This window comes from Virgibacillus siamensis, from assembly GCF_039522605.1.
Classification (GTDB): Bacteria; Bacillota; Bacilli; order Bacillales; family Amphibacillaceae; genus Lentibacillus; species Lentibacillus siamensis.
The window spans coordinates 109,122-166,792 of sequence record NZ_BAAADS010000018.1 but is presented as its reverse complement, the minus strand read 5'-3'; the positions used below and the strand labels follow the sequence as shown (position 1 = coordinate 166,792).

At 42.5% G+C, this 57,671-nt stretch carries 52 protein-coding genes and 3 pseudogenes (1 of these 55 only partly in view); 34 read left to right on the top strand and 21 right to left on the bottom strand.

Features of this window, described 5'->3' with window-relative positions; translation table 11 throughout:
* From ABD010_RS13215 to ABD010_RS13200, 5 genes and pseudogenes are all read left to right on the top strand, one after another.
* A protein-coding gene (locus tag ABD010_RS13215; protein WP_343813920.1) for a UvrD-helicase domain-containing protein crosses the window boundary here: on the top strand, positions 1-36 show its 3' portion. Its footprint begins 1,449 nt before the window's first position; only the last 36 of its 1,485 coding nucleotides appear in the window; the start codon falls outside the window, past its left edge; it ends in the stop codon at positions 34-36.
* A gap of 177 nt (positions 37-213) precedes the next feature.
* Positions 214-342: pseudogene (locus ABD010_RS18385) on the top strand (DUF6037 family protein); the annotation flags it as partial.
* Positions 343-440: 98 nt separating this feature from the next.
* Entirely contained in the window at positions 441-1,649 is a 1,209-nt protein-coding gene (locus ABD010_RS13210; RefSeq protein ID WP_343813918.1) for a DUF6361 family protein, read from the top strand.
* A complete protein-coding gene (locus ABD010_RS13205; RefSeq protein ID WP_343813915.1) occupies positions 1,633-3,423 on the top strand; it encodes a hypothetical protein in 1,791 nt (596 codons plus the stop codon). The genes ABD010_RS13210 and ABD010_RS13205 overlap by 17 nt, the downstream gene beginning before the upstream one ends.
* Positions 3,420-6,698: a DEAD/DEAH box-containing ATP-dependent helicase gene (locus ABD010_RS13200; protein WP_343813911.1), complete on the top strand. Its 3,279-nt coding sequence runs from the start codon at positions 3,420-3,422 to the stop codon at positions 6,696-6,698. The genes ABD010_RS13205 and ABD010_RS13200 overlap by 4 nt, the downstream gene beginning before the upstream one ends.
* Before the next feature lie 299 nt (positions 6,699-6,997).
* On the opposite strand, the gene ABD010_RS13195 is transcribed toward ABD010_RS13200, so the two are convergent.
* Positions 6,998-8,401, bottom strand: coding sequence for a DNA methyltransferase (locus ABD010_RS13195; RefSeq protein ID WP_343813909.1), 1,404 nt, complete (start codon positions 8,399-8,401; stop codon positions 6,998-7,000).
* Between the two features lie 181 nt (positions 8,402-8,582).
* The gene (locus tag ABD010_RS13190; RefSeq protein ID WP_343813907.1) at positions 8,583-8,789 is read right to left on the bottom strand and encodes a helix-turn-helix domain-containing protein; all 207 of its coding nucleotides are present in this window, start codon (positions 8,787-8,789) and stop codon (positions 8,583-8,585) included.
* Between the two features lie 303 nt (positions 8,790-9,092).
* Between ABD010_RS13190 and ABD010_RS13185 the strand changes: the two genes are divergently transcribed.
* The 7 genes and pseudogenes from ABD010_RS13185 to ABD010_RS13155 all read left to right on the top strand — a co-directional run bounded on the left by ABD010_RS13185 (position 9,093) and on the right by ABD010_RS13155 (position 13,921).
* Positions 9,093-9,587 (top strand): PH domain-containing protein, encoded by a 495-nt coding sequence (locus tag ABD010_RS13185; protein WP_343813905.1) that lies wholly within the window; start codon positions 9,093-9,095, stop codon positions 9,585-9,587.
* Positions 9,587-11,068, top strand: a complete 1,482-nt coding sequence (locus tag ABD010_RS13180; protein WP_343813902.1) for a PH domain-containing protein — start codon at positions 9,587-9,589, stop codon at positions 11,066-11,068. Before ABD010_RS13185 ends, ABD010_RS13180 begins: the two co-directional genes overlap by 1 nt.
* A gap of 114 nt (positions 11,069-11,182) precedes the next feature.
* On the top strand, positions 11,183-11,902 hold the full coding sequence (locus tag ABD010_RS13175) for a type II toxin-antitoxin system prevent-host-death family antitoxin (RefSeq protein WP_343813899.1): 720 nt from the start codon (positions 11,183-11,185) through the stop codon (positions 11,900-11,902).
* Positions 11,903-12,014: 112 nt separating this feature from the next.
* Positions 12,015-12,532: pseudogene (locus tag ABD010_RS13170) on the top strand (alpha/beta hydrolase); the annotation flags it as partial.
* Between the two features lie 89 nt (positions 12,533-12,621).
* Positions 12,622-12,936, top strand: coding sequence for a hypothetical protein (locus ABD010_RS13165; RefSeq protein WP_343813897.1), 315 nt, complete (start codon positions 12,622-12,624; stop codon positions 12,934-12,936).
* A 143-nt stretch (positions 12,937-13,079) separates the two neighbouring features.
* Positions 13,080-13,538, top strand: coding sequence for an NUDIX hydrolase (locus ABD010_RS13160; protein WP_343813895.1), 459 nt, complete (start codon positions 13,080-13,082; stop codon positions 13,536-13,538).
* Positions 13,539-13,672: 134 nt separating this feature from the next.
* Positions 13,673-13,921 carry a hypothetical protein gene (locus ABD010_RS13155; RefSeq protein WP_343813893.1) on the top strand — a complete coding sequence of 83 codons (249 nt, stop codon included), beginning with the start codon at positions 13,673-13,675 and terminating at the stop codon, positions 13,919-13,921.
* A 333-nt stretch (positions 13,922-14,254) separates the two neighbouring features.
* On the opposite strand, the gene ABD010_RS13150 is transcribed toward ABD010_RS13155, so the two are convergent.
* Together ABD010_RS13150 and ABD010_RS13145 are read right to left on the bottom strand one after the other, a co-directional pair.
* Positions 14,255-15,337, bottom strand: coding sequence for a DnaD domain-containing protein (locus ABD010_RS13150; protein WP_343813890.1), 1,083 nt, complete (start codon positions 15,335-15,337; stop codon positions 14,255-14,257).
* 506 nt (positions 15,338-15,843) lie between these two features.
* Positions 15,844-17,037, bottom strand: a complete 1,194-nt coding sequence (locus tag ABD010_RS13145; protein ID WP_390351384.1) for a DUF763 domain-containing protein — start codon at positions 17,035-17,037, stop codon at positions 15,844-15,846.
* Positions 17,038-17,334: 297 nt separating this feature from the next.
* Here ABD010_RS13145 and ABD010_RS13140 point away from each other — a divergent pair, with 297 nt between their 5' ends.
* Both ABD010_RS13140 and ABD010_RS13135 read left to right on the top strand, forming a co-directional pair.
* On the top strand, positions 17,335-18,261 hold the full coding sequence (locus ABD010_RS13140; RefSeq protein ID WP_343813884.1) for a glycine betaine ABC transporter substrate-binding protein: 927 nt from the start codon (positions 17,335-17,337) through the stop codon (positions 18,259-18,261).
* Between the two features lie 39 nt (positions 18,262-18,300).
* Positions 18,301-18,780 carry a metal-dependent hydrolase gene (locus tag ABD010_RS13135; protein ID WP_343813881.1) on the top strand — a complete coding sequence of 160 codons (480 nt, stop codon included), beginning with the start codon at positions 18,301-18,303 and terminating at the stop codon, positions 18,778-18,780.
* A gap of 108 nt (positions 18,781-18,888) precedes the next feature.
* Here the strand turns inward: ABD010_RS13135 and ABD010_RS13130 are convergent, their stop codons facing one another.
* Positions 18,889-19,824, bottom strand: a complete 936-nt coding sequence (locus ABD010_RS13130; RefSeq protein ID WP_343813878.1) for a glycine betaine ABC transporter substrate-binding protein — start codon at positions 19,822-19,824, stop codon at positions 18,889-18,891.
* A gap of 371 nt (positions 19,825-20,195) precedes the next feature.
* Here ABD010_RS13130 and ABD010_RS13125 point away from each other — a divergent pair, with 371 nt between their 5' ends.
* The gene (locus ABD010_RS13125) at positions 20,196-21,188 is read left to right on the top strand and encodes a virulence RhuM family protein (RefSeq protein ID WP_343813875.1); all 993 of its coding nucleotides are present in this window, start codon (positions 20,196-20,198) and stop codon (positions 21,186-21,188) included.
* A 146-nt stretch (positions 21,189-21,334) separates the two neighbouring features.
* Here ABD010_RS13125 and ABD010_RS13120 read toward each other — a convergent pair whose 3' ends face one another.
* Complete coding sequence (locus ABD010_RS13120) at positions 21,335-21,631, bottom strand: helix-turn-helix domain-containing protein (protein ID WP_343813873.1); 297 nt, start codon at positions 21,629-21,631, stop codon at positions 21,335-21,337.
* 467 nt (positions 21,632-22,098) lie between these two features.
* On the opposite strand from ABD010_RS13120, the gene ABD010_RS13115 reads away from it, so the two are divergent.
* Complete coding sequence (locus ABD010_RS13115) at positions 22,099-22,977, top strand: TetR/AcrR family transcriptional regulator (RefSeq protein ID WP_343813870.1); 879 nt, start codon at positions 22,099-22,101, stop codon at positions 22,975-22,977.
* A 93-nt stretch (positions 22,978-23,070) separates the two neighbouring features.
* Positions 23,071-24,501, top strand: coding sequence for an MDR family MFS transporter (locus ABD010_RS13110; protein WP_343814501.1), 1,431 nt, complete (start codon positions 23,071-23,073; stop codon positions 24,499-24,501).
* A 709-nt stretch (positions 24,502-25,210) separates the two neighbouring features.
* Here ABD010_RS13110 and ABD010_RS13105 read toward each other — a convergent pair.
* The 3 genes and pseudogenes from ABD010_RS13105 to ABD010_RS13095 form a co-directional block, all read right to left on the bottom strand.
* Entirely contained in the window at positions 25,211-26,428 is a 1,218-nt protein-coding gene (locus ABD010_RS13105; protein ID WP_343813867.1) for an SEC-C metal-binding domain-containing protein, read from the bottom strand.
* 150 nt (positions 26,429-26,578) lie between these two features.
* Positions 26,579-26,932: a DedA family protein gene (locus tag ABD010_RS13100; RefSeq protein ID WP_343813864.1), complete on the bottom strand. Its 354-nt coding sequence runs from the start codon at positions 26,930-26,932 to the stop codon at positions 26,579-26,581.
* A gap of 396 nt (positions 26,933-27,328) precedes the next feature.
* Positions 27,329-27,682 (bottom strand): annotated as a pseudogene (locus ABD010_RS13095) (SDR family oxidoreductase); the annotation flags it as partial.
* Between ABD010_RS13095 and ABD010_RS13090 the strand changes: the two are divergent.
* The 4 genes from ABD010_RS13090 to ABD010_RS13075 all read left to right on the top strand — a co-directional run bounded on the left by ABD010_RS13090 (position 27,624) and on the right by ABD010_RS13075 (position 31,544).
* The gene (locus ABD010_RS13090) at positions 27,624-28,226 is read left to right on the top strand and encodes a hypothetical protein (protein WP_343813861.1); all 603 of its coding nucleotides are present in this window, start codon (positions 27,624-27,626) and stop codon (positions 28,224-28,226) included. The pseudogene ABD010_RS13095 and the gene ABD010_RS13090 overlap by 59 nt on opposite strands.
* A 126-nt stretch (positions 28,227-28,352) precedes the next feature.
* Positions 28,353-29,741, top strand: a complete 1,389-nt coding sequence (locus ABD010_RS13085) for a YjiH family protein (RefSeq protein ID WP_425542262.1) — start codon at positions 28,353-28,355, stop codon at positions 29,739-29,741.
* Between the two features lie 95 nt (positions 29,742-29,836).
* Positions 29,837-31,018, top strand: a complete 1,182-nt coding sequence (locus tag ABD010_RS13080; protein ID WP_343813858.1) for an aminotransferase-like domain-containing protein — start codon at positions 29,837-29,839, stop codon at positions 31,016-31,018.
* 301 nt (positions 31,019-31,319) lie between these two features.
* Positions 31,320-31,544, top strand: coding sequence for a hexameric tyrosine-coordinated heme protein (locus ABD010_RS13075; protein ID WP_343813856.1), 225 nt, complete (start codon positions 31,320-31,322; stop codon positions 31,542-31,544).
* Positions 31,545-31,772: 228 nt separating this feature from the next.
* Here the strand turns inward: ABD010_RS13075 and ABD010_RS13070 are convergent, their stop codons facing one another.
* Positions 31,773-32,657, bottom strand: coding sequence for a fructose bisphosphate aldolase (locus ABD010_RS13070; protein WP_343814496.1), 885 nt, complete (start codon positions 32,655-32,657; stop codon positions 31,773-31,775).
* Positions 32,658-32,894: 237 nt separating this feature from the next.
* Here ABD010_RS13070 and mqo point away from each other — a divergent pair, with 237 nt between their 5' ends.
* Positions 32,895-34,391, top strand: coding sequence for a malate dehydrogenase (quinone) (gene mqo / locus ABD010_RS13065; protein WP_343813854.1), 1,497 nt, complete (start codon positions 32,895-32,897; stop codon positions 34,389-34,391).
* A 133-nt stretch (positions 34,392-34,524) separates the two neighbouring features.
* On the opposite strand, the gene ABD010_RS13060 is transcribed toward mqo, so the two are convergent.
* The 8 genes from ABD010_RS13060 to ABD010_RS13025 form a co-directional block, all read right to left on the bottom strand.
* Positions 34,525-35,139, bottom strand: coding sequence for a lysozyme inhibitor LprI family protein (locus ABD010_RS13060; RefSeq protein ID WP_343813851.1), 615 nt, complete (start codon positions 35,137-35,139; stop codon positions 34,525-34,527).
* Between the two features lie 148 nt (positions 35,140-35,287).
* Entirely contained in the window at positions 35,288-37,225 is a 1,938-nt protein-coding gene (locus tag ABD010_RS13055; protein ID WP_343813848.1) for an FtsX-like permease family protein, read from the bottom strand.
* Positions 37,215-37,976 carry an ABC transporter ATP-binding protein gene (locus ABD010_RS13050; RefSeq protein ID WP_343813845.1) on the bottom strand — a complete coding sequence of 254 codons (762 nt, stop codon included), beginning with the start codon at positions 37,974-37,976 and terminating at the stop codon, positions 37,215-37,217. Before ABD010_RS13050 ends, ABD010_RS13055 begins: the two co-directional genes overlap by 11 nt.
* A 101-nt stretch (positions 37,977-38,077) precedes the next feature.
* Entirely contained in the window at positions 38,078-39,082 is a 1,005-nt protein-coding gene (locus ABD010_RS13045; RefSeq protein WP_343813842.1) for a sensor histidine kinase, read from the bottom strand.
* Entirely contained in the window at positions 39,079-39,771 is a 693-nt protein-coding gene (locus tag ABD010_RS13040) for a response regulator transcription factor (protein ID WP_343813839.1), read from the bottom strand. Before ABD010_RS13040 ends, ABD010_RS13045 begins: the two co-directional genes overlap by 4 nt.
* A gap of 495 nt (positions 39,772-40,266) precedes the next feature.
* Complete coding sequence (locus ABD010_RS13035; protein WP_343813836.1) at positions 40,267-41,052, bottom strand: 3-hydroxybutyrate dehydrogenase; 786 nt, start codon at positions 41,050-41,052, stop codon at positions 40,267-40,269.
* A 97-nt stretch (positions 41,053-41,149) separates the two neighbouring features.
* The gene (locus ABD010_RS13030; protein ID WP_343813833.1) at positions 41,150-42,454 is read right to left on the bottom strand and encodes a purine/pyrimidine permease; all 1,305 of its coding nucleotides are present in this window, start codon (positions 42,452-42,454) and stop codon (positions 41,150-41,152) included.
* Between the two features lie 132 nt (positions 42,455-42,586).
* A complete protein-coding gene (locus ABD010_RS13025; RefSeq protein WP_343813830.1) occupies positions 42,587-43,933 on the bottom strand; it encodes an MFS transporter in 1,347 nt (448 codons plus the stop codon).
* Between the two features lie 144 nt (positions 43,934-44,077).
* On the opposite strand from ABD010_RS13025, the gene ABD010_RS13020 reads away from it, so the two are divergent.
* Entirely contained in the window at positions 44,078-44,704 is a 627-nt protein-coding gene (locus ABD010_RS13020; RefSeq protein WP_343813827.1) for an NUDIX hydrolase, read from the top strand.
* Between the two features lie 65 nt (positions 44,705-44,769).
* On the opposite strand, the gene ABD010_RS13015 is transcribed toward ABD010_RS13020, so the two are convergent.
* Positions 44,770-45,375, bottom strand: coding sequence for an undecaprenyl-diphosphatase (locus tag ABD010_RS13015; protein WP_343813824.1), 606 nt, complete (start codon positions 45,373-45,375; stop codon positions 44,770-44,772).
* Between the two features lie 164 nt (positions 45,376-45,539).
* Between ABD010_RS13015 and ABD010_RS13010 the strand changes: the two genes are divergently transcribed.
* From ABD010_RS13010 to ABD010_RS12995, 4 genes are all read left to right on the top strand, one after another.
* A complete protein-coding gene (locus tag ABD010_RS13010) occupies positions 45,540-46,238 on the top strand; it encodes a response regulator transcription factor (protein ID WP_343813821.1) in 699 nt (232 codons plus the stop codon).
* Positions 46,238-47,239, top strand: a complete 1,002-nt coding sequence (locus ABD010_RS13005; RefSeq protein ID WP_343813818.1) for a sensor histidine kinase — start codon at positions 46,238-46,240, stop codon at positions 47,237-47,239. Before ABD010_RS13010 ends, ABD010_RS13005 begins: the two co-directional genes overlap by 1 nt.
* Before the next feature lie 92 nt (positions 47,240-47,331).
* Positions 47,332-48,096, top strand: coding sequence for an ABC transporter ATP-binding protein (locus ABD010_RS13000; RefSeq protein WP_343813815.1), 765 nt, complete (start codon positions 47,332-47,334; stop codon positions 48,094-48,096).
* Positions 48,071-49,936: an ABC transporter permease gene (locus ABD010_RS12995; RefSeq protein ID WP_343813812.1), complete on the top strand. Its 1,866-nt coding sequence runs from the start codon at positions 48,071-48,073 to the stop codon at positions 49,934-49,936. Before ABD010_RS13000 ends, ABD010_RS12995 begins: the two co-directional genes overlap by 26 nt.
* 84 nt (positions 49,937-50,020) lie before the next feature.
* On the opposite strand, the gene ABD010_RS12990 is transcribed toward ABD010_RS12995, so the two are convergent.
* Positions 50,021-51,214: a PLL family lectin gene (locus tag ABD010_RS12990; RefSeq protein ID WP_343813809.1), complete on the bottom strand. Its 1,194-nt coding sequence runs from the start codon at positions 51,212-51,214 to the stop codon at positions 50,021-50,023.
* Between the two features lie 118 nt (positions 51,215-51,332).
* On the opposite strand from ABD010_RS12990, the gene ABD010_RS12985 reads away from it, so the two are divergent.
* Positions 51,333-51,509, top strand: coding sequence for a hypothetical protein (locus ABD010_RS12985; protein WP_343813806.1), 177 nt, complete (start codon positions 51,333-51,335; stop codon positions 51,507-51,509).
* 90 nt (positions 51,510-51,599) lie between these two features.
* Positions 51,600-52,073 (top strand): DinB family protein, encoded by a 474-nt coding sequence (locus tag ABD010_RS12980; RefSeq protein ID WP_343813804.1) that lies wholly within the window; start codon positions 51,600-51,602, stop codon positions 52,071-52,073.
* Positions 52,074-52,140: 67 nt separating this feature from the next.
* Here the strand turns inward: ABD010_RS12980 and gdhA are convergent, their stop codons facing one another.
* On the bottom strand, positions 52,141-53,523 hold the full coding sequence (gene gdhA / locus ABD010_RS12975; RefSeq protein WP_343813801.1) for an NADP-specific glutamate dehydrogenase: 1,383 nt from the start codon (positions 53,521-53,523) through the stop codon (positions 52,141-52,143).
* 372 nt (positions 53,524-53,895) lie between these two features.
* Between gdhA and cbpA the strand changes: the two genes are divergently transcribed.
* The 5 genes from cbpA to ABD010_RS12950 all read left to right on the top strand — a co-directional run bounded on the left by cbpA (position 53,896) and on the right by ABD010_RS12950 (position 57,409).
* A complete protein-coding gene (cbpA, locus tag ABD010_RS12970; RefSeq protein WP_343813798.1) occupies positions 53,896-54,522 on the top strand; it encodes a cyclic di-AMP binding protein CbpA in 627 nt (208 codons plus the stop codon).
* Between the two features lie 145 nt (positions 54,523-54,667).
* Entirely contained in the window at positions 54,668-55,093 is a 426-nt protein-coding gene (locus tag ABD010_RS12965; protein WP_343813796.1) for a hypothetical protein, read from the top strand.
* 155 nt (positions 55,094-55,248) lie between these two features.
* Entirely contained in the window at positions 55,249-55,848 is a 600-nt protein-coding gene (locus tag ABD010_RS12960; protein ID WP_343813793.1) for a YpjP family protein, read from the top strand.
* A gap of 57 nt (positions 55,849-55,905) precedes the next feature.
* Positions 55,906-57,072 carry a TraB/GumN family protein gene (locus ABD010_RS12955; protein WP_343813791.1) on the top strand — a complete coding sequence of 389 codons (1,167 nt, stop codon included), beginning with the start codon at positions 55,906-55,908 and terminating at the stop codon, positions 57,070-57,072.
* A 61-nt stretch (positions 57,073-57,133) separates the two neighbouring features.
* Positions 57,134-57,409 carry a hypothetical protein gene (locus ABD010_RS12950; protein ID WP_343813788.1) on the top strand — a complete coding sequence of 92 codons (276 nt, stop codon included), beginning with the start codon at positions 57,134-57,136 and terminating at the stop codon, positions 57,407-57,409.
* Positions 57,410-57,671 lie beyond the last annotated feature (262 nt).

Sequence of the window (57,671 nt, the reverse complement as noted above, 5' to 3'; positions counted from 1 at the left end):
GTACTGAATGGATTAGGTATTAATAATTCAATTTAAATGGTTGCTCGCTATTTGATGTTGGGAGCATAACCAACAGATAGAATCGAAGTCGGTTTGACACGGAGCTTCTGCGGGCATGATTCACGGGCCAAGGCGCCAATATCAAAGGATATTGGCTCACACATAATACGTTATCATGCCTGCCTCTCTGTATAAAACCTTAAAAATAGTAACAAAGCAGAGACATTGCCTCCTCATCTGTATGAACGATTTTGTAATGACACAAATTTAAGCTTTTTCTTTTCCGATAATCGAGGTGACGAACGAAGTGATCTTATTTTAAAAGTGTTTGCCGAACGATAAGGATAATTTTATTTTTGACTTGCTTTATTAAATGACAATTATCATATGTTACTATTCGTATCACTATATTGAAAACATTAATTTGAAGGAGTTTTACATTGGATGGACTAAAACTGGGCTGGATCGATTACTCCAGTGAGCACAGGGATAAGGTGATGGCGGTCCTGGATGCACTTACTGCTCCGGGGGCAGTGGATGAACTTGGTATTGGCCGGATACGGGATGGGTTTGCTGATATTCTTTTCCCGGGTACATCGACCATCCAGACGAGAGCGAAGTATTTTTTGATTGTGCCATATTTACTGATGGAACTAGAAAAGGAAAGGTATGCAAAACCTGAAGAACTGTTGGAGAAACTTGGGGATGAAGAGGTTTCCTTAATTGAAACACTTAATCAGGAAGGGGAAGACGGTGTGATTGGCGGACGGGCTGGAACAAGGCTTAAACGGAAGCCTTCAGAGATTTACTGGAATGGTCTAAGGACATATGAAATTTTTCGCTATCCATCACTTTCACTGATGAATTATGCTAAAGCGTTGTTTCGGATGAAACGTAATAAAGAGTTAGTGAATACGTACGGTAATGAGGAACTGGATGATCTGGGTGATAATGATGGTGCATATTTCGGGACCTTCTGGCAGTGTATTTTGCCCGAATCAGACTGGAAGAACAATCTTACCATGGATCTTAGATATGATGAGGCGCAATTTTTAAAAACCCGAATTACTTCGGCAGACAAGTCCAAAGATAGTTTATTATCCTATTTGCTACAGATGGATCACAGGGAATGGAAAGATATTGAGAGTTTTGAGGCATTGGATTCAATTATTCCGGAAAGTGGCAAATTGCGAGACGATTATGATCAGGCAAATAAATTCAGTAAGTTTCTACATGGAGCACATATCCGTTATAACCTGATTGCCTCCAATGGGCAAAGTGAAACTGCTGTGAAAAAATGGACCAACTGGATTAACAGTGATTTTGTTAAATATGAATTTGCCACATTTCCATTTAAAAAAATTCTTCACAGGCTTTCTATCCATAACTATCCGTTGTTCCGTTTTCTGCGTGAATGGCAGGAAGCGGTTGTTGCTGGGCATAATAATGCGATGGATGAGTTAATAATCGGTCGGGAAATTGAACTTAAGACAAAAGACAGGGCAAAATTACACAATTCCAAAATGTACAGCTATAAAGAGGGAGACTGGATCGGGAATGACCGGCTGCAATATCGTTTCCCGGATTCAAAAATAATTATGGAAGACATCGCTACAGGTTTGGAGGGTAAATATGCTGAAGCCAGATGAAGATAGGCTAAACTACTCTGAACTATTGACACCTCCTGTTGGTTATGTGGTTGAATTTGCAGTGGGGACGACATATTCTCTTGATTTAGAGGCCTTGGTTGGTGTTCCATTGGCCTTAGGGTTGTCAGAAGAGATGGATCAAACGATGATGGAAGACCCGGTATACGTACTCGAGGGATTACGAAAAAGTGCGGAGAAATTTGCGATTTTTTGTGAAGGTGGACAAATAAAGGTGCCACGGAAAAACAATTCACTTTTTGCCTTGATGGAAAACAGTGTATTTGAAATATCCTTGGAGAATGGAAAATCATTTCATCCCAAGTTATGGCTGATTAAATATCGGAATGAGGAGCAGGAGGAACTATACAGGCTACTTGTTCTGACGCGTAACATGACATTTGACCGGAGCTGGGACATTGCCATTGCGCTTGAAGGAAAAAAGGTATATCAACCAACTGATAAAAACCGTCCATTGGCTGACTTTCTGCAGTTTCTTACTGAGTTTTCAACAAGTCAAGATAAGACCGAGCAAATAAATCAGCTTATTTCAGAACTGGATTATGTACAGTTTAACCCTGTTTTAAATCAATACGCTGATTTTGAATTTTGTCCAATTGGAATCGATGGATATGAGGAAGAATCGTCAGGTGTATTTGACAGTTTTCATAAACTAATTGTTATGTCGCCGTTTATAAGTGGGGCGACTATCAAGGAACTCCATAAGAAAACCTTGACGGAATCAAAACATAACGTGCCTGAACGGGTATTGATTACAAGGAAAACTGAACTCCATAAGCTAACACCTGAACTCATGCATGATTTTATCGTTTATACGTTAAAAGATTCAGTGGTTGACGGAGAAAGTGCGATAAGTGAAGAAGATGAGTCTGGTGAAATGGCACAGCTTCAGGATATACATGCCAAATTGTATGCTAAATCCAAGTATAATCATCATGTTATATATGTAGGCTCGGCTAATTGTTCACGTAATGCATTTCATGGCAATGTTGAGTTTTTATTACAGCTGAACTACCGGAAGCGTGGGTTTCAGATTATGAATCTGTTGGATGATCTTTTCGGGGAGGATGACGATAATCCTTTTGAACGGGTTGAAGAAATTCCGGAGCAAGCAGTTGAAGAATCCGATATATTGGAACAACTTCAACAAGGGATTAAGTCACTTTGCAGATCGCAGCTGCATGCAACAGTAACACAAAATGACAATACATACACCGTAGAAATAACACTTGGAGATTTTCACGGAAATGAAGATATTGAATTTACAATAGGTCCTTTGCTTAGTACAGCAACCGCAACACTGCAACAGTCAACAATAATTAATGGATTGAACATACTTGAACTTGGACATTTTTATAAAGTTCGGGTGGAGAAAGAAGGTGAATCCATTGAGCGGGTTATCAAAATTGATACCACTGGTTTGCCTGTGGAACGAGAACATGAAATTTTTCGTTCAATCGTTAAGAACTCGTATACATTTTTAAAATATATAGCTTTTCTATTGGCAGATGACTTTCTAATGGCAGCTATAGAAAATAAAGATAAGCAAAATTTCGGGCTGGATTCCTGGGACGTGCAGGAAAGTGATACTCCAGTAATTTATGAAAATATGTTAAAAACTGCAGCGCATTCACCGGAAAAATTGGAGGATATTGAAAGCGTGATTCGCATGATTGATGATGACTCGATTGTTCCTCCAGAATTTAATCAGTTGTACCAGACATTTATTCAGGCGGCAAAGAAGGTGAAACGATGATTGATTTATATCATAAGGAAAAGGAAATATTGGCTGGTTTAAAAGATTTTCAGCGGGCAACAGTTGAACGCGTACATCAGCTGTTCACAACTAATTATTCCAGGGTTCTCGTTGCAGATGAAGTCGGCCTTGGCAAGACGATGGTTGCAAAAGGAGTAATTGCTAAAACTGCCCGTTATCATCAGGAACAGAATGATAACTTGTTTAAAGTTGTTTATGTATGTTCCAACCAGAATATTGCTTCCCAAAACCTTAGTAAGTTAAGAATTGATCATCGAGTTACCTTGGATGGGCTTTCAGATACGCGCCTATCCATGCAGCATCTTAAGATTTTTGAAGATGAATACAGTGAAGCAGTACAGGAAAATTATATTCAGCTTATCCCGTTAACACCTTCCACCTCATTTAAAATGACCCAGGGGTGTGGCAGTGTCAGGGAAAGGGCGTTGATTTTTGCGATATTGAAGCGTCATGGATTTTTTGAACCTTACTTAAAAGAATTGGAAATAATGATGACTGATTCTGCTTATAAAGGTTGGGCTGTTTGGAATGAAGAATATAACAAAAGAGTCAGGGAATGTGATGAAAAATCGGCTGGTGCCTACTTAGAGACGATGCATACGAAAATCGATCAATTTTTTTCGGAAAATCCAGGATTTCAACGAGAATTTAGTGATGTCTGTGACATATTAAAAAAACAAGGTGATCCTGAAAAGCGGGTAGAAGGTCAGACGCAGGTCATTCAAAAGCTGCGGAAGATGATGGCAGAAGCAAGTGTTGATTTAATTGATGCCGACCTTGTAATTATGGATGAATTTCAACGCTTTCCGGAACTGATTAACGCGGAACGTGAAAGTGAAACAGCTATGCTGGCAAGTAAATTTTTTAACAATCCAAAGATGGATAATTCTCAGGTGAAAATTCTGTTGTTGTCTGCTACTCCATACAAACCATACTCAACACTGGAAGAAATATCCGAATCTGGAACCGACGAACATTATAAAGAATTTATGCAGGTTACTGACTTCCTGTTTGAAAAGCACCCACAGCATAAACAAGAGTTCCGGCGTGTATGGGATGATTATTCAACATCTCTAAGTGAAGTTTCGACACAGGATTTTGCGATGATTCTGGCCAAAAAGCAGGTTGCTGAAGACAGTCTTTATAAAGGAATTGCCAGAACAGAACGTGTTTTGGAAGAAGGTAATACAGATGTCAGTAATGAATCAATCGATAAAACAACATTACAAATAACGGAAGATGATGTGGCGTCCTATATAGAAATGGACAAGTTATTACAGCGGGTTGGTTTAAAGGATAGTGTTCCAGTTGAATATGTAAAGTCTGCGCCGTTTTTAATGTCGTTTATGGATCATTACAAACTGAAAGATAAAATAATGAATGAAGTAAGCAGGAACCCGGTAAACAATGCATCGCTTAAAAATCCGCTTTTGTGGGTTAATCGAAAAACGATAGGAAAGTACGGAAAGTTACGGGAAACGAATGCCAGAATGAAAAAGCTGAAAGAAATTGCACTAGCCGACGGTGCGGAACGGTTGATGTGGATTCCTCCTTCACTGCCATACTATGAGTTTGAGGGGTGCTACAAAGGGATGAGCTCCTTTTCAAAGGTACTCGTTTTTTCCGGCTGGGAAATGGTTCCACGCTCCATTGCGACACTTCTGTCTTATGAAGCGGAGCGGAAAACAGTTGGTGAATTGGTACAGAGAACACCGAAGAAAAAACGGTCCAAGGCTTATAACTATTTTGCCGAACAACGCTATCCGCGTCCAAGATTGAATTTTAGAATTAAAAATAATGCACCTGCCAACATGAATCACTTAACACTTTTATATCCATCTGTGACACTGGCGAAGCTTTTTGATCCAGTTGATATATTAAACCGCGGGTTGTCATTGGAAGCAATTAAGGCTGAGATTAAAGATAAACTGTCCAGTCTGCTGGGTGGGTTGTCCTATGAGTCCAAGGCTAATGAAACGCGCCGTGATGAACGCTGGTATTATATAGCTCCATTGTTATTTGATTTAGATGAACCAGTCATTCAAAACTGGTTTGAACAAGAAAATTTGCTATCGGTGGAAGATGAAGGTGAACAGGGGAATGAGGATGATCTTGCCGGAATTGCTCAGCATTTTGAAGAGCTTCGGGAGATGTATTATCAGGATTCACCGCCAGTACTGGGCAGGCAGCCAGATGACTTATTGGATGTGCTTACTGCAATGGTATTAGGTTCACCGGCAATTTGTGCTTTGCGTTTAATGGCAAATGTCCAAAGCGAAAATTTGCCTTATGCTATTAAACTCGGGAAAACAATCATTGATCGTTTTAATATACAGGAAATGATTTCAATAGTTGAATTAGAATATGCCAAAGATGCCCACTGGAAAGGAGTTCTTAAATATTGCGTGGATGGAAATTTCCAGGCAATGCTTGATGAATACGCCCATATGCTTCTTGAAGAAGGCGGTTTGAACAGAATGGAGGCGAAAGAGCGGAATGAACGTCTATTGAATGTGATGACGACTGCATTAAAGTCCCACTCTGCCAGTTTAAATGTTGACACGTATCAATCATTTCAAAAACGTGCGTCAAGCGGTGAATCTGGAAAGGACGATACATCCATTAAAATGCGGACTAATTTCGCAGTAGGGTTTTATGATAAACGGAATGCAGATAAATCTAAAAACCGTAAAGATAATGTCAGGTTAGCTTTTAATTCACCATTTCGTCCATTTGTTCTGGCAACGACCTCCATCGGTCAGGAGGGGCTGGATTTTCATTATTATTGCAGAAAAATCATGCATTGGAATTTGCCATCGAATCCGATTGACCTGGAACAGCGGGATGGCAGAATTAACCGTTATAAATGCCATGCGATCAGGCAGAATATCGCCAATCGTTATGGAAACATTTTTTTTAATAAAGAAATATGGAATGAGATGTTCACACAGGCAAACGAGGTGGAGCGAGATGATAACACATCAGAACTTGTGCCATTTTGGTCATTGCCAGGAAAAGATGGAGAAGGTATTGAACGCGTTTTTCCTTTATATCCACTCAGCCGTGATGGGGCAAAGTATAGAAGGTTAATGAAGGTGCTGACACTGTACCGGTTAAGCCTTGGCCAAGCACGGCAGGGTGATTTGCTGGATCAATTGCTGAGTAATGGTATAGGAGAAGAACAATTGAAGGAGTTATTTATGAATCTAAGCCCATTTGCGAAGAGGAAAGAGATGAAGGAAATCGGTGTTTAAATAACTTTGACAGTTTATAATTTATTATTGAATGTATTTACATTATCACATAACAATAATTCTTCTTTCATTAACGCTTATGGTATCCTTCAAATCTGGAAAGACGATTGGGCACCAGCTGCACACCATTAAGGGAATCATTCCCTTAATGGTGTGAGGCAGGTCAGACCAAATTTTGACTACCGGTTATTTACGATTACCCCCACATAGCTCCTTAACTATAGAGACAATTATGAATATTAGAAGTACAATTCAAACATTCTAAATACTAAGATGTAATGGTGGGTAGAGGCATAATATTAATCCGGAAAAATGTTTCTTGGCAAGATTTTATGTAGTAATAAATCACTTATTTTCACAATCGTTATAAACGGATATTCTTTTTCCTTATAATTTCTAAATATACCGGCTCCCGCTGCTTCATTTATCATATTGCGCGTGGGGGGATTAAGGGTGACAAACACTCCCGTTGCAGCGTTTTCACGTTCTACTACCGCATTTAGTTCCCTAATATCCTTTACGCTCACTTTTCCGCTTTTAATTTGTATGATAGACTTTTTAAATTTGCCACCATCTCCATCGTAAAAAAAGCGAATACCATCTATCCCACCGTCAGGACCTTTTTTTATAGAATTGAAATCATCCTTATAGTTAATTCCCAGTAAGGATAATGACCAAATTTGGAATTGAAAACGGCTGTTTTCAGCTAGTTGCTTTGCACCTTCAATGTCTATGGGTTCACCGGCAATTTCGTAATTGTTTGCCATACCAAACTCCTTATCTAGTCGGTCCTTTATCGTTGTTATGGCAATATGGGTTATATCAATTCCAATCCAATTTCGTTCAAGGTTCTGGGCAGACACGATTGCTGTCCCACACCCACAAAAAGGATCCAAAATCACATCACCTTTATTGGAGGAACTTTTAATAATACGGTTAAGCAACGCAAGAGGTTTTTGGGTGGGGTATCCAACTCTTTCCTTCGCCATAGGAGGTAATGCAGGAATATCCCACCAATCTTCCGGTACTTTTCCCTTTTCATTCGGGATATAGGTTTTACCGTTGGAATTCGTTACCCCCTTTCCGCTGGTTTGATAGCCTCCCGTTCCCTTGTATGGTACTCTAACTTCATCTATATTGAAAGTATAGTCTCTGCCTTTGGAATAAAAGAAGATGATATCGTGTTTCTTAGCAAAATTGCGTTTTCCTCTCCCACCTTGTCTGTAGCACCAAATAATTTCGTTTTGAAAGTTTTTAAATCCAAAAACCGCGTCTATTAACATCTTCAAATAATGTGAAGCGGAAGGGTCGCAATGTAAAAATAATACGCCATTAGTTTTTAACACCCTATACATTTCGAGCAATCTGGGAGCCATCATAGTCAAGTATGCCATCATTTGATTTGTCCCAAGTAGCTGACGCATGGAAATTAAAAAATTAGATACTAGATTGTTATGATAATAGTTTATTGTTTCAGCAAATGACTTTTCCACATCGCTGTTCCAATACCATGTATCTTCAAACACTTCAATTTGAGCAGTTGATTTGGCCCCATCAGGGTATGTGAAGATTTGATTATAATCTCTGTTACTGTTAAACGGAGGGTCCAGATATATCAAATCAACAGAATCACTTTTTATATGAGTTTTTAAAACAAAGAGGTTATCTCCAAAATACAGCATATTTTTATGTGCCTTTATCATATGCATCACTCCTTATGTGAACAAGTTATGCATATGTTAGCTTGTACTATTACGGATGTTTTTGAGGAACCGGAAGAAGCGCTGGGGCGTTTTTTGCTTTTCTATAATTTATCTGGCATGTTATTACAAGAAGCATGGGGAGCTTACAAACCATCTTCCGGTCCAGGATACGATCCAAAATTCAACCCACCCCACCTAACCCAGATCCCCCCTCTTCAACATACTCAATCAAATCCCCCGGCTGACAATCTAATGTTTTACATAGCGCATCAAGCGTCGCAAAATGGATTGCTTTTCTTTTTTCATTTTTGAGGATTGATAAATTGGCTGGTGTTATTCCTACTATTACGGACAGTTTGTTTAATGACATTTTGCGCTCTGCCATCATACATCAAGTTTTATTCTAATCATTGATAATCGCCTATTCCATCGTTATATTGTCTGCCTGTTTTCCTCCATGTATGGACAGCGGTTTTCAACCCCAGTGCAAAATCAATAAGTACAATTCCACAAAGCCTCTTTCCAGTATAAACATGCAGAACAACCCATCCACCAATACAAAAACCAATAATAATGCAATTACCTAAAACAGGATAGGCAAACGAACTTCTTATTTGATATATTATTTATGGTATATGAGATTCTGACACTATCATCATAAATCACATTACAGATAAGGAAGTAGATTTCTATGGATCAGCAAATAGCTGCACCTGAGCAGCGGTTGTCCAAGTATGTTAAAAACGTATGGATCATTAGGGAAATCATTGGCGCTATCATTGGTTTCGTCATTATTGCGGTACTTTATTTTCTCGATGCTAGATTTTCATGGTGGGAATGGATTGGCTGGGTCTTATTGGTAGCCATTATACTTTTCGCTGTTGGGGTGATATGGTCTTTATTTATTGAACCATCGTTGAAATATAACCATTTCCGGTATGACGTGAGTGAGGAGTTTTTGCAAATCAAACAAGGCATTTTGACAGAGGAGCATCAGCTCGTTCCCATGACGAAAATACAGGCTGTGGCTACCAACCAGGGGCCGATTATGCGAAAGTATGGGCTGTACGCTGTCTCCATTACAACGATGGCATCCAACCATGAAATTCCGGCATTATCGAAGGAAGATGCCTTTGCGTTACGGAATCAGATTGCCCATTTTGCCAAGATAAAGGAAGTTGAATAATGGGACAGCTAAAACGATACCATCCATTGAACATCCTGTTTGATTTTTGGACCTTGATAAAAAGTACATTTTTCATTGTAATGATTCTTTTCGTGATCAATATTGGTTCTGAAGCGACCTGGGTGAAGTATGGAAGGATTATTTTCTGTGCAGTGATTGTGCTTGCCATTGTTTCTATTTTTTATAAATGGTTTACTCAAAAATATGCGGCGGACAATGTTTCCTTTTATTTGTATAAAGGGCTTTTGAATAAATCGGAGCGCACCATTCCCTATTCCAAAATCCACAATATGCAGCGCCGGCAGACATTTATCCATAAACTGTTCGGACTGACTTCAGTTGTATTTGAAACGAGTATGTCAGATGCAGATGCTTCGATTAAATTTGAAGTCATTTCAAAAAAAGAACTGGATGACCTGGAAACAAAGATCCATCACTCCGACAGCATGGAGTTTGAGGAGACTGATGAAACAGATCCAGCCGTGAAGCAAGAACCAGCGAATCGAACCGTTCATTTCCGGCCGACAAGAAAAGATACGGTGAAAGCATCTTTCACTTCGCTGAGTTTCCTCGTGTTGATTCCAATCGTGTTCTCGGTATCATCGGATATCAAAGATATATTTGATGTGGAGAGTAAAGCAAAGGAGATATTGATGTCGATCACGGCCACCTGGTGGATATTTACACTGCTGATTGTGGGGGTGGTTATCTTGTCGGTGGCGATTGGCGTTGTCCGGACTTTTATAAAATACGGTAGATATGAAATTGCTTCGGATGATCACACGATTTTTATTTCCAAAGGGATGTTGAATAAGTCGACGTTTACGATTTCCAAGGATAAGGTACAGGCGATTGAAATTACCCAGTCGGTGATAAAACGGGTGCTTGGGCTTGCGGAAGTGAAGCTGATCAGTGCCGGAAGTGTCGGGGAAGATGAAGCGGAAACAAATTCACTGTATCCGTTTCTGCCAATGGGGCGGGCATATGCGATGGTCTCGGAAATTTTGCCGGAATATGAAGTGACACCAGAGATGCATCATTTACCACGGAAGTCACTGTGGGTTCGCTTGTTAAAACCCAGTTGGCTGTGGATTGTCGCAACGATTGCATTAGTTTATTTCAAACCGCCTGTATTGGATATCGAACAAGCATGGTGGATTATTTCAATCGGGTTATTCGTGATTATTTATGCTCTCCGGATTTTGGACTATGTGAACACACGATACGTTCTGAATGAAGGGTTTGTTCAGTTCAAACAAGGAAGCATGCAAACGACGATGTTTGTGTCCAAACGTAAAAAGATCATTGAAGTGGAAATATCCCGCACCAGACTGCAGAAGCGGTTCGGCCTGTCATCTGTCAACATGGTGAATCGCGCCAAGCCGGTCCGTCACACATCGATTGAGGATGTGCCGGTAACGATGGGGAATGATTTTCACAAATGGTATGTGGAGCGCAGTAAGGAGATAGAGATTGAATGACGTAGAAGAATAGGGACGGAGCATTTGCTTCCCTGATTAGCTAATATTCAGTTGTATTAATACCTAATTCATTATATAATAATAATAAATTAGCTAATAATGGATGTGGTTAACGTGAGAGTACCTTCGACCAAAATGCAAAATAGTTTCGGAAAATACTTGACGTATGTGGAAGCCGGTGAGCAAATCATTGTAACGAAAAGTGGAAAAGATGCGGCCAAAATCATGCCTTGTTATAGTGCAGATTCTGTAGGAGAAGAGCAATCAGATTATAAATCCTCCAGTGGCTGGGTGACTTATGAGGCATTTCTGGAACTGACTGAGGACTCGGAAAAAAGGTTTGAACTAATTGATGGTGTCATCTATAATCTTGCCTCACCTTCCTATAAGCACCAGCATGCGGTTGGTGAACTTTTTGGCACTTTTTACAATTGGTTTAAAGGGAAAACATGTACGCCGCTTACATCCCCATTTGATATAACTTTCATGAAGGAACAAACGAATATCTGTGTGGTTCAACCGGATATTGTGGTCATCTGCGACAAATACAATCTGGATGAGATGGATAATTATAAAGGTACACCAACTTTGGTAGTCGAAGTGTTATCACCCTCCACGAGAAGTAAGGATATGTTGACGAAGCTTGAGTTGTATAAGCAATGTGGTGTTAAAGAATACTGGATAGTCGATCCAATCAATGAACACATATTGGTTTATTCGCTGAAGGACAATGAAATCGTAAACAATAAAACATATTCAAAAAGTGCTCGCCAAGCGGTTTACTCCGATGTATTTGAGGGATTGTCAGCGGATTTGCTGGAAGTGTTCGCTTAATTAGGGAACCCGAGTGGATGCATGGGCGCAGGAGCTTTTGTTTCCTTTTCCAAATGAGTTGTTGGAACCGTTTTCGTGTTTTCTAAAGAAGTATTCTCCTTGACATATCATAGGGGGGTGGGTAATCGGCAGTCTAGATACGCATGATGCAGTTTGCCGGCACCTCGCGAATGAAGCTGCATGTGTTGTTGTCTCCGTGGATTACCGCCTGGCACCTGAACACAAGTTTCCGGCTGCGGTTGACGATGCTTATGATGCCCTTGTGTGGGTCGCGACGCTGCACAGGAATTTGCTATTGAACCAGACCGAATCGCGGTTGGGGGTGACAGTGCAGGTGGAAACCTTGCCGCTGTTGCTTCGATTAAGGCAAAAGAACAGCAAATGCCTGTGATCTGTCACCAACTTTTAATTTACCCCGTAAATGGATTTAAGGGTGAATCTGATTCCATTAAGGAAAATGCCGAGGGATATTTTTTAACGGAAGAAAGTATGAAGTGGTTCAATAATCATTATTTCAATAAAAAAGAGGACACGAATCATCCATATGCCTCACCGATATTATATGATGATATGAACGGATTGCCGCCTTCAACCATTTTGACGGCGCAGTATGACCCATTGCGTGACAGCGAATGAGAGAAAAAGTCGTTATTGATTGTGAAGATTGAACGGCTGCAGAACAAGAAAGAAAACAAATTGTGCAGCAGAAATGAAATCAGTTGAATGAGTTAAATCAATACATGCTTAATCATTATTGGAGCAATCTTTTTGCTTACTTCAAAGGGTGTTCTTCTAAGAAAGCTATTTGGGAACAATTAAATGCATTAGGGCTGGGAGTATATTCTTTAGCGAATTTTTATCATTTCTCAAAAGGTAAAAGTAAGGAAGAATATTTGCGATTTGTATTGGACTGCAAACTTGGGGATTTAGATTCTAAACATAAATGGTTGCATAATTTGAGTGATTTTTTGTTTAACACTCTAGGAATCAATGATCCACACATAGCTAAACAATTTGAAGTAGTCAGGGAATAGATTCAATGGGCAGGCTGCATATTTCTTTGAAGCATTAGAAATTAATAAAGGAATAGGCAAGCTAAATTGCTAGTCATCTTATTAAGTAATACGATCGGACGCAATCGCGGAGTAGGAGAAACTAAATTGATGAGGTGTTTCTATTGGGGTACATAATGGAATTAAGAAGGTTTGTGGGTTCCAGACCAATTATAGCGACTGGAGCCTGTGTATTATTATGTAAAAATCAATATCTGTTGTTGCAGCGACGTACGGATAACGGATTGTGGGCACTACCTGGAGGTTCTATGGAATTAGGAGAGACCATGGAAGATGTTGCAAAAAGAGAGCTTTTTGAAGAAACAGGATTAGAAGCGAATAGCATTGAGTTGTTTGATTTATTTTCGGGAAAAAACCTGTATTATAAATATCCCAATGGTGATGAGGTATACAATGTCATTTCTGCTTACATTTGCAGTGATTTTAAAGGGGCCTTAAATGAAAATAATGCAGAGGTAAAAGAATTAAGATTTTTTAACTATGAAGAAATTCCACTTGATTTATCTCCACCCGACAGTATAGTTATTAATAAATTCCTTAATGAAGTTGGGAATAATGTTTAATCTTACTAAACAATACAACTCGATTTTGAAGAGATTGTTCATCAATCGGGCGCTTACGGAACTAACGAATACTTTTAAAAAGGTAGTGCTTATTTAACTAATATCAATTATAATAATCACATAGGGGTGATGAAGTGGATAAGCAAATTTTTGATCTACTTACCGAAATGAATAAAGAAATGAAAAGTATGAAATCAGAAATTCATTCTTTAAAATCGGAAATGCATAATCGATTTGATACTGTTGAAGCCAAACTAGAAGGTGTTGGTGGGAAGTTTGAATTAACTAATGAATCAAGAATTAATGAAATGGATTTTATTGTTGACAAGGTAAATAAGATGGAGAAAGAACTATATATTTTAAAAAACAGGAATAGTAACTAAGAGCGCTAAATACGCACTCTTTTTTGTCAATTTTTCTTAGGTAACAGTGAAAAACCTTGTTCCTTTATCGGGCGCGATTGTGACATAAGGAATTGATTTTTAAATGACTTTATTGTTACTTCCATAAGTTCGTATTCAGTAATTTTATAAGAGGTTAAACAACTTTATTTTTACACCGCCCTCGCTTGAGGACGGTGTAATGCTCATTTTCGGCTTCAAAATTAAATAGCTTTATTGTCATTATACACAATGCACATTAAGGAATGCCAAAGAACAATGGCGCTGCTCAGCAATTCATGCAGCAACAACCAATTTTTAAATGAACCCCGCCAATCAATTTTGAACACTGTTGATCTGGCTAGTCTCAACACCATCTCTCCCCGTAAACTCGGCCAACAACTCGTTAAACACCTCCATGTCCACCTCCTTGGTCATCCCGGTTTGTGCATCGGCCCTTTTTTCTGCAGCCCTTTTTGCAGCCTGCTTTTGCTGGCGCTCTTGGAACCAATCAGGAATGACCTCTTCCTGTTGGGAGTTATTCCAATTGCCGCGATTGTTTTTCTGACGGAATGCAGTCGCTTCTGCTTCAGCCTGTTCAACGGTTTTAACCCCATTTCGCAACCATGCCTTCAGAATTCCTTTCACATAGCTCCAGTTCGCTTTTCCTTGGTCCAGTGCCTGTTTCATGGCATGCAGAACTAAGGCCTCGCCGGTATCCTGAATCCAGTTTGTGAGATCATCGGCGACATATGGGCTGACCATGCCGAAGTTTTCTTGGTAAAAACGGATTGCGTCTGAATCACAACTGCTAGGTAGTAGTTGTTTTTTTGGTTTTTCTTTGGTTTGTGTTTTGTTTATGTATTGTTTAAATAATGGGGCCGGACTGTGGGCCATATTGCGGTCCGATTTGTGGGCCAACTTGTGGTCTTGATTGTGGACCATCTTTCGGGCCAGGTCGTGGGCTTTTTTTGCAGTAATCTCTTCTGTTTTGTTTCCAGTATGTGCTTCAGTTTCTTCACCCGTGTCTGTATTTTCTTCTGTACTTTCATGCTGTGATTGGTTGTCTGTTGTTGGTGAATCCTCATAACTTGCTTTCGTTTCATTTGCAACATAACCGGTGCTGCCAACCATTTTGTCTGCCAGCGAAATCATCCGGTATGTTGCCGATTTGTTTCCTTTGCCTGCTGTCACTTCGATAAAGCCGCATTCAGTTAATTCGCGGCGTGCCCGTTTAAAGGTAGTGCCTTTTACACCGGACAATAATTCAAGCTGGCCGGCGGGGACTGAGAAAGTCTTCTGCCAACCATTTTTGTTGTTAAAGTGCATCAGTGTCGACCAGAGCGAGACTGCCCCGCCAGAGATCGGGTTGAACGTTACGTGATGATAAAACGCGTTCATTTCTTTGATATAGTTCATGTTATCGCCTCTTCTTTATATGGGATTTTTTCCGGGGTCATAAACTCCGGTAAATAAATGTGGTGCTGTTACTATAAAATCGAATCGAAGGCTAAAAAGGTGGCATCAAAATTAAAATTTCATCAACCTTTTTTGATTTGGAGTTGAAATTGGTTGGAGGAAGGTACGGAAGATTATATGGCGTATCATCAGGCAGATAGCCGGGTGATGGTTATAGACAAAGACAAAGGTGATGAAGGGAGTATTGCGGTAGAAGTGTCTGCCTCTTAATATCTGGCTTTAACACATAGACTTTAGGTCCGTTTGCCTAAGAGCGTGGTGAAAAACATGCGAAGTTACCATCCAAACGTGCGAACTTCAGGCAAAACGTGCGAAGTTACCATCCAAACGTGCGAAGTTCAGCTAAAACGTGCGAAGTTCGGCCCAAACATGCGAACTGGCTGAAAAAGGCTGATTTTTTTCACCACGCTTCTAAACGGGCAGAAATGCAAACAACCCAAAGCAGGTTACCGCCTGTTTTGGGTTGTTTCAGTGCCGCTGACTTTATCCAGCCGAGATTCCCGGTTGGACAATTTTCGGAGCGCTTGTAATTTATCTTTTTCCCCGATTTTCCCTTTTTTAATGGCCGATTTAAGTACATCCAACGACTTGGTAATGTCGTCACGCTGTACGGGGAACGGATAGCTGTCCTTGCCTCCGTGGGCGAATGCATATCGAACCGGATCATGAAAGGATGGCTGTGCACCATGGGTCACCTCTGACACCATCGCAAGTGCACGCAGCGTACTTGGTCCCACTCCCTCCAGTTCTAACAACTGTTGGTAATCAGCCGGGGGTTTTTCATAAATTTTATATAAAACTTTATCCAAATAGTTGGGAGATGGAATGGCGTGCTTTTCCGGCAGGGTTAAGACAGGGCCGGTGACGTTATGTTCACTCGCGTTGTTATCCTCGGTATCAAACAGGCTTAGCTGCTGCGGGGCCCGGTTTCTTTTTCCGACACGGTTGTTGATTATGGCATCATAGGCTTTTTTGACTTGGTCGGGTTTATCTTGGCATATCTCAACGGAGGCCATTCTTGTCGCCTGGTTTGCACCGGATACGAGATTAAGCACCTGTTGCTCCTGGGTGCCGCATACAGCTTGATGGGGATTTTCCGTAAAGTTCTCCATCCCCTCTTTTAACCAGTGATACCGTCTCGCATAGCGGTTTGCAGCGTTCATTCCCTGTTGGATAACTGCCCAATTCCCGGAGCGGTCAAACACGAGGAAATGATGATAAAGCTGATAGCCATCCTGCACTGCGGCTGAATCTACTTTGGCCACGGTACGGCTCGTTTGCTGCAGTTCGATTAAATCATTGGATAAACCGTATCGTTCACCCGCCTCCATAATTTCCATCGGTGTTTTCCGGGATGCCTTGCCTTTGCCGCCAACAAGAAACAACCCCAACTCGCCCTGTGCATCACGCAGTCCTTCTTTAAGAGCGCCGCATAGTACCGTTGTAAGGCCCGAGGAATTCCAGTCAAATCCCAATACACTGCCAAAGGATTGGAACCAGATGGGGTCTGACAACCTTCGCAAAACCTCTGTCGTGCCATATTCCATGACCATGACTTCGATAATAGAAGCACCCAAGTCCTTCATTTTGGCAAATAACCATGGTGGGCAATGACCGCCATGGAGCGGAGCGTTTGCCATACCTGTTCGCATTGGATCCACCTCACTTTCCGTCTTTATTTTATCACAGCACGCAGCTGGGGTGCGCTGCTGAAGTAGGGTTTGGGGTAAGTTACCAGTTTTGTAGGTAGTAATGGGGAGCAGCTAAGTTTGGACTGCAAAATAGGTTATAGGCAACCCCTTTGGTATACTGAATCGGCGGGTGGTGTGGCATCTGCACTGTGGAGCCCTTCACGTACGTGGGCTTGTAATCAATGATTGGCTGTTATATGATAAGAATATTGAAATTAAGTAAATGGAGGGTTTATTTAAACTACTATGTGGAAAAAATTTAGCTTCATAAGCGTTGTTTTTATATTATCTATGGTGTTACTGACAGCTTGTAGCAGTGACAATAACAGCGAAGAAAATGCAGACAAAGGCGAGGGAAATCTGGGTACGAAAGAAGTGGAATTGGCAACAGATACATACCTTTCCAATATCGGGGCAACACATTTGGTTAAACTGCTGCTGGAAGAAGTTGGCTATGATGTTACGGTTACGTCAACAGATGTAGGTATTGAATTTTCGGGCCTTGCAGATGGGTCATCAGATGCTTCTGTTGGGTTATGGCTACCGACCACGCATGCAAGTTATTGGGAAAAATATAAAGACAAGCTTGATAAAATCAGTATGGTTACAGAAAAGGTGGAACTTGGACTGACTGTACCATCTTACATGGAAGATATTGATACAATAGAAGACTTAGCTAATAATAAGAACAATATTGGTAAGAAGTTGGATTGGACCATTACCGGTATCAGTCCTGGTGCGGGTGAGATGAAACTGACCAAAAACGAGGTCATGCCTGCCTATGGTTTGGATGAAAACTGGGAGCTTCAATCCAGTTCAGGCCCTACAATGGCGGCAGCACTAACGAGGGCTATTGATAATAAAGAACCCATTGTTGTAACACTTTGGACACCACACTGGACATTCAATAAATTTGATTTAAAGATATTGAAGGATCCGAAAAATAAATACGGTGACCCCGATAACGTTTATTCGGCGTCCCGAAAAGGGTTTAAAGAAGATTCGCCATTGGCCTATAAAATCATTAAAGCATTTCGCCTGACGAAAAAACAAAATCAGAATATCATGCTCAATATTCAAAACGGAATGTCGAATGAAGATGCGGCGAAGGAATTTCTTAAAAACAATCCAGACTTTAAAGAAAAAATATTGAGTAAGGCCAAGGGTGAATAAGTTCACCCTTGCTGTGAACAGTAGAAGGATGAATCACACATGACAGGCAAAACACATCTTATTGGAGGTTTGACAGCGGGGATAGCAGCACAATACTTTGCAGACTATCATGCGCAGGACCTGCTGTTTTTAGCATCATGTACAGCCGGAGCACTGGTGCCGGATATTTGTCACGGCGGCTCCAAGATCGGACGGAAATTGCCTGTCTTATCACATCTGATCCGAATCCTGTTTGGTCACCGGACCGTTACACACAGCCTGTTATTCATGGTTGCTTTGGGCGCTATATTGTCATCCACACCATTACCAGCGGGCATTACAGCCGGTATCCTCATTGGTATCGCAAGTCATTTGCTTTTGGATGCAGCAACCGCACGCGGCATTGCATTGTTATGGCCGCTGAATCTGAAAATACGGCTGCCGATATATACGCATACTGGCGGGCTTTTTGAACAAATTCTGATGGCTTTGATGGTTGTGTTGGTGGGATATATTGGGTTTCAGATGTATGTTGTTTAAAGAATAGGGACAGAGCTCTTGCTTCCAATAGCTTATTAAAAATAATCGAAACAACATCAAGTACCCCCATCTGAAAATCAATCAGATGGGGGTACTTGATGCATTATGCTATTTTGCAGCTTTTAAATCTTTCTTCCAATCTTTCACCTTGTCCTGGTTATTTTCGACCCACTCTTTGGCTGCTTCTAATGGATCCATTCCATCATGTACTTTCACCATGACTTTTCCCATATCTTGCTTGGTCCATTGAAACTGGTCTAAAACTTTATATGCAGCGGGCGCATCTTCTTTCAGGCCTTTACGTGCAACCGCATGAAGACTGTCCGGTTCCCCGAAAAGGTTTTGTGGATCCTTCAAATATTTTAAGTCCCATTCGATAAAAGCCCAATGCGGTTCCCATAGTGTCACAACAATCGGTTTATGGTCTTCAATAGCGCTTGAAAGTGCTCCTGTCATAGCGGGGCCGGATGTTGCTTGTAACGTCCAGTTATCCAGTTTATAACCAGGCATAACCGTGTTTTTGGTAAGTTGCATCTGACCGGCACCTGGATCAATGCCCACGATGGTCTTTTCTAATTTTTTACCAATGTTATTCGTATTGTTGGTCAAATCCTCAAGTGAGTCAATTTTCATATAGGAAGGTACAGCTAAACCGATTGTAACACTGTCCTTCATGGTTATCCCGATATCATCAATTTGGTCACCATATTTTTTCCAATAACTTTTGTGCGTATATGGAAGTGTCACAGCCCCAACTGACATATCAGCCGATCCGTCAGCAATACCCGCAAACATTGCCCCGGGGGTTACCTGTGTTAATTCAATTTCGTACCCTAAATCCTCAAGTACTACTTTTATAACATTTACGCCCGCAACTGTGGATGCCCACGAAACATAAGGCATCGTTAATTCTTTTTGGCCGAGTTCAACCCCATTATTAGATCCTGTTTCCGCTCCTGTATCATTGTTGCTTCCACAGGCAGAAAGCAATAATGCGACTGTACAAATTAAGGTTAAGAAAATAATTCCAAATTTTTTCGACATATGATGTTAGTCCTCCTTTGAAGTCACTAATGAACACTTTATAACAACTTATATCCGACTGTCTAACTGCGTTTACATGCATGAGAGCTTAAAATTGCTTATTACATTAGTTTAGTGACTAAATAATAGAATTAATACAATAATGCGTAGTGGGATGGAGGACAGTTCCTTGTCCCAGTTGAAAATCCTGGGTTTAGAGGTTTTCTTTACGTCTCCAAATAAAACCAGCTGGGTTACTAGGCTGCATCAGGTAGTACGAATTGATTTGTTGGTGCGCTAAAATGGGCCTAAACTTTTTAATGATTGAAACAAACGTTCGTATTTATGATATAATTATAAAAATAGGTGTTATTAAAAAGGAGTTGGCGACAATGGGTAATGAAACCGATATGTTGATTTACCAGACGGAGGACGGTAACACAAAAATAGACGTCAGGCTGGAGAATGAAACTGTTTGGATGACGCAAAAGGCGATTGGGGAGTTGTATCAAACTTCTCCCCAAAATATTACGCTTCACATAAATAATATTTTTAAAGAAGAAGAATTACAGGAAAAGTCAACTTGTAAGTATTACTTACTAGTTCAAAAAGAAGGTACAAGAGAAGTTGAAAGAAAAGCAAAACATTACAACCTCGAAATGATTATCGCAATCGGCTACCGTGTTCGCTCTCATCGAGGAACACAATTCCGGAAATGGGCAACAGAGCGTTTGAATGAATATCTTGTCAAAGGGTTTGCAATGGACGATGACCGCCTTAAGGAAATGCGTAATTTTGGGCAGGATTATTTTGACGAATTACTGGAACGAATTCGCGATATTCGTGCATCAGAAAAGAGGTTCTATCAAAAGATAACGGATATATATGTAACATCTGTTGATTATGATTCAAGTGCTGATATTACACAGGAATTCTTCGCAACTGTTCAAAATAAACTCCATTATGCAATACATGGGCAAACAGCGGCTGAACTCATAGCAGATAGAGCTAAGTCGGATAAAGAGAATATGGGTCTGACATCATGGAAAGGTGATAAGGTACGTAAACAAGATGTCATAGTTGCTAAAAATTATTTAACCGAAAAAGAGCTGAAATCGCTCAATCGAATTGTCACGATGTACTTGGATTATGCGGAAGATCAGGCAGAAAGACAGCGTCCTATGTATATGAAAGATTGGATTGGCAAACTTGATGCGTTTCTTCAGTTTAATGATCGAGAAATTCTTACAAATGCAGGTAAAGTTTCCAAGGTGGTTGCTGAGAATTTAGCAATTCAGGAGTACAGCAAATATAATCAAAATCGAATTGATAAACAGTCAGATGATGATTTTGAACAATTTATTGAGGACAATAATCTGAAGTAATATAGCGTTACGTGATCGAAGAATGTGGATGCAACGATGGAAGCAGTTGGACCGTTCCTGCGTTTCCACATTCTGTTCTCGATCGATGAACCAAGTCATAGCAGACATAAAGGTTGGGATTTCCCGGCGCTTTGTGTCCACCCTATTTATGATTTTATTAGATAATCCCTATCATCACGTTGTATTCCATCAATTACGAAACAGACGTTCAGAGCATCCGCTATTTTTTGGAGTGTCGATACTTTAGGTGAAATATTGCCGGCTTCAATACGGCCAATGGTTGATTTTGCCACTCCAATTTTGTCAGCTAAGTCCTGCTGGCTTAATTTAAGATTATGACGCGCTTTAATCATCTGGGCACGAAAGGTTGCTTTTTTGTCTAATTCTCTCATTTCATCTTCGCCTATAACGCTGGTTAACCACTTTCCAAAATTGTCCTGCATCCTAATCACCCTTTCAAATACGGATAAAGAGATGGGTCATTTTCACAATAATTGATATAGAACTTTTCAGCTCCAATAGTTTATACAATTATATGATAGCATATACGCTATCAAAAGAAAACAATAATAATACTGTAATGTAACACGTGGCTGCGATGAACCAAGTCATAGCAGACATAAAGGTTGGGATTTCCCGGCACTTTATGTCTTTTTTTGATTGAATGGTCATCGTACCCGGTGCGTGTTACACAGGATTTTTAATACGTTTAGAACTATCTGGTTGACATAGAACCAGTTAGTCATATAAAATAAGAATCCTGTTGACTTAATAGTTCTAATTTGACTGTTTGGTCAACAGCTTGAAAAAGAATGGTTTAATCTTCAGCGAGATGCTGTTTCAAATATAAACACGTCGTTGCAGGTGTATCCTGCGACGGTTAGTGATGAGATAAGAGGTGGCGGAAACAATGGAAAGAAAACAGGAGATCATGCGATCGGCAATCCGCTTTTTTTCGGAAAAAGGTTATTTCTCAACGTCGGTTCAGGAAATTGCTGATGACTGCAGGATTTCGAAAGGAACTTTATATCAGTTCTTTGATTCCAAAGAAGAACTGTTGATTCAGGTTATTGAAAGTAATCATAAAAAAATGCTGCAAAGCGCTGCGAATGTCAATTTTGACCCATCGTTGTCCGCTAAAGAAAAACTCATCCGAAAAATTGCTGCGCAGTCTGATGGCTTTCGCAACAATAAGGATTTTATGGTCATGCTGTTTCGGGCGTTGCCACCCCATGATAACCCTGAGATTGCATCACTTATGAAAAGAATCAAGGTTACCATGACGAACTGGTATAAGGATTGTTTGCTCGAAGCATACGGCGAAAAGGCAAAACCGTATATTTGGGACTATACCATCATGTTTCAGGGGATGTTGCGGGAGTATATTTCGCTGGCCATTCATGACAATAAGGATATCGACTTTCAACGTGTTGCGCGCTTTGTCGTGGAGCGGTTTGATACGATGGTTGGTCATGGAACCGATCTGGAACCGGTATTGCCTCCAAGTAAGATGAAAGAATACGTGGAATACGAGGAGGGGGCGGAGCCGGATACATCGGCAGAGGAATTGGATAATCTTCTGGAAGAGCTTAAAGGGAAGGCGAAACGGCTGCCGGTATCTGATAAGGACCGTGAAGAGTGTTTGTCGGCGATTCAATCGTTGCAAAATGAATGCTATGAAAATGAGCCGAGATCCTTTTTCATCAAAGCATTGCTGCTGTATTTGGAGGAAAACCCGGAACTGAAGGGCCTTTTGCATCGAATAAAGGCAACTATAAATGCTATATAAACCGTAATGCGATCAGCATACGGAGGAAATAGAAAAAACTTTAAAGGAAAGCTTTGTTTTTAGAGGAGTGAGGAAGTTTTGGAGAATGAAGAAATGCAATCCAGCCAAAGCATCAACAGACCGTTACTTGTTTCGGTGATTCTTGCGGGTGCTTTTGTTGTAATTTTAAACCAAACGTTACTGAATACTGCTATACCAAAGATTATGGGTGATTTATCGGTGAGTGCCGCGACGGCTCAATGGCTGACAACGGGATTCCAGCTCACCAATGGCGTGATGATTCCAGTCACTGCCTTTTTAATTGAAAAATTTTCGACGCGAAAGCTGTTTTTAACGGCGATGATATTGTTTGCGGCAGGAACGTTGACAGCTGCCATCGCACCAACTTTTCCGGTGTTGCTGGCTGCCAGGGTCTTACAGGCATCCGGTGCCGGCATTATGATTCCATTGATGCAGACGATTTTTCTGCTGATATTCCCGGTTGAGAAACGTGGTGCTGCAATGGGAATGGTAGGTCTTGTCATTGCATTTGCACCTGCGATTGGGCCGACACTTTCCGGTTGGATTGTAGAAAGCCATTCGTGGCGGGTATTGTTTTATATGATTCTACCGATCGCACTGCTTGATATCGTTTTTGCGTTCTTTGCATTGAAAAATGTGACAAAGCTGACGCATCCTAAAATTGATTTGACATCGATTGTGTTGTCATCATTCGGGTTTGGCGGACTGTTATTCGGCTTTAGTTCTGCCGGCAATGATGGCTGGGAAAGTACAAAGGTGACGGTTGCTCTGATAATTGGTGCGCTGGCGCTTGGATTATTCATCTGGCGGCAGTTGACACTCGAGAAACCAATGCTGGAGTTCAGAGTCTTTAAGAATAAAATTTTTGCCTTGTCCGTGTTTATCGGGATGATGGTGATGGTTTCCATGATTGGCGTCGAGCTGCTCCTGCCACTTTATATGCAAAATGCGCTTGATTATACCGCATTTGAATCCGGGTTACTGCTATTACCTGGAGCGATCGTCATGGGGATTATGTCGCCGATTACGGGTAGGATTTTTGATAAGATTGGCGCACGGCCATTGGCTATTATAGGATTGACAATCGTTGCGGTCATGACATTTTTATTCAGCCAAATGAGCGCTTCGTCGTCGTATTTGTATATGATGGTGGTCTATGCCATTCGGATGTTCGGAATTTCCCTTGTCATGATGCCGATTATGACAGCGGGGCTGAACCAGCTGCCGAACCACATGATTCCACATGGTACAGCCATGAACAACACCATGCGGCAGGTTGCAGGCTCAATAGGTACAGCGTCACTGATTACGGTCATGACGAACAACAGCAAGGAAGCTGCCCACCAAGGACTTTCACATCCGATGATACAGGGAATGTCCGATGCATTCATGCTGGCAGCGATTATTGCAGTTGTCGCTTTGATAATGTCGTTCTTTATTAAACCGATGAACGCCTCGAAAAAAGGCCCGAAGGTGGTTAAGGAGCCTGTTGCTGAGGGTTAATCAGTCAGGTGATGCATGATCGTGAATAGGAATCCAATTGGGGAGACAAGGCAAAAGCCGGTCTCCCCGATTTTTTGGACATCGACTTTGGATCTTCCACGAGTAGGAAGGATCTGTTGACGAAGATATCGTTGGGAGCGGACCGCAACTGGGCAAACATCAACTGCTGGGAGTAAAACATCGACTGCAAAACGGAAACATCAACCGCTGGGGACAAAACATCGACTGCAAAACGGGAACATCAACCACTGGGGACAAAACATCGACTGCAAAACGGGAACATCAACCGCTGGCGGCAAAACATCGACCGCAAAATGGAAACATCAACCGCTGGAAGCAAAACATCGACTGCAAAACGGGAACATCAACCGCCGGCGGCAAAACATCGACCGCAAAATGGAAACATCAACCACTGGGAGTAAAACATCGACTGCAAAATGAAAACATCAACCGCCGGCGGCAAAACATCAACCGCAAAATGGGAACATCAACCGCCGGCGGCAAAACATCGACCGCAAAATGGAAACATCAACCACTGGGAGTAAAACATCGACCGCAAAATGAAAACATCAACCACTGGGGACAAAACATCAACCGCCAAACGGGAACATCAACCACCGGGAGAGAAACATCAACCGCAAGAGCCGGAATCCGGGTTACCATCAATGCATCTGGAAGCAGGGAAAGCCCCATAATGTTTACCAGGATGTCAACGTCCGCAGCACTTCTTATACTTTTTCCCGCTTCCGCATGGACACGGATCATTCCGGCCGATTTTATTTCCGGATTGAAAATCAATGACATTATCTGTTTGTTTTGGCGATGGTTTTAAATTGCGCTTCTCCATCTCATGCAGTTCTTCCGGCGTATACCCTTTTAACAACCATTGTCTCGTGTTGTTGTACAGGTCCAAGAGAAAATCCATAAAAAACGTTACAATGTCATCATTGTCCATTTTAAATTGTTTTTGCAGGATTTCCAATACATCCTGTGGGGTTTGTCCAATCTTAAAGCCATGTGCACATTCATTTACGTCCATCTCTACTTCTTCTACCGAAATATCATAAAGCTGTGTAAGGAACGTTACGAACTGCTTAAAACTTTTGTTTTGTTCCATATAACCAGGCGCACCTGCCGTAATCAGCTGTGTTTTGGAAAACGGATAATACGGTATGTCCTGGTTGTTTCGGTGTTCGTCCAATACAATTTTGGAATCAAAAACCTTTGCATGTGCGAATCCATTCCAATCAGCCTTCATTTTTTTATAGCAATTCTCTGCATCGTGAATAACTGTTAGAAATTCAAACGTATCCATATCATAAGCCAAATATTTTTTAACCATTTCAATCAATTTTGATGTGGAAAGTGCACCATAGTAGTATAGAAGGCCATGCGTCAGCCTGATCCATTCCGTATTCCTGTTGACAGTTGTTAATACGTTGGTGTGGTTAAACGATTGAAAGGCTTCTAGCAGCTCGTTCGGGATGACCGCAACTTTCTCATTTTTGTAGCTCCCTGTAAAAACGACACCATAGTTGCCAAGGTTTTTATGTATGTTGTGCGGAAGGTGTTTGGCATTCATAGATCCGTTGTGATGCGCAATTTTTTCGATGAGGCTGTAGCGCACAGAATCCAGTTGTAAGCATATTTTTTCAAACATTGCCGGGATTCTTTGTTGCAGGAGCTGAATTAATTCACCTTTTTTTAAGCTGCTTGCTTTTTGAATATCCAATTTTTTACGTATATCGGTCAATTCGTCTTTTGTCAATCTGGACAGGGCATCATAAAGGCTAATCGGGACCTGTATATCACGCCAAGTATGCTTTTCTTCTCTTGCGTCCAAATCAGCTTTCATCTTAGTTAGGGCTTCCAGCATGTTCGGTAAGCCATCCTGCAATTTTTTATTACTTTTTGTTTGATTGCTCAACGTGATTACCCCCGGGGAAAATGCGTTTCCTCTAGTATCCTAGACTTTTGGGCATTTGACAACCGATTATTGGGATTAGGAAGGGAAACTGCTGTCCGAAGTCTCCCTGTCAATTAGTATTTGGATGTTTTTTGTAGTGTTGAATGGCGTTTAACTTCCATAAGTCCCATGCGATTGTGAATGAGCCCCGGGAGATTTCTTGTTTCTTTTTTTCATAAAACGATAGATAATGTATGCAACAATCAGCAGGATGATTCCAGCAATGATATATTTTTGTGTGCTGGAAAGCAAGCTTGTGATTGTATCTAAATTACCTGCTTGTCCAAGGAGCAGCATGACATACATCCATGGCAGGATTCCGACATACGTTAAGATGCCAAAACGGACAGGCTTGACCTTGCTCATTCCGGCTGCATAGGAAATATAGTTGCCGATACCGAGAACCCTTTGAAAAGGAAATGCTCCATTGGCCGAATCTATTAAAAACGTTTTGGGCTTTTTCAATTTTATTCCTGTTCCATTTTCGCTTTATTGTTTCCTCCAGTTTATAGCCAATCCCATATGGAATAAAGCTGAAAACAGTATAGACAAAACTGGCCAGCAGTGAAATCCAGACGGACCCTAAAACGGAGGGGTTGAGCAAATAACCATATGTCAGCGCTACTAGTGAACCCGGAAATGGTACGGAGGATGCTTCCACTGCAAGGCTAATATATAAACCAAACGGACCAAATTGTTTCAAAAAATCAAGTATAAATTCCAGCATAACTTGTCTCCTCTTCGGAAATCGTGATGTTTTTTATCTTCCCTGATGAGGGAGGTTAAAAACCGATAGGGGAGTCGATTCCTTGTCCCGGTTTAATAAATAGTGGGACAGATAATCTGTCCCACTAATGTTACTCAAGATGACGTCCATGAGCCGCCATTGATATGAACGGTTTGTCCTGTCATGTAAGAAGCATCATCAGAAGCAAGCATTACATACGGCCAGGCATGTTCGGAAGGCTGCCCTGGACGGCCCATTAGTGAGTCTTGGCCAAAGCTTTCCACCCCGTCTTCATCAAAAGAGGACGGAATCAGCGGCGTCCATACAGGTCCGGGTGCCACTGAATTAGCGCGTATGCCCTTGCTTGCAAGGCTTTGGGCAATGCTGCGTATCCAGGCTGTGATTGCTCCTTTCGTTGCTGAATAATCCATGAAAATAGGATTCCCACGGTACGCATTAATCGAAGAAGTGGCAATGATTGAATCGCCTGCCGCAACGGGCCAAACATCAACCGCAGAACGTAAACATCAACCGCAACGAGCAAAACATCAACCGCAAAACGGAAACATCGACCACAACAGGCCAAACATCAACCTTAAAACGGAAACATCGACCGCAACGAGCAAAACATCAACCGCAGATCGAAAACATCGACCGCAACGAGCAAAACATCAACCGCAGATCGGAAACATCAACCACAACGGGCCAAACATCAACCGCAGATCGAAAACATCGACCGCAACGAGCAAAACATCAACCGCAGATCGAAAACATCGACCGCAACGAGCAAAACATCAACCGCAGATCGGAAACATCAACCGCAGAACGGAAACATCGACCGCAACGAGCAAAACATCAACCGCAGATCGGAAACATCAACCGCAACGAGCAAAACATCAACCGCAGATCGAAAACATCGACCGCAACGAGCAAAACATCAACCGCAGATCGGAAACATCAACCACAACAGGCCAAACATCAACCGCAGATCAGAAACATCAACCCTTGCAATTGTCAATACCTGGGCACTAGTCCGAAAAGCTGCTGGTCAATACGGATTTATAAAAATTCATACAATCTATTGTATATTTATACATAAAATGTTATATTTATAATCATTCAATTACGGAGATAAAATACAAGAAACGGGGGTTTATCATGATGATGGAGCAACTTAAACAAACCGAACAGGCTGGGGTTGAGAAAAAATATACAGCGAAGCAATACATGAAATTTTGGTTGCCTTCTTTGATAGGGGTGCTGCTTTTTCTGGTTCCGATACCGGTGAATGGCAAAGTAACAATCGGGCTTGGAATTATGGCGGATGCATTGCAGTATGCGATTGCGGATTATATTCCGCTGTTTATGACAACGGTGATTTGCTTGTCTGCGGTCGGCAGTCTGATTGTAAAATTTACCGATCTCAGCCTCATTAAAAAGAGTCCATTTTTATCGGCATTATTTGATATTTCTACTTTTTGGCTCGTTTTGAGGTGTGTGGGGGCGCTGTTTGCGGTTTTTACATTGACACAGACTGGTCCTGAAATGGTCGCTTCGGAGCTTACGGGCGGAGTGATGCTTTATGATTTAATCCCGGTATTGATGGTCTGGTTTTTGTTTGCATGCTTATTTATGCCATTGCTCTTGGAATTTGGCCTGATGGATTTTATTGGAACAATGGTGCGGAAGATTATGTTTCCGTTGTTTAAGCTGCCGGGCCGTTCATCGATTGATGCGCTTGCCTCATGGATGGGCAGTGGGACGGTCGGTGTGCTGTTGACGACGCAGCAGTATGAATCGGGCTATTATACGAAACGTGAAGCGGCAGTTGTCGCAACGAATTTTTCCATTGCATCGATTGCGTTCAGTCTTGTCATCGCCAGATTTTTGAATATCGATCATATGTTTATATCGTTTTATGCAACTGTTGTGGTAACAGGTGTCATTGCAGCGATTGTTTGTCCACGGATCCCGCCGCTGTCCGGCAAAAAGGAAAAATATTTGGAGACGGTCGGAAAGCAAATTGATGAAGAGGTTCCAAAACAGGTATCGAGTTTTCAGTGGGGTATCGAAAAAGCAGTTGAAAAGGCCGGCCAGGTTAAAAGCTACCGTGGCGTTGCAAAAAGTGGGGTGCTGAATGTCATTGATATTTGGTTTGCGTTAATTCCGCTCGTTATGGCGTTAGGCACCTTCGCATTAGTAATTGCTGAGTTTACGCCTGTATTTGATATTTTGTCCTATCCGTTTGTGCCGTTACTGGAGTTGTTGCAGATTCCGGAAGCGCAGGCGGCTGCTCCGGCCATGATTGTCGGTTTTGCGGATATGTTTTTGCCTGCTGTGGTTGGAAGTGGGATTGAATCGGAATTGACCCGTTTCGTGATTGGCGTTATGTCGCTGGCACAGTTGATTTACATGTCGGAAATCGGAGTGCTGCTGCTCAAATCAAAAATTCCGATTTCGTTTGTGGAACTGTTCATTATCTTTTTGCAGCGGACGATCATCACACTGCCGATTGCAGCTGTTATGGCACATGTATTTTTCTTTTAAAATAACACAACAATCCCGAAAGCATTGGTGTTCGCCAATGCTTTCTGTTAGTGTGAAGGCTGTATTGCGTATGAACGAAGAGGGGGATGATTCTCGTGAAGATGGAAGCTTATTTTTCCAAGTATATAAAGAATGCACTCCAGAAAAATCCGCCCGGTGAATGGATGTTTGATTTGCCGGATGAATGTATCCGATTGAATTCCGGCTTTCCTGCGCCGGACCTTATACCTGCTGACGGGTTAAAAAATGCAGTGGATCGTCTGCTTGAAGAAGAGCAGGATTTGCCGCTGCATTATGTGGGAAGCCCAAGGTTTGACCGGTTAAAAGAGTATATTCAGCAACGGCTGCAGGAACGCGAGATGAAGGACGGGGAAGTTCTGGTCACAGCCGGTGCATGTCAGGGAATCGATCTGCTCGCCCGAATTTTCATTGACGATCAGACATTGGTAGCGGTAGAGTCACCGACATATATGGAGGCGTTGGAAGTCTTCCAAAACTATACGGATCATTTTATGAGTATCCCCGTGGATGAATATGGACTGCAGACAGACCAGCTGGAGGAAGTGCTTGCGGAGCGTCAGCGGAATGGACAGCGTCTTCCAAAGCTTTTATACACGATCCCGACGTTCCAGAACCCAACCGGGACGACAATGACAACGGAGCGCAGAAAGCATGTGCTGGAACTGGCTGACAAATTTGATTTCCTGATTATCGAGGATGATGCATATGGGGAGTTATTTTTCCGGGACCAGGCCGTACTGTTGAAGGCAATGGATCGTCATGACCGTGTACTGCATGTCGGTTCGCTATCCAAGATTGTGGCGCCGGGAATGCGGATTGGCTGGGTGAATGCCGCTCCGGAAGTAATTACAGCTCTTGCCTGGTTTAAAAAGGATTTGGATCATCCATTTGTCCAGGCAACAATGGCGGCCTTTTTGGAAAATAACGATATGGCGGAGCGGCTAAACCTGCTACGGGAGACATACCGTGAAAAGCGCGATGTGATGATTTCCGCATTGAAAAACTACATGCCATCATCTGCTTCCTGGTATATTTCGGAAGGCGGATATTTTGTATGGGTAAAACTGTCCGGAATCGACACCTCGACATTACTGCCACGCGCTTTGGACGAAGGTGTTGCGTTTGTTCCCGGTCAATATTTTTTCCTGAATGAGGCGGATGGAAAGGAATTTCTTCGGCTGTCATTTAGTTACGCCAGCCGCGATGACATTGCAGACGGGGTGCAAAAGCTGGCGAACGCCATTGAAAAAAAGTAATGCTGATGAAACAGGGCGCTGCGGTATGCGTCCTGTTTTTAATTGGTTTTACATATGGAGGTCATTGCAATTCAGGCGTATTTTGGAGGCAAGTTCGCACGTTTCAGCCGGAGATCGCACGTTTCGGAGGCAAGTTCGCACGATTCAGCTGGAGATCGCACGTTTCGAAGATGAGTTCGCATGTTTCAGCTGGAGATCGCACGATTCAGCCGGAGATCGCACGTTATCCGCTTTATCCTGATCCGCATAGGAATTTTTCAGGTTGCTTGCTTATAGAATATAGCGAGAGGGGGATATTTTGATGAGTGACCGGCTAACAAGCTTAATAACGAAAACGCCTCAGGAGGGGTTTGAATTGGCCATTACTTTGGCTCAGATGGGTGTGGAATATACACAACCATCAGAAAGTATCAGGAAAAAGCTGCGGCCAAAGTATGCGAGGAATGCCGATAGTCTGATCATGGCCTCACATGTCATTGCTGTCCACTATCAAACGGTGGCAGCCGCCAATAACTATTGGAAGTAGGGGGCATTCGCATGTGTCCCCATTGCTTTTTGCCTTAAACGTTGTGGAATGGGCAAAAAATCGGCATGCAGCATGTGGGAACCATCCTTTTTTATCGATTATTCACGACGTTTCAATAAAGACATCATCAAAAAACGATGCCCGAAGAATAGCCCGGGTTGCCATGACAGGTAATTAAAAAAGAGCGGTCCGTTTCGAAACGGACTGCTCTTTGCATACAAATAGCTTTTAAACAGAAGCCTGATAAATTGATTCTACTGCTTCTGCAAGCTTTTCATTGAATTCTTGATTGGACTGATCCGCATTTAAATCTTGGCTTAATGCTCTGGAGAAGCTGGCAATCAGGCCATCGTTCTCTTTCAGTTTTGCGTTCGCTTCTTCTGTTGAGTATCCGCCGGAAAGGGCAACAACGCGCACTACTTTTGGATGCTCAATCAGGTCTTTGTATAAGTTAGTCTTGGTAGGGATGGACAACTTCAGCATGACAGGCTGGTCATCGCCAAGTTTATCCAAATGCTTTTCAATTTCCGCTTTCAACAGTTCCTCGCATTTTTCTTTTTCCGGACTGTTAATGTCCACTTCCGGTTCGACGATTGGAACCAGTCCTGCAGCGATAATTTTTTCTGCCACTTCAAACTGCTGATCGACAACTGCTTTGATGCCTTCCGGGTTGGCTTCTTTAATGACGGAGCGCATTTTTGTACCGAAAATATGTCGTTCATTTGCACGCTTTAATGTTTCATCCAGATCATGAATTACCTTCATCAGCTGGACGCCATTGGATTCGTCAGCAAGTCCTTTGTCGACTTTGAGAAAAGGAACAATCCCTTTTTCTTCAGCCAGATAATCCCCGGTGTACTTGCCTTCAATTTCACGATCCATTGTTTGCTCAAACAAAATCGCACCTAAAATTTTATCCGAGTTAAAAGAAGGTGATGTGATAATCCTTGTCCGCATTTCATGGACTAAATCGAACATTTCATCCTCGTTGGAATACGCACTTTCAGGAATGCCATACGCTGCCAGTGCTTTAGGTGTACTTCCGCCACTTTGGTCCAGTGCTGCGATAAATCCTTTTCCGTTTTTGATTTTTTCAAGTTGACCTTGATTCATCATTATCACTCCTATACGATATATGTTCAGCAACCACAATTCCTGGTACTGTGGAAGAATTCTTAACCATTACTGTTGGGGTACTATTCCAGACAGTAAACATTTTAATCTATATATAATTATGATACAATATATAAGGTTATAATGGAAACAGAAAAGATAAATTCCTGTGTTGAAACGTTATCGGGAATGCTTGAATTATTCTCAAATATTATATGGTAAAGAGGGTAAATTTAAATGAGTAGCAAACAATACAGCGCAGACGTTATCTTGATTGGTGCTGGAATTATGAGCGCAACCTTGGCGACACTGCTCAAGGAATTGGCACCGGATTTAAAGATTGCCGTTTACGAGAAGCTTGATCAGGCAGGCGAGGAAAGCTCTAACGAATGGAATAATGCGGGTACGGGACATTCTGCATTGTGCGAACTCAACTATACAAAAGAAAACCCGGATGGATCCATCGATACCAGTAAAGCGACAACAGTAAATGAGCAGTTCCGGGTTACCAAGCAATTTTGGGCGCATCTTGTACACCAAAACTTGCTCCAAAATCCCGAAAATTTCATCAAGCCTCTGCCGCATATGAGTATGGTGCGGGGGGAAGACAGTGTACATTTTTTAAAGAAACGATTTGCCGCATTGTCAGATAACCCGTTATTTGAAGGGATGGAATTCTCCGAGGATCCGGAAACATTGATGGAATGGTTTCCGCTTATTATGCAAGACCGTACATCGACTGAACCAATTGCCGCAACAAAAATCGACTCTGGAACGGACGTTAATTTTGGTGCGCTAACCCGTAAATTGTTTAAGCACCTGGAGGAAACAGATGTCGAGGTAAACTACGGGCATACGGTTGACGACATTAGCCAAATGGACGATGGCACATGGGAAGTGAACGTGCACAGTGATGAAAAAATTGAATACCGCACAGCCCGCTTTGTCTTCATCGGTGCAGGTGGAGGAGCATTGCCATTACTGCAAAAAACCGGTATCCCTGAATCCAAGCATCTTGGCGGTTTCCCGGTAAGCGGACTGTTTATGGTATGCAACAATCCTGACGTGATCGAGCAGCATCATGCAAAAGTATACAGCAAAGCTGCGGTCGGTGCTCCGCCTATGTCTGTGCCGCATCTTGACACACGCTTTATCGAAGACAAAAAGACATTGCTGTTTGGACCGTTTGCCGGGTTTTCACCGAAATTCCTGAAAACCGGTTCCAATATGGATTTATTTGGCTCAGTCAAACCGTATAACGTGTTGACAATGCTGGCTTCAGGAGCAAAAAACATTCCGTTGACAAAATATCTTGTTGAACAGCTGATGTTATCGAAAGAACAGCGCATGGAAGAATTGCGTACCTTTATCCCGAATGCCAAGAGCGAGGATTGGGACTTGGTCGTAGCAGGTCAGCGCGTACAGGTGATCAAAGATACGGAAGGCGGCGGCAAAGGAACCCTTCAGTTTGGTACTGAGCTCATCAGTTCATCTGACGGATCTATTGCCGCACTGCTCGGGGCTTCCCCAGGCGCTTCCACTGCGGTTCCGATCATGCTGGAAATACTGGAGAAATGCTTCCCGCAGGAGTTTGAAGAATGGGAACCAAAAATTAAAGAAATGATTCCTTCATATGGTAAGTCATTAAAAGATAATCCGGAGCTTCTTCATGAAATCAATGAAATGACCGCAGAAGCGCTCGGCTTAGTCGAAAATACTGTTCAAAAAGCATAAACTGCCGTATCGGCGGTTTATGCTTTTACTTTTCCGGATTCATCACGCTGACCCTCACAATAACGCACCCGCCTTTAACGGCAAAAATCAAATGGAGTGCCAAATCGCAATGATTTCAGCACTCCATTATGCATTATTGCATGTATTCCTCGACTAATGTATAGCATCTTTTTTTCGTAAGATCTGCCAGGACTGCAACATATTCCAGCTGTTCCTGTGTACCGCCTTCATATTTCAGGGATGCGTCTTTTGCTGCGTCATCTCTGTGTTCAATCCAATCGCGTTGTTCGTTTCTTAATTGGTCCATCTCTTCTGCAGGAAGCTGTTTCTTTAAGACTCCGTAAATTTCATTCAGTAATTCATCCCAGGTGTCATATCGGTCATTTTCCACCTTTTTCATCGCATATGTGGATGGATCGGTTGCTTCCAAGTTTTCCATTTCGCTTTTTGTTTCATTTAATTTTTTGAGATAGGTTTCTTTCATACTTGCTGCGGTATTGTCGGCTGATCCATTGTCTTCTTCAGTTGCATCTGTTTGTTCGTTTGTCTCGTGATTGCCTGTTTCAGCGCTGTCATCATTTGCCGCACGCTCAGTTGAATCCGTATTATTTGTGCCTTCAGATGTGCTGTTATCCTGTGACGGCTCGTCTGCAGCAGTACTTGATGCTTCGGATGAATTTTCACAGGCAGCAAGCAGTATTGCCAATATTGCGGTTAACAGAATGATACGCATTTTTCTTTTTTTCATTCGTTGATCCCTCCACGCAGTACATTTTCCTTTTGCAACTCTATGGCTTACACTACCATTCTTGCAATCCATTAACAATAAGATGGGCCGACTGCACCCTTATTCTGATGGAAAAAATAGAAATCCCGGTTCTCCACCGGGATTTCCACTACAATGACGCTTTAATGATTTTTTTATAATACAACACTGACAGCATGCCGAAAATGGAATACAATGCGGCGTATAGAACCATCACGGCAATCATCGGTGTCCATAGTTCCGTTCCAAACATGAACCAGCCTGATTTGACGGCAAAATAACTGTGTGCCAATCCGACAACAAGCGGAATTCCGAAATTCAGAGTTTGCTTGACTCGGATCCCTTTTAACAGATCTGCCTGTGTGAAGCCAAGTTTTCTGAGAATGGTATAATTCGGTTTCTCTTCTTCACTTTCTGTCATTTGTTTAAAGTACAGAATACAGCCTGATGTAACCAGGAAGGCAAGCCCGAGAAATCCGACGATAAAAATGGTCAGCCCCATGTTTTCTTTCAATAAAGTGCGGAGTTTCAGCTGTGAACGGTGACCCGGTTTTTCGCCAAACGCTTGCTGGAATAGGTCATTTGCCTGATTCACATTGTTTTGTACATCAATTCCAACATACGTGGAATACTCCCTTTTAATAGATGGATCTAAATCATTGGTCATCTTTTGATAGTTGGCTTCATCGACAACTGCAGCAGGGAAGCCGCCATTCGTTGTTATGGAAGGCAGAACCTGTATTTCCTTCAATCCCTTGTATTGCAATCGAATCGTGTTGTTTTTACCGGTTAAGGTGATCTTCCCCTTATCTTTGAACGACAAGAGTCCTTCCAGTGCACTGCCTGCATTCACAAATACCGTCTCATCTTCAGCAACATCGACTTTTTCAATGTCTGCATCACTGACCACTATCATGGTTGTCACACCAGGGTTGAACGGTGCATCTTTCGGGTATGAACCAAGAATATCCGAAATGTTCGCATGCATCTGGATAAAGTTAATTTTAGTTGTTGCAAAATCAATATTATGCTGTTCGAGCGTTTGCTGAAATTGCTGTGCATGTTCTTCATTTGGTATGCCAAAATCATTTGGCACCTGCTGCACAGCTGTTTTCTCTACCGAATAATAGGAAATATAGCTTAACGATGCCAGCCCGATTGCCAGTGCTGATACAGTTGTGATGACCGTCAGCAGCAAGGCGTTTGATTTCATCCGGAACATAATCGATGACAGGGACAATACTTCTTTTATCGATAAATAGCCATTTTTCTTTTTCCGGATCAGGAAAAAAATAAAGCTGATGGACCCTTTGTAAAAAAGATATGTTCCCAAAATGACAGAGCCGAGTATAGCAAACATGGTGGTAAGCATTTGTGCATTCCCGGTTAAATCACCGCTGAATAATATTGTAGACAGGTAATATCCCAGGATAATCAGAGCAAGTCCCAAAATGCCAATTCCCATTTGAAAGAAAGACAACTTTTTAATATTTACTTCTGCGGCGGATTTAACCTGAAACAATGCCAGGATTGTCTGTCGTTTGATGAAAATAAAATTCATTAGCATAATCAGGCAGTAAATGATTGCAAAAACGAGTACTGTTTGGCTGAGTGCCGCACTGGAAAAATGCAGTTGGGCAACTCCTTCAATTCCGGTCAGCTGCATAATAACCATTAGAAACAGTTTGGATGATGCAAATCCGAGAAAGATTCCGGCAACCATTGAACCAACATACAGGGCAAGGTTTTCCAGTGTCAGGATTTGAAAGATTTTCCCCTTTGTAAAACCGACCAATTGAAACAGACCGATTTCTTTGCTGCGCCGTTTGATAAACAGGCTGTTTGCATACAGGAGGAAGACACCGACAATCGCAATCAGCAATACAGAAGCCACCTTGAGTCCGGCAGCCCCTTTGATGGTTCCTTTTGCCGGGTCCATGGATGGATCATATTGCAGGGTTACAAATGCAAAATAAAGTGCGACACTGAAAATGAGCGCAAACACATATAAATAGTACATCTTCAGATTCTTGCGCAGGTTACGGTAAATGAGCTGACTAATCTTCATAATTTACCCCACCCAGGACACCTTGTGTTTTGATGATGTCTTTGAAAAAGGACTGCCGTGATTCGTCACTTTTATTGAGCTGCGTATAAATTTGCCCGTCTTTTATAAAGACTGCCCGTGATGAATAGCTGGCTGCTGCCGGATCGTGTGTCACCATGACAATGGTCGCGTTGCGTTTTTCATTTAACTCGCTTAATTTATCCAGCAGGTTGGAAGCCGATTTGGAATCCAATGCGCCTGTTGGCTCATCAGCAAAGATAATGCTTGGGTCATGGATAAAGGCCCGCGCTGCTGACGTTCGCTGTTTTTGCCCGCCTGAAATCTCATTCGGGTACTTATCCTGTACTTCCAAAATACCAAGCTCGGCTGCAATTGCCTGAAACATTTTATCAGCAGCCTTTTTGGAAACCTTTTGAATGGATAATGGAAGCATGATATTTTCTTTAACCGTTAATGTGTCCAGCAGATTGTACTCCTGGAAGATGAATCCCAGATGGTGTTTCCGGAATTCGGCCAGCTGCTTGTTTTTCATGGCTGTCAGTTCGTTGCCGTCAATAACAATCGACCCTTGGCTGACCTTGTCAATGGATGATAGTACATTCAGTAAGGTCGTTTTACCGGAGCCTGACGCTCCCATGATACTGACAAATTCACCTTTATTAACGTATAAATCCAGGTCGGTTAATACTTGCTGCCGGTTGAATTTATTCCCATAGCTTTTTGAAATTTTACTCGCATTCAGTACTGTCAAAATAAACACTCCCTGTTAATTGCTATCCTTATCATAAAACAGATGGCAGCCTGGATTCCTTCGATTCCGCTAACAAAACAGGAAAGCATGTGACATTTTCGTCACATGCCGGTAATGTTGAGAAATTCATTCTTATTTGGGAAGGTAAGCGTGAAAGTTGTGCCGTTGCCGGGTTCAGATTTCACGTCAATATGAAGGTGCATCACATCAGCAACGCGCTTGGTTAAATAAAGTCCCATACCTGTGGAGAAACTGTTATCGTGATCAATAGTTGAGGTAAACCCCTTGTCAAAAATCCGCGGTAAGTCTTTGGCTTCAATGCCACGCCCCTGGTCCTTAATTTCCAGTTTGACCAATTCATCTTCTGTATACGAATGAATCGCGATTTCGGATGCTTCACTGTATTTTAATGCATTGGTCAGCAGCTGCCTGATGATAAAGCTGAGCCACTTGGCATCACTGGTAATGGCGGGAACGTCAAGGGATATATCAAAGCCAATACCTTTTTGCATGCACCATGTTTGCAAGTCCCTGATTTCACGATGGATCAGCTGTTCCAATCTGATGGTTTCCATATACAAATCGTTTCGGATAAATGGAATCCGCTTTTGGTGGAGCTGCCGGTCAAGCAGCAGGTGAATCCGGAGCCATTCATACATGAGCTGGGATTTTAAGGACGGATTCTCTAATCGTTCCAGTTTTAGATGCATTGCGGTTAACGGCGTTTTTACATCATGAATCCAGGACATAAGCTCATCCTTTTCCTGTTCCACGCTGAGTCGGTTTTCCGAAATATTCTGCTTGTACTGTTTGGTTTGCTCCATGATACTTTCTTCAACGATTTCTTCAAACGGACTTTCAGGAGATTCAATGGTCTCCAAGTCATACGTTTTATCCCAGTCTTGCAGGCTCTGATAGAAGCTTGTTTCTTTTCGGTAACGGGCAATGAAAAAAATGATAAATATAATCATTGAAACAAATACAATGTACAGGCTTGACCGGAATGGGATGGTCGGATCAATCGATCCAATAAACAGGGTGATGCCCTGAAGGATAAGAATCAATAAAATCCAGCTGCGTCGTTCTTTCAGATAGCTTAGAATCATGATGGTTCTCCTTCCAGTGCAATATAGCCCTGTCCGACTTTCGTTTCGATATAGTTGCCGAGGTGGAGTTCCCCGAGTTTTTTCCGCAGCCGGTTCACATTGACGGTCAGCGTATTGTCACTCACAAACCGTTCATCATCCCAAAGATATTGCATTAATTCTTCCCTGCTGACAATTTTATTTTTATGTTCAATCAGAATTTTTAAAATGAACATCTCATTTTTGGTCAGCTCGATTTCCCCTGCATCATTTGCGACAGTATTTTTCGCATAGTCGACATTGGCGCCGCACCATGTCCTGAGTTCGATGGTGTTTTCCGTATTGTAGTTATAAACCCGGCGCAGGATGGCCTGCACCTTGGCAATCAGCACATCAAAATGGAACGGCTTTTGGATGAAGTCATCAGCCCCCATTTGCATGGACATGACCATATCTGTCGGGTGATCGCGTGATGACAGAAAAATGATCGGCACATTGGAATGGGCGCGGATCAGCCGGCACCAATGGAATCCATCAAATTTTGGCAGCGTAATATCGATGATGACCAAATCAGGCTTGACCATAGTAAATTCTTTGATGACATCGCCAAAGTCATCAATTCCATGCACCTCATATGACCATTGCGACAATCGATCACGAACTTCCTCAAAAAGCGTTTGATCATCTTCAATTAGTAAAATTTTAGACATGTTATTTTCACCACACTGTTGAAATACTATAGGTCTCTTTCCCGGCAGATACCGTTATTGAATCATCCGTTATCGAGCAACATCAACCGCTAGGAGCAGAACATCAACCGCAAACGGCGAAATATCAACCGCTAGGAGCAGAACATCAACCGCAAACAGCGAATATCAACCGCTGGGGGCAAAACATCAACCGCAAACAGCGAATATCAACCGCTGGGGGCAAAACATCAACCGCAAACAGCGAATATCAACCGCTGGGGGCAGAACATCAACCGCAAGCAGCGAATATCAACCGCTGGGGGCAAAACATCAACTGCTGAACGTCAACATCAACCGCTAAGCGAGGAACATCAACCGCTGGCGGCAAAACATCAACCGTAAGCAGCGAACATCAACCGCTGGGAGCAAAACATCAACCGCTAGCTGTAAAATATCAACCGTTGTATGTCCTGTTCCTGGCATTATATCATTTTCGGGAAATGCATTTTCATTTCCTCATTGTGCCGTATATCCGCCGTCCAAAATGACAGCCTGGCCAGTAACGCCTTTTGCCTTGTCACTGGCTAGAAAGACGGCGTAGTCAGCAATTTCCTGGACATCGAGCAGACGCTGCTGCGGTACAAGCGGATAAAACACTTCTTCGATAACCTTTTCGACTGGGATATCCCGTGTATCAGCAATTTCCTGCAGCTGATTTCTTACTAGCGGTGTATCAACATAACCCGGGCAAAGTGCGTTGACCGTGATTCCTTCTGCTGCACCTTCTAGCGCGGCCACTTTTGAGAGTCCGATCAGCCCGTGCTTGGCACTGTTGTAGGCTGCTTTTCCGGCAAAGCCGATGACGCCATTGATCGATGCCATGTTGATGATGCGGCCGAAGCCTTGTTTTTTCATAATCGGAAAGGCTTTTTTGATTGCCATGAATGGAGCGGTAACCATGACTTTCTGCATGAACTCAAATTTTTCAGTAGGGAACTCCTCAATAGCGGAAACATGCTGCAGCCCGGCATTATTGACTACGATATCAAGTCGGCCGTACGTTTCTATTGTTTTATCAATGCTTTGTGCCAATTGATCTTCATTGGTCACATCACAGACGATGGCGAGCGCCTCATAACCTTTTTCTGAAAGCGCGTCGGCAGCTTGTTGTGCTGCTTCCTCTTTCAAATCGGAAATAACCACTTTCGCACCCTGTTCGGCAAACTCCCGGGCAACTTCCAGGCCAATTCCGCTCGCTGCCCCTGTTACAAACGCAACCTTATGCGGCAATTCCTGATTCATGTGTCTCCCTCCAATTGCTTAATCATCCTATTGTTAGTTTAACCCTTTTTTGCTGATGATGAAATAAATGCGAAAATCACTCCGGTAAGCGGTATTTTCAATGTGATTGATAATGGAATCGTTTTTCTTTCCTTCTGTCTATCCGCGTCAATAGTACTTCGAGTATGATGGCAATTACGGAACCAAAAACAAGACCATTGCTCAGGATGGACACCAGTACCGGTGGCATTTCTGCATATGCTTCTGAAGGAATAAACATCGAACCAATTCCTGCAAATAAGGATATGCTGATTACACGGAACAGGATTGGTTTATTTTCAACTGTTTCGAATTGCCGGAAAGCCAAACTGATGATGCTGGCAAAAACCGGGAAAATGGCTGCATATCCCACCGCTTCCGGGAGTGATGCAACAAATGCCGTAAATGGCGGAAACAAGCTGATAACGATGATCATAAGTGAACCCAGAATAAACGGTTTTTTGCTTGTAATGCTGGTTGTTTCGATAAATCCCGCCGAACCGGAAACAGGAACAGCCCCAATTGCAGAAAACAAGCCCCCTAATAATTGGTTAACCCCTGAAATCATTCCGGTTTGCTTTAAACGATTGGTGTCAACTGTAACATGCTGGCGTTCGAGTACTTGCTGAACGACTCTTACCGTTGCAAGCAGGTTGGCAAGCAGCAGTAATGTAATGAAAATAACCATGATAATCATGTTGGGATCAATTCTTGGTGTTCCGAATGCAAAGATTTCCGGAAGTTTGAAATAGTTACTTACCTCTGTGACAGGCTTTGCAAGGCCAAAAATGGAAAATAACAGCCATCCAAAAATAATGCTGAACAAAACGGAGTAGTGCCCGATTCTGGGGATTTTCATAAAGCAGTAAGAAAGGATGACAATCAGTATGGAAAGCAGCAAAATATCCGGCTGAACGGTTTGATGCTCTCCAGTAAGTCCAAACATTCCATGAAAAAAGGAGCTGCTTAACTGCGCAACCAACAGGATCAAGTAGATACCGACAATCGTTGGCGTGAACAGCTTTGCCAGTTTTTCCACCAGTCCGAATGTACTTAACAAAATAAAGATGATGCCGCTTAACAAGAAGGCATACTGTAAAACGCGCAATGTTTCCATATGTGATCCATATAATACAATGCCCAATCCGGCGTATAATGAGAAAACACCCCACCAAAGACCCGCAGGCCCCTCTTGGATGGGCATATGGTGTCCGAACACGGCTTGCAAAATACCTGCAAGTCCAAGCACGAACAATGTTCGCTGTACAAATTCGATTGTTGCAATGTCATGAAGTCCGTAACTGGAGGCGATGGCAATCGGAACAACGACACTGCTCATTAATATGAATAGTGCCCACTGCAGGGACCAAAAAATAATCTTCAATCTGATCTACACCCATTTCTGCATCTGGATATTTTCCCGGATAAGCATGATGCGTTTGCTGCTGGAAATGGCAAACAGCCGACAGCGCATTATGTTACCGGACAAAGGAATTGCTTGCATTACCGGTTGATTTTAAGAAACTGCCCGTTTTCCCGGCATTCGGATGGAAAGAAATAATGTGAATGCACAGAATACCAGACTGATGGCAGCAACGATGTGGAAGTGCTGCACATCAATTTGATCGTTAAAGAAAATACCGAGCAATGCGGTCGACAAAATTGCGCCAAGATATCTGCTTGTTTGAAATAACCCGGCAGCGGCTCCTGTTTTCTCCGGCTCGGCAAACCGGAATAACGATGTCTGCATGCCGATATTGTTAAACCCGTTGCTCATTCCAAGCACGGACATTACGACCAATAGACCAATCAATGGCGTTGTCTCATGGATAAGCAATAGCGATGCCGTTCCGATTGTCAATGCGGCCGCTCCTGACAGTACGGCCGGTTTTGAGCCGCGATGGTCGATCCATCTGCCTGCCAGTGGCGCAATAATTACCCCGAACCCCGCCATTGCCAGCATTATCAAGCCAGTGGTGCCTTCGCTGTACCCGCGCACTTGCAGTAGAAAGGTGGGCAGTCCGTAAAAATAGCAATAGTAGACGATGTTAATGCTGATAAACTGCAGGTAGATTAGCATCACATTGGTATTGCTTTTTAATGCGTCCAGGTCAATAAACGGAAACCGCCTCCGTTTCTCGTACAAATAAAACAAAATGAAACCGGCAATAAAAATCGGTATTGTCCAGAAACGAATGTCATCTTTTAATGAAAGTAAAAATAGAATTAAAAAGACGATGGACACGGAAAATAAGCTGATTCCGCCAAAATCAATCCGTCCAAGTGCTATTTTGCCGCCGCCCTGTTTTGGCAAAATAAATAATGCCATCAGGAACGAAATAACGATAAACGGAAGATTAACGAGAAAGATGGCTTGCCAGTCAAACCCTTCAATCAGAAATCCGCCAATTGTCGGCCCAAACGCCGCTGAAACTGATGAAAAAACTGCCAGAACAGATAGTGCTTTTGCTTGGCCGGTTGTAATATAGTTTCGCACCATCGCCATTCCGCTTGGGAACAGCGAGGAGCTGCCCAAAGCCTGTAACGCACGGCAACCGAGCAGCCATCCGAAATTTGTGATTAATGGCGCCAGCGCAGAGGACATGGCAACAAGGATTAACCCGGTCAAAAATAATTTCTTTTGTCCGAACATGTCACCAAGTTTCCCCATCACAGGCTGTCCGACTGCACTTACCAAATAGAAAATGGAAATCAGCCAGGTTGCGCTGGCAAAGGAAAGGTCCAGAATATGCTGTAACCGGGTCAGCGCCACTGAAATCATCGATGAGTTCAATGGATTAAGCAATGTACCAAGCCCGATCGTCAGGACGAGCAGCCATGGTCTTTTTATGGTAGTTTTCATACGTAAAGTCTCCCGAATGTAAATACTTCTGCTATCCATTGTACAAAAAAATCGACGGTAATTCCTGTCTAAAAACTTGTAACCAACGTGATAATAGCTGCACATGTTATACTAATAGAAATATAGAAATACCGGGGTGGAAATATGGATTTGAATTCGATCAAGCAAAAATTGCAAAGCCATTCCCCTTCCGTATTGGGAAATGAAGCTTTTTCAAAGTATGCGGTTTTGCTGCCGCTAATCCAAAAACAGAATGATATTCATGTTTTATTTGAAGTCCGGTCACATAAAATGAGGCGACAGCCGGGAGAAATTTGTTTTCCGGGTGGACGAATGGATGCGCAGGATAAAACGGATAAGGATACAGCCATCAGAGAAACAACGGAAGAACTGGGTATCAGCACGGAACAAATTTCAGATGTTTTCCCGCTTGATTTTCTGGTTTCCCCGTTTGGCATGATGATTTACCCGCATGCCGGAATGATCTATCATCCGGAATCGATTCAGCCCAACCCCTCAGAGGTCGACGAGGTATTTGAGGTACCACTCTCCTTTTTTCTGAACCATCCGCCGCAAGTACATTATGTGCATGCCCGAATGGAACCGGAACAGGGCTTTCCGTATGACCTTCTTCCAGGCGGCAGGAACTACGATTGGCGCCCACGGAAAATGGATGAATTGTTTTATGTTTATGGAGATAAAGTTATCTGGGGGCTCACGGCCAGGATACTGACGCATTTTGTGGAGTTGATTGGCAAGGAAGAGGGATAAATTGAATACGATTTGTTTGCAGTTTATATAGCCGTCCATATGACTGGACGGCTATTGGCATTACATTAATTTCCAATGTTCTTTTGTTTTCTTTTCCCCGGCAGGATACGCTGCTCAACTTTCTCATACAGGTTCAGCAATTTCCACATCAATCCCCATTTAGGTACCAGCATATAGACTGCCAAAGCTATAAAGATACCAATCGCTGCCCCTGCAATGACATCGGCAGGATAGTGTACCCCTGCCCAAATACGTGAAAGGCCTACAAGGGATGCGAGCAAAATCCATAGAATACCCGATCGTTTACAATAAAGATAGAACATACTACAGAATGAAAAGAAGAGAATCGTATGGTCACTCGGGAAGGAGTTATCTATCTCATGTGCTATCAACTGATTTACATTGGCTAGTTCCGCGAATGGCTGGTGATTGGAATGGATGATGCCGGCAATTTCCGCCACAATCTCAGCTGTTATAAACGTGATGCCAGCACTGATGATCATCATCCTGCCTCGTTTATCTCCCGTAAACCACATTACTAAAACTCCTATGGCCAGAAAATATACCATGTACTCACTGATGAACGTCATCACTGGGTTCAGATAGGTAAAGTCCTTACCCAAATTATTAATCATTCGAAAGAGCTCAACATTTATTTCGTGTATATTCATGAACTGTAATACCTCCTTGCTTTGTCTGAAGGAAATTATATGAAAATCAGCATACGGATAAAATCTATTTTTCTTACTGTCAGCTTACATTTTTGTAAGCTTTTTACCTTTTGTAGATGTTCAAAATATGTGCCATAATTAACCTGAAAAAAGGAGCTGCTGATATGCAAAAAATAATGATTGTTGAAGATGATCCGAAAATCGCGGAACATCTGCAGGCACATATTAATAAATACGGATATCATGTTGCAAAAGTGACGGACTTTGATCATGTTATGGATGATTTTCACAGGGAATTACCGGATCTTATCCTGCTTGATATAAATCTGCCGAGATACGATGGTTACTACTGGTGCAGACAAATTCGTACGGAATCGATTTGTCCGGTGATTTTTCTGTCGGCACGGACAGGGGAAATGGATCAGGTGATGGCATTGGAAAACGGCGGTGATGACTTTATTACGAAGCCTTTCAGTGCGGAAATCGTGTTGGCAAAAATACGCAGTCAACTTCGGCGTGCATATGGTGATTATTCGCTTCAAACAGATGAGCGGATTTTGGAAAGACAAGGGGTGAAGCTTTTTCCGGAAAGAATGGAACTGTGTTTTGAAGAAAAAACAGTCATCCTTTCAAAGAATGAAGCCGATATTATTGGATTGTTGATAGAGCGGTATCCCCGAATTGCCGGACGGGAAGATTTGCTGGAAAAACTGTGGGATGATTATACCTATGTTGATGAAAATACCTTAAATGTGAATATTACACGGGTCCGGAAAAAGTTTTATGAATTAGGAATTACTGGGGCTGTGGAGACGGTAAGAGGGGCTGGTTACCGGCTGAATATCTCCGCGGGGGAGATATAATGAAGTTGTTTATACGGGAACATGTTTTGCTTATTGCCGTACATGGGCTGCAGTTGGGAGTAATTCTTCTCATTTTTTGGCTTGCCGGCTACCGCGATGTGAAGTTGCTCCTTTATACGGCTTTTCTCAGCTTTTTTTTCCTTGTATGCTTTCTGATTTATTACTATTTCAGCCGTCGCATGTTTTATCATCGACTCAGTGATTCTCTTATCTCACTTGATGATTCCCTCCAGAAAACGGGTCAGGCACCCATGTCTGAAGCACTTGATCATTTGCTGAAAGATCAATATAAACTTTACCAAAGCCGATTAAACGCTAGTGAACGACAACAAGATGAACACCGCAAGTTTATGGATCAGTGGGTTCACCAGATGAAAACACCGCTTTCGGTAATTGAATTAACAGCGCAGAATCTGGACGAGCCTGTTTCATCCAGTATTCGTGAAGAGACTGATCGTATGAAAAACGGGTTAAATACGGTGTTGTATATGGCACGTCTCCGCACTATTGAGCAGGATTTTCATATTGGTCCAGTCAGCCTGTCGGAAATCGTGCATGACGTGAACAGTGAAAACAAACGTTTTTATATCCGAAACAAAGTGTATCCAAAACTATCCGTTGAAAGTGAATCCATTACCGTTGAGACGGATGAAAAATGGCTGTTTTTTATGTTGTCACAGTTCATCAATAATGCAGTGAAATATTCTACTGGAAAAAGCAGCAGGGTGGATATTGCCATTTTTGAAAGAGGTCAAGAGGCTGTTGTTGAAGTGACTGACTTTGGTGTTGGCATACCTGAAACAGATGAGCGGCGGGTATTTGATGCATTTTATACCGGTGAAAACGGACGTAAATTCAGGGAATCGACAGGGATGGGGCTTTATTTAACGAAAGAGGCTGCTAATCATCTTGATCACCGAATCGAAATGGAGTCGGAGGCAGGTACGGGAACTGTATTCCGAATTATCTTCCCGGAAACACAAAACCTTACAACTATGTAAGGTAAGTGAAAGATGAATCAATAGTTGTTCCCGAAAGCCATCGTTATACTGCACACAGATGTTGTGATTATACGTTGGAAGGAGTTTGAAGGATGCTTCATGTAAAACAAGTCAGTAAAGTTTATGAAGGTAAGGTTGCATACAGGGCTTTAACAGATATTAATCTTACTATCGAAGAAGGAGAATTTGTCGGGGTTATGGGACCATCCGGGAGCGGGAAAACAACGCTGCTGAATATGATTGCAACAATCGATGAGCCGACAACCGGTGAAATCCTGATTAACGGAGATGACCCGCATCGATTGAAAAAAGATAAACTGGCAACGTTTCGCCGTCGGGAACTGGGATTTATTTTCCAGGATTTTAATTTATTGCACACGTTAACCGTTGAGGAGAACATTATGCTTCCGTTGACACTTGATGGCAGAAAGGTAAAGGAGATGAAACAAAAGACCGCCCAAATTGCTGGAAAACTGGGGATTTCCGATATTCTGACAAAAAGAACCTATGAAATTTCTGGAGGTCAAATGCAACGGGCGGCGATTGCCAGGGCAATGATTCACACCCCTGAATTACTGCTGGCTGATGAACCGACGGGGAATCTTGATTCCAAGTCCTCGAAGGATGTAATGCAGCTTCTTGAAGTGATTAATAAAAAAGACGAGGCAACAATGATGCTGGTGACACATGACCCACAGGCAGCAAGTTATTGTAACAGGGTCGTTTTTATTCGGGATGGAAAGTTCTATTCGGAAATTCACCGTGGCAATAACCGTCAGGCCTTTTTCCAAAAAATTATCGATATGCTTTCGTTATTGGGAGGGGATGACAATGACTTTTCGTCGGTTCGCATTTAATAATGTCATCCGTAATAAAAGGTTGTATGCTGCTTATTTTCTGAGCAGTATGTTTACAGTTATGGTATTTTTCACATTTGCTGTTTTTGCATTTCACCCTGTTCTGAGCGGGAGCGGTATGAGTGGTTACGTAAAGTATGGAATGTATACCGCCTCAGCAATTATTTACATCTTTTCGTATTTTTTCGTGTTATATTCGATGAGTTCTTTTTTGCAGTCACGGAAAAAAGAATTTGGCTTATTGATGATGCAGGGAATGTCAATAAGACAGATTCGTTCGATGGTATTTCTGGAAAATATGCTGATCGGGTTAACAGCAACTGTTGGCGGGATAATACTCGGTTTAGTGTTTGCAAAGGTAATTTTATTAATAGCAGAAAAGGTCCTTATTATTGAAAAGACGCTTCACTTTTATTTTCCGGTTCAGGCAATAATCCTGACATTGGTTTCTTTTATCGTTTTATTTTTCTTTATTTCCCTATTTGTTTCGTATGTGCTGCGCAGTCGCAAGCTGATTAACTTAATAAAAGGGAAACAGCAATCCAAAGGGGAACCGAGGGCAAATATATTTTTGACGGTCCTGTCTGTATTGCTGCTCGGGCTTGGGTATACTGCTGCATTGCTTGTAAAAGGGCTGTCAGTTGTTATAGCAATGGTTCCTGTGATTATTGTGGTAATTATCGGCACGTATCTTCTATTTACTCAATTAAGTGTTTACTTGATTCGAATGCTTAAGAAAAGAGATTCGATTTTCCTGCATAAAACCAATATTCTGTTGCTGTCAGATCTTTCGTTTCGGATGAAAGATAATGCACGAACTTTTTTTCTGGTAGCTATTATATCTACAGTGGCATTTAGTGCTATTGGAACGCTGTTTGGTTTTCAGTCTTTTCTGACCACGGAAATGAAAGACATGAATCCAAACACATTAACATATATGGCAAATGATCAGGAGAAACAGGATGTGGCATTAATCAATGATACGCTGCGTGAGCGAAATATTGAAACTGAACAAGAACATCTCATGCTTCACTACTATAAAATTGGAAACGATGATGAAGTACTGGTCGTCAAAGAGTCTGCATTCAACCGCTTTGCCGGGCTGATTGATGAGGAGCCGATTGATTTGGAAAAGGGTCAGCTGAAAGTAGTTGAATTTGCCGGAGTGGCGTTTTCACAGTCAGATGAACTCTTGAATAAAACGGTAAAATTGAAGACTGGATCGTTATTGGAACCGAAAGAGCTTGTTTCTTCCAGGGCACTGTCGCCGGAAGATACCTATTACGTGGTTTCAAATAAGGATTTTGCAGCACTTCCGGCACCTGTTCGGAAGGAAAGCTATTATGCTTGGCAGGCAACAGATGGGAAACAGCATATCATGGGAGCGATGGAAAAGCTGTACGGTCAAATTTCTTCAGCTGAATTAACCTCTCGTCAATATGAAGTGTACAGATTAAATAAAATGTTTGGCCCGGTTATGTTCGTGGGCTTGTTTATTGGAGTTGTATTTTTTGTATCCGCAGGGAGCTTTTTGTATTTCCGGCTTTATACCGATTTGGATGATGACAAGCAAAAGTTCCAGTCGATTGCCAAAATGGGTCTGACGGGAAAAGAGTTGAAAAAGGTGCTCAACAGACAAACATTCATTCTTTTCTTTGCGCCGGTACTTGTTGCCTTAATTCATGGAGCGGTTGCGCTTACCGCATTATCTCATCTGTTTTATTACAATCTGTTTCTGGAATCCGTACTTGTGTTAAGTGCTTTTCTTATCATTCAAATCATTTATTTTTATATCGTTCGTTTTTATTATACGCGTCAGCTCGAGGCTGCAATTGGATAGCAAGCCTTTCGAGATAAAAATAATTCTTACCTTACAAAAATGGGAGCTGTTCCAGTATCAGTGGAGCAGCTCCCTTTTGTTAGGCTACTGATTGCGATACAGATGGATCAGATCCTGGTTCTGCCCGCGTGCAAAGACGTCGGTGCGGTTAGGGCCCCATGATACCGCTGCCGGTGATGAAGTTAATGTTCCGCCGAGGTTCTCCCAGTTGGTCCATTGGGATCCATTCCAGGTTCGCTTGTAAAGTCTGTTGCTCGTTCCCCTGGCAAAAACATCGAGCTGGTTAGGACGGCGGGAAGATACAGCAGGAGCACTTGTTAAGGTGCCGCCGAGGCTTTCCCAATCACTCCAGCTGCGCCCGTTCCACCATTTGTGGATTAAATTGTTATTTTGACCTCTGGCAAAGACATCAATCCGGTTGGCATTCCATGAGACGGCTGCCGGTTCTGAGGTAAGGTTTCCGCCCAGATTAACCCAATCCCCCCAATTGGAGCCGTTCCATGTTCGCATGTACAGATTGTTGCCCGATCCTCTGACAAAGACATCGAGCTGATTGGACCTGCGTGACGAAACAGCCGGGCCGCTCGTTAGCGTTCCACCAAGGTTTTCCCAATCGCTCCAGCTGCGTCCGTTCCACCATCTGTGATAAAGCTGTTGGCCGGTTCCTCTCGCAAACACATCAATGCGATTTGGTCCCCATGACACCGCTGCAGGCGCAGAAGTCAGATTGCCGCCAAGGTTTTCCCAATCACTCCAACTCTGCCCATTCCACCATTTATGGTACATATTTTCGCCGGTACCCCGGACAAAAACATCCAAGCGATTCTGCTGCCACGACGCGACGGATGGTGCGGAGGTAAGTGTTCCGCCAAGACTTTCCCAGCCGACCCATCCTTGATCAGGCTGGCCGCCATTGCCGCCACCAATTGCATTCAGTACTATTTCAATGATTCTGATGAGGACGCGGTCCAGCACGTTTTCTGGATAATAGTTGAATAGAAATCCAATCCATGGCACCTGTGCTTGAAATTGATTGTAAATTTGGTATGGCGGCAAGTTTGTATTTGCCTGGTTAAGGGTGTAGCCAGCAACAAGTGAAAATAAATAATCAGCGAGTCCCCGATTCAGTCCGGACTGCTCCAGCTGTGTGTATAAGTTGCCGTGTTCGTTGCGGATTGATTGCATCACCTGCTGCAAACTTGGCTGCTGCCGTGTATTCATCCTTTGTTCCTGTGGCACAGCGTAATAATATGCCGGATGATATGGATATTGATACATAGTAATACCTCCTATTTTTGGCAGATAAGAAGGATAAATTTTCTTACTGCATAAGTGCAACTAAGGTCGTCACCTAAAAGCCTGGTGACAACCAAGTTTTCTAATACAGAATTATCGTATGCACAATTGGGCTGATTGGGGAATTGTTCTGACAGGAAATACTGATAAAATGGTCAAAGTGACTGATAAAATTATGAATGTGACCGATAAAAGTGCGAAAGTGGCTGATAACATCATGAAAGTGACTGATAAACGGGTAAAAGTGACCGATAAAATATGTGGGGCCCGCCTTTAAAAGTGCCGAACCTGCATATTAATTTAAAAAGATTCCAAAAAGTTGTATAATAGAGTGTATAAAAATTTTCTCAAGAATGGAGGATTTACAATGAGCACAATGGATGAAGTTGTAGATGGCTGGCTGAAGCATCGATTGGTAGTTCATGATCTGCTTGCATTGGTTGATGATAAGGATGTTGATTTTAAACCATGGGAAGGCGCAAAATCACTTGGTGAACTGGCTGTACATATTGCGACTTCGATGGATATGTTTGTAAAAACAGTTTTGAATGGTGAATTTACCATGCCGCAAAAGGAAGACGACTATCAAACAATCGGAGACGTCCGGGAAATTGTTCATAAATACACGACTGCAACAACAAGGGATTTAAAATCGCTCAGCAAATCCCAATTGACGGAGGAAGTGGAGTTTAATAAGGACGTTGCGCCAGGAAGTTTTTGGCTGTCCAATGCCATTGACCATGAGATTCACCATAAGGGACAGTTGTTCACATATGTACGGATGATTGGTGTTGAAGAAGTGCCATTTTTCATGAAGCATCCATCTGAATTGAAGAAGTAATTACTTCATGCAAAAGAGGCTGACACCACTGCAGTGGATCAGCCTCTTTTGTATAAAGTGTTGCTTTTTAAACTACTCCCTGCGCAATCATCGCATCAGCTACTTTGAGGAACCCGGCAATATTGGCGCCGATTACCAGATTACCGGATGTACCATATTCTTCAGCCGCATTCATACTTTTTTGATAAATCTCTTTCATAATTTCCTGCAGCTTGACATCCACTTCTTCAAAAGTCCAGGAAATTTTTCCACTGTTTTGGGCCATTTCCAATGCGGAAACAGCCACACCACCGGCATTGGCAGCCTTCCCTGGTGCAAACAGAATGTCATTCTCCAGGAAAACATCAATTGCTTCCTCTGTTGACGGCATATTTGCTCCTTCTCCAACAGCAATGACATTGTTCGCAATCAGCTGACGTGCCGATGCGTCATCCAATTCATTTTGTGTCGCACATGGCAAGGCAATCTCACACGGAATTTCCCAAATCCCCGTGCAATCCTCAGAGTAATGTGCATTCGGATGTTCGGTGACATACTCGCTGATACGCTCGTCGCCGGTTTCCTTCAGTTTTTTAACCGTATCAAGCTTTATGCCATCTGTGTCGACAATAAAACCGTCAGAATCACTGCAGGCCACAACCTTTGCACCCAGTTGCTGTGCTTTCTCAATGGCATAGATGGAAACATTTCCGGATCCGGATATAACGACTGTTCTGCCGTTGAAGTCAAGACCTTTATCCTGCAGCATTTCCTTCATAAGATAGACAACACCATACCCGGTTGCTTCGGTACGTGTCAGGCTGCCGCCATATTCAAGTCCTTTTCCGGTCAGGACACCTGCTTCAAACCCGCCGTTCAGTTTTTTATACTGACCGAACATGAACCCGATTTCCCTTGCTCCAACACCGATATCACCGGCAGGCACATCAGTATCCGGGCCAATGTGTTTGGATAGCTCCGTCATAAAACTTTGAGCGAACCGCATTACCTCCAATTCGGATTTCCCTTTGGGGTCAAAGTCTGATCCACCCTTTGCACCCCCGATTGGCTGCCCGGTCAGGGAATTTTTAAAAATCTGCTCGAAGCCGAGAAATTTAACGATGCTATTATTGACAGAGGGGTGAAAGCGGATGCCGCCCTTATACGGCCCAAGTGCATTGTTGAACTGCACACGGAATCCGCGGTTTACCTGTACATTTCCAAGGTCATCCACCCATGGCACTCTAAATGAGATAAAACGTTCAGGCTCAACCAGGCGTTCCAGTACACCAAAGTCCATATATTTCGGATGCTTTTCAAAAACAGGGGTAAGGGAGTCAATGATTTCTTTTACTGCTTGTAAAAACTCCGGTTCATGCGGACTTCGTGCCTTAACTTTTTCAAACACATCATCTGTATATGCTTTTGCAGTATTCTTTTTTGTTTCTTGATTTCCTTGTAATGCTTTCATATAGTTCCTCCTTTAAGAACGCAATTAAAAAGTGGTTTATTGTTGATAAGTAAGGGTATATTTAATTGTCAGATCAAACGTGGTGCCAGAAGACAAGCTGATTAATAATACAGGGTAAGATATAATTATACACTAATATTTTAAAAACTTCAAAAAGTGTAACGGAATTTTGTGTTTATCGGTAAAGTAAATGGATTATGATGAGGCGTTGTTTCAGTATTTAAAAATTTTTCAATGCATACTACCTTTTAGTTCAAAATAAGCTGATAAAGTCGTGTTTTTTTACATAGATATAATAATTTTTCATGAATTGCAATTATAATGAAAATATAGGAAAATAAACATATAACTTTAATGGAGAGGATGAGGGGAATGCTCGTCAAAAATGATTATTTAGGAAAACAAGATGTTGTATATGTAAAAGAGAATGATAGAATGGATGACGTTCTTAAAACGCTGGAGGACTCAGGTTACCGCTGCATTCCAGTATTGGATGATTCCGGAACAAAATTTGCCGGTAATATATATAAAGTGCATCTTTTGGAATATGAAAAAGAACATGACTTGACGAAACCAGTAAAAGAACTGGTAAAGGATCATGACGGTTATGTACAGGAGGATGATGCGTTTTTCCGAGTGTTCTCCGCGATTAAACGTCTGCCGTACCTGGCATTGGTCAATGAGAAGAAAGAATTCCGCGGGATTGTTACCAATGGCAATGTCATTCAGGTGCTGGAGAATGCATGGGGTGCCAATAATGGAAGCTACTCCTTAACGATCGGCACAATTGAATATGCCGGCGCACTTCGGAAGATGCTTAAAATCGTTAATAAATACTGTAATGTGCAAAGTGTTATTTCATTGAATAATAATTCCTTATATGTCCGTCGTGTCTGTATCGTGCTCCCCGAAGAAGTCGATGAGAACACAATGAAAAAAGTCAATCGGGACCTGGAGAAGAACAACTTCACTGTCACCGACGTGGAAAAGCTGAATTAAGTAGTTGATAGTATTGTAAGAGGCTTGCCCGGATGGCAGGCCTTTTTATATTTTGGGCGCTATAATCGGGAAGCGCCCAATAAACCGGGAAAGCCGCCGAAGAAATGGGTGAAAGCGCCGAAGAAACCGCGTCCCCGCTGATGAAATGGGTGAAACCGCCGAAGAAAGCGCCGTCCCCGCCGAAGAAATGGGTGAATCCGCCGAAGAAAGCGCCGTTCCCGCCGAAGAAATGGGTGAATCCGCCGAAGAAAGCGCCGTCCCCGCTGATGAAATGGGTGAAACCGCCGAAGAAAGCGCCGCCCCCGCTGATGAAATGGGTGAATCCGCCGAAGAAAGCGCCGTCCCCGCTGATGAAATGGGTGAAACCGCCGAAGAAAACGCCGTCCCCGCTGATGAAATGGGTGAAAGCGCCGAAGAAACCGCGCCCCCGCTGATGAAACGGGTGAATCCGCTGAAGAAACTGCCGCCCCCGCTGAACAAAATACCAAACTCGCCGAACAAAACCAGGGAGTCGCGTGCCGCCCCCTTTTGCATCGAACAATTCGAAACAACTCCGAATTATGATCAGTGATTGCGGTTCGGGGTAATACTGTATTTTTACCTGTTGTAAAAAAAGTAAAAGGGATCTTCGGAAGCTTTTCACAAAATTATTACAAAATTTATATAGACTTTTTATATGAAAATGGTAAACTCTTAAGTGAATACATAAAAAAAGAGGGGATTCGTATGAAGGTCTGGATGAGAAAAATAGCTGTAATTTTTGTTGCAATCATGACGCTGGGAATTTATGTCCCGACTATTCATATGCATCCGGAAGCAGATGAGGCAAAGGGAGCTGTCAGTTCACCTTCTGATGTGGATTCCACCAATGATAATATTCCAGTGGACATCCCCGAAATTGAGCAGATACCTCAGCTTGATGAATCCTATTTTATGAGTCAGATTACCAGTAAGGCCAAGGAACAAACGATTAATAAACTTGGTACGCGTATTGCGAACCAGATTGATGAAGATTTTGAAGATGATATTTTACCGAAGATGGAAGAATCGCTGAGCATGATTTTAGCCGAAGCCGGGAAAGATAATCTTCCATACATTGGTATAACCGAATATCCATCAAGCGGGTTCGGCGAAAAGATTTTCAATGTTTATGATAACCGGACCGGCAAAGATATAGCCAGATTCCATGTGCGCCGTGACAACCGGCCGCTGGAAGGTTACTGGTTTAATTTTCATTATCACGTAAGAAATGATAAATTTGAAACACATCACGAAATCGGTGAGATATACTGGGATAAAAATATTCCACCGAAATGGATGTCTTAACAAGCAAAGGCCTGGCCGAAAACCAGGCTTTTAGTTTTTCTAAAGGAAGGTAGCTGTATGTCGGAAGAGAATATAACGAGAATATATTTGGATGAAAAAGAACTGATTCTGATCGGAACGGCACATGTATCGAAACACAGTGCGGAACAGGTAAAGGACGTTATTGAACAGGAACAGCCGGATTCGGTCTGTATTGAATTGGATGAACAGCGGTATCAGTCCATGATGGACGGTAATAAGTGGAAAGACACGGATATATTTAAAGTAATTAAGGAAAAAAAGTCGACATTACTTTTAATGAACCTGGCTATTTCGTCGTTTCAGAAGCGGATGGCAAAGCAATTTGGAATTAATGCCGGTCAGGAAATGCTCCAGGGAATTGAGTCTGCAAAAGAAACGGGTGCAGAGCTTGTTTTGGCTGACCGGAATATTCAGATTACCTTTTCACGGATTTGGCGCAATATCGGGCTGAAGGGAAAAGGAATTCTTTTGATGCAGGTAATCGGCAGTATATTCAGCAAGGAGACGATTACGGAAGAAGAATTGGAGAAAATGAAGGAACAGGATATGCTCAATTCCATGCTGCAGGAGTTTACGGAACATTTTCCGAAACTGAAAACGCCGTTAATTGATGAGCGTGATCAATATTTGACCCAGAAATTAAAGGATGCGCCGGGTGATAAGGTGGTAGCGGTATTAGGTGCAGCACACGTTCCCGGGATTAAACAGGAAATGGACCGCGAGCATGATCTCAACAAACTGAATCAGGTTCCGCCCAAATCCAAGGTACCCAAAATAATCGGCTGGATAATACCCGTGATTATTATTGCGATGATTATTTTTACGTTTCAGGCAGACCCTTCTGCCGGCCTTCAGCAAACACTGTCATGGATATTGTGGAATGGGTCACTGTCAGCAATCGGGGTGGCGCTTGCACTAGGACATCCGCTCGCGATTGTGACCGCTTTTGTTGCCGCACCGTTGACTTCACTTGATCCAATCACTGCAGCAGGCTGGTTTGCCGGGTTTGTACAAGCATATTTCCGACGCCCGAATGTGGCGGATTTTGAAATGCTGGCAGACGATGTGTACAGTGTCAAGGGGTTTTGGAATAACAAAGTAACCCGGATCCTACTCGTCGTCGTCCTGGCCAATCTCGGAAGCTCCCTGGGCACCTTTATAGGCGGTGCTGATGTCGTGCGGCTATTTTTCCAAAATTTATAAATAGGTGCATGGCACACCAATCGAATATTATCTTAAGTCATTTTCAAACCGGAGTGATAACATGAAGCTGCTTGCGGAACAGCCGTATATCAAGGTAACACGGGTTGTGAACAGTATCGAGCAGAAGGACGTCGAGGAAGAGCGTGTTTTATATCTGTATGATGAGACGCTGGTTACCGAGCATCGCCAGTTCCCGATTCAGGACATATTGGACATCTCTTACCGAACTGTCGGCAGCAGCGGTGGTCTTTTGTATTTGCATACGATAAAAGGAGTTTTTTCCTATACCGTAAAAACGTCACCGGAAGCATTTATCCGGGCATTTAAAGGTGCCTGACTGCCTGACTTAAACTGGATATGTTGAATAACGCCGAATGCAATCTTGCATCCGGCTTTATTTTTGCTTAGGAAACTTTAAGATTTTGTGGATGTGGATAATGCACTTGCTCCTAATCAGCCACGTCCAGCTCCAGCGCCCAGCGACTAGCAGTGAACTTGGTGGGACGAGCATTTAGCGCAGTCCCAAACTTCACACTTCCTCACTACGATAAAGAAGACTTGCCGATTGGTGAAACCAGAGGCTTAGTCGCACTTATACC

Bases quoted from the DNA above. Each gene is read 5' to 3' on its own strand.
- ABD010_RS12995 (WP_343813812.1), top strand. From the start codon at position 48,071: ATGACTTTTCGTCGGTTCGCATTTAATAATGTCATCCGTAATAAAAGG.
- ABD010_RS13005 (WP_343813818.1), top strand. From the start codon at position 46,238: ATGAAGTTGTTTATACGGGAACATGTTTTGCTTATTGCCGTACATGGG.
- ABD010_RS13015 (WP_343813824.1), bottom strand. From the start codon at position 45,375: ATGAATATACACGAAATAAATGTTGAGCTCTTTCGAATGATTAATAAT.
- ABD010_RS13025 (WP_343813830.1), bottom strand. From the start codon at position 43,933: ATGAAAACTACCATAAAAAGACCATGGCTGCTCGTCCTGACGATCGGG.
- ABD010_RS12960 (WP_343813793.1), top strand. From the start codon at position 55,249: ATGAAGGTCTGGATGAGAAAAATAGCTGTAATTTTTGTTGCAATCATG.
- ABD010_RS13130 (WP_343813878.1), bottom strand. From the start codon at position 19,824: ATGTCGAAAAAATTTGGAATTATTTTCTTAACCTTAATTTGTACAGTC.
- ABD010_RS13075 (WP_343813856.1), top strand. From the start codon at position 31,320: ATGAGTGACCGGCTAACAAGCTTAATAACGAAAACGCCTCAGGAGGGG.
- ABD010_RS12955 (WP_343813791.1), top strand. From the start codon at position 55,906: ATGTCGGAAGAGAATATAACGAGAATATATTTGGATGAAAAAGAACTG.
- ABD010_RS13150 (WP_343813890.1), bottom strand. From the start codon at position 15,337: ATGAACTATATCAAAGAAATGAACGCGTTTTATCATCACGTAACGTTC.
- ABD010_RS13205 (WP_343813915.1), top strand. From the start codon at position 1,633: ATGCTGAAGCCAGATGAAGATAGGCTAAACTACTCTGAACTATTGACA.
- ABD010_RS13000 (WP_343813815.1), top strand. From the start codon at position 47,332: ATGCTTCATGTAAAACAAGTCAGTAAAGTTTATGAAGGTAAGGTTGCA.
- ABD010_RS13190 (WP_343813907.1), bottom strand. From the start codon at position 8,789: ATGATGGCAGAGCGCAAAATGTCATTAAACAAACTGTCCGTAATAGTA.
- ABD010_RS13115 (WP_343813870.1), top strand. From the start codon at position 22,099: ATGGAAAGAAAACAGGAGATCATGCGATCGGCAATCCGCTTTTTTTCG.
- ABD010_RS13060 (WP_343813851.1), bottom strand. From the start codon at position 35,139: ATGAAAAAAAGAAAAATGCGTATCATTCTGTTAACCGCAATATTGGCA.
- ABD010_RS12965 (WP_343813796.1), top strand. From the start codon at position 54,668: ATGGGTGAAACCGCCGAAGAAAGCGCCGTCCCCGCCGAAGAAATGGGT.
- ABD010_RS13010 (WP_343813821.1), top strand. From the start codon at position 45,540: ATGCAAAAAATAATGATTGTTGAAGATGATCCGAAAATCGCGGAACAT.
- ABD010_RS12990 (WP_343813809.1), bottom strand. From the start codon at position 51,214: ATGTATCAATATCCATATCATCCGGCATATTATTACGCTGTGCCACAG.
- cbpA (WP_343813798.1), top strand. From the start codon at position 53,896: ATGCTCGTCAAAAATGATTATTTAGGAAAACAAGATGTTGTATATGTA.
- ABD010_RS13070 (WP_343814496.1), bottom strand. From the start codon at position 32,657: ATGAATCAAGGTCAACTTGAAAAAATCAAAAACGGAAAAGGATTTATC.
- ABD010_RS13110 (WP_343814501.1), top strand. From the start codon at position 23,071: ATGCAATCCAGCCAAAGCATCAACAGACCGTTACTTGTTTCGGTGATT.
- ABD010_RS13040 (WP_343813839.1), bottom strand. From the start codon at position 39,771: ATGTCTAAAATTTTACTAATTGAAGATGATCAAACGCTTTTTGAGGAA.
- gdhA (WP_343813801.1), bottom strand. From the start codon at position 53,523: ATGAAAGCATTACAAGGAAATCAAGAAACAAAAAAGAATACTGCAAAA.
- ABD010_RS13120 (WP_343813873.1), bottom strand. From the start codon at position 21,631: ATGCAGGACAATTTTGGAAAGTGGTTAACCAGCGTTATAGGCGAAGAT.
- ABD010_RS13090 (WP_343813861.1), top strand. From the start codon at position 27,624: ATGAAAATAGGATTCCCACGGTACGCATTAATCGAAGAAGTGGCAATG.
- ABD010_RS13035 (WP_343813836.1), bottom strand. From the start codon at position 41,052: ATGAATCAGGAATTGCCGCATAAGGTTGCGTTTGTAACAGGGGCAGCG.
- ABD010_RS13195 (WP_343813909.1), bottom strand. From the start codon at position 8,401: ATGATAAAGGCACATAAAAATATGCTGTATTTTGGAGATAACCTCTTT.
- ABD010_RS13020 (WP_343813827.1), top strand. From the start codon at position 44,078: ATGGATTTGAATTCGATCAAGCAAAAATTGCAAAGCCATTCCCCTTCC.
- ABD010_RS13140 (WP_343813884.1), top strand. From the start codon at position 17,335: ATGTGGAAAAAATTTAGCTTCATAAGCGTTGTTTTTATATTATCTATG.
- ABD010_RS13180 (WP_343813902.1), top strand. From the start codon at position 9,587: ATGGGACAGCTAAAACGATACCATCCATTGAACATCCTGTTTGATTTT.
- ABD010_RS13125 (WP_343813875.1), top strand. From the start codon at position 20,196: ATGGGTAATGAAACCGATATGTTGATTTACCAGACGGAGGACGGTAAC.
- ABD010_RS13185 (WP_343813905.1), top strand. From the start codon at position 9,093: ATGGATCAGCAAATAGCTGCACCTGAGCAGCGGTTGTCCAAGTATGTT.
- ABD010_RS12980 (WP_343813804.1), top strand. From the start codon at position 51,600: ATGAGCACAATGGATGAAGTTGTAGATGGCTGGCTGAAGCATCGATTG.
- ABD010_RS12985 (WP_343813806.1), top strand. From the start codon at position 51,333: ATGCACAATTGGGCTGATTGGGGAATTGTTCTGACAGGAAATACTGAT.
- ABD010_RS13200 (WP_343813911.1), top strand. From the start codon at position 3,420: ATGATTGATTTATATCATAAGGAAAAGGAAATATTGGCTGGTTTAAAA.
- ABD010_RS13135 (WP_343813881.1), top strand. From the start codon at position 18,301: ATGACAGGCAAAACACATCTTATTGGAGGTTTGACAGCGGGGATAGCA.
- ABD010_RS13045 (WP_343813842.1), bottom strand. From the start codon at position 39,082: ATGATTCTAAGCTATCTGAAAGAACGACGCAGCTGGATTTTATTGATT.
- mqo (WP_343813854.1), top strand. From the start codon at position 32,895: ATGAGTAGCAAACAATACAGCGCAGACGTTATCTTGATTGGTGCTGGA.
- ABD010_RS13055 (WP_343813848.1), bottom strand. From the start codon at position 37,225: ATGAAGATTAGTCAGCTCATTTACCGTAACCTGCGCAAGAATCTGAAG.
- ABD010_RS13085 (WP_425542262.1), top strand. From the start codon at position 28,353: ATGATGATGGAGCAACTTAAACAAACCGAACAGGCTGGGGTTGAGAAA.
- ABD010_RS13145 (WP_390351384.1), bottom strand. From the start codon at position 17,037: ATGGCAAACGCTCCGCTCCATGGCGGTCATTGCCCACCATGGTTATTT.
- ABD010_RS12950 (WP_343813788.1), top strand. From the start codon at position 57,134: ATGAAGCTGCTTGCGGAACAGCCGTATATCAAGGTAACACGGGTTGTG.